The organism is Burkholderia sp. ABCPW 14 (assembly GCF_001523835.1).
GTDB classification, from domain to species: Bacteria; Pseudomonadota; Gammaproteobacteria; order Burkholderiales; family Burkholderiaceae; genus Burkholderia; species Burkholderia mayonis.
Genome location: NZ_LOVS01000135.1, coordinates 1 through 56873, shown reverse-complemented (window position 1 = coordinate 56873; position 56873 = coordinate 1). Strand labels below are relative to the sequence as shown.

General features: G+C 67.7%; 49 protein-coding genes and 3 pseudogenes (1 of these 52 running past the window's edge). 32 read left to right on the top strand and 20 right to left on the bottom strand.

What is annotated here, in order from left to right:
* Both aroG and WS62_RS20930 read left to right on the top strand, forming a co-directional pair.
* A protein-coding gene (aroG, locus tag WS62_RS20935) for a 3-deoxy-7-phosphoheptulonate synthase AroG (RefSeq protein ID WP_066574763.1) crosses the window boundary here: on the top strand, positions 1–471 show its end. 603 nt of this gene lie to the left of the window's left edge; only the last 471 of its 1074 coding nucleotides appear in the window; its start codon lies off the left edge, out of view; its stop codon occupies positions 469–471.
* A gap of 721 nt (positions 472–1192) precedes the next feature.
* Positions 1193–2002: a hypothetical protein gene (locus tag WS62_RS20930; protein WP_066574760.1), complete on the top strand. Its 810-nt coding sequence runs from the start codon at positions 1193–1195 to the stop codon at positions 2000–2002.
* A gap of 185 nt (positions 2003–2187) precedes the next feature.
* Here the strand turns inward: WS62_RS20930 and hmpA are convergent, their stop codons facing one another.
* Complete coding sequence (gene hmpA, locus WS62_RS20925) at positions 2188–3396, bottom strand: NO-inducible flavohemoprotein (protein WP_066574758.1); 1209 nt, start codon at positions 3394–3396, stop codon at positions 2188–2190.
* Between the two features lie 120 nt (positions 3397–3516).
* A complete protein-coding gene (locus WS62_RS20920; protein ID WP_066574753.1) occupies positions 3517–4068 on the bottom strand; it encodes a cob(I)yrinic acid a,c-diamide adenosyltransferase in 552 nt (183 codons plus the stop codon).
* A gap of 154 nt (positions 4069–4222) precedes the next feature.
* Here WS62_RS20920 and WS62_RS20915 point away from each other — a divergent pair, with 154 nt between their 5' ends.
* The 13 genes and pseudogenes from WS62_RS20915 to WS62_RS20855 all read left to right on the top strand — a co-directional run bounded on the left by WS62_RS20915 (position 4223) and on the right by WS62_RS20855 (position 19400).
* A complete protein-coding gene (locus WS62_RS20915) occupies positions 4223–5629 on the top strand; it encodes an FAD-binding oxidoreductase (protein ID WP_066574751.1) in 1407 nt (468 codons plus the stop codon).
* A gap of 67 nt (positions 5630–5696) precedes the next feature.
* The gene (locus WS62_RS20910; RefSeq protein ID WP_066574749.1) at positions 5697–7190 is read left to right on the top strand and encodes an FAD-linked oxidase C-terminal domain-containing protein; all 1494 of its coding nucleotides are present in this window, start codon (positions 5697–5699) and stop codon (positions 7188–7190) included.
* 175 nt (positions 7191–7365) lie between these two features.
* The gene (gene glcE / locus WS62_RS20905; RefSeq protein ID WP_066574745.1) at positions 7366–8454 is read left to right on the top strand and encodes a glycolate oxidase subunit GlcE; all 1089 of its coding nucleotides are present in this window, start codon (positions 7366–7368) and stop codon (positions 8452–8454) included.
* Between the two features lie 6 nt (positions 8455–8460).
* Positions 8461–9687, top strand: a complete 1227-nt coding sequence (gene glcF / locus WS62_RS20900; protein WP_066574743.1) for a glycolate oxidase subunit GlcF — start codon at positions 8461–8463, stop codon at positions 9685–9687.
* Between the two features lie 121 nt (positions 9688–9808).
* Positions 9809–10507: a YggS family pyridoxal phosphate-dependent enzyme gene (locus tag WS62_RS20895; protein ID WP_066574741.1), complete on the top strand. Its 699-nt coding sequence runs from the start codon at positions 9809–9811 to the stop codon at positions 10505–10507.
* Positions 10508–10534: 27 nt separating this feature from the next.
* Positions 10535–11347, top strand: a complete 813-nt coding sequence (proC, locus tag WS62_RS20890) for a pyrroline-5-carboxylate reductase (protein ID WP_066574739.1) — start codon at positions 10535–10537, stop codon at positions 11345–11347.
* Between the two features lie 765 nt (positions 11348–12112).
* A pseudogene (gene aepX / locus WS62_RS20885) lies at positions 12113–12985 on the top strand (phosphoenolpyruvate mutase); the annotation flags it as partial.
* Between the two features lie 359 nt (positions 12986–13344).
* On the top strand, positions 13345–14586 hold the full coding sequence (locus WS62_RS20880) for a pyridoxal phosphate-dependent aminotransferase (RefSeq protein WP_066574735.1): 1242 nt from the start codon (positions 13345–13347) through the stop codon (positions 14584–14586).
* A 66-nt stretch (positions 14587–14652) separates the two neighbouring features.
* Positions 14653–15489 carry a phytanoyl-CoA dioxygenase family protein gene (locus tag WS62_RS20875; protein WP_066574732.1) on the top strand — a complete coding sequence of 279 codons (837 nt, stop codon included), beginning with the start codon at positions 14653–14655 and terminating at the stop codon, positions 15487–15489.
* On the top strand, positions 15486–16679 hold the full coding sequence (locus tag WS62_RS20870; protein WP_066574722.1) for a 2-aminoethylphosphonate aminotransferase: 1194 nt from the start codon (positions 15486–15488) through the stop codon (positions 16677–16679). The genes WS62_RS20875 and WS62_RS20870 overlap by 4 nt, the downstream gene beginning before the upstream one ends.
* A 43-nt stretch (positions 16680–16722) precedes the next feature.
* Positions 16723–17454, top strand: a complete 732-nt coding sequence (locus WS62_RS20865) for a LuxR family transcriptional regulator (protein WP_231748366.1) — start codon at positions 16723–16725, stop codon at positions 17452–17454.
* Between the two features lie 124 nt (positions 17455–17578).
* Positions 17579–18406, top strand: coding sequence for a DMT family transporter (locus WS62_RS20860; protein ID WP_066574855.1), 828 nt, complete (start codon positions 17579–17581; stop codon positions 18404–18406).
* A 13-nt stretch (positions 18407–18419) separates the two neighbouring features.
* A complete protein-coding gene (locus WS62_RS20855; protein ID WP_066574858.1) occupies positions 18420–19400 on the top strand; it encodes an NAD(P)-dependent oxidoreductase in 981 nt (326 codons plus the stop codon).
* Positions 19401–19873: 473 nt separating this feature from the next.
* Here WS62_RS20855 and ubiA read toward each other — a convergent pair whose 3' ends face one another.
* The 8 genes from ubiA to recG form a co-directional block, all read right to left on the bottom strand.
* Positions 19874–20737: a 4-hydroxybenzoate octaprenyltransferase gene (ubiA, locus tag WS62_RS20845; protein WP_066574714.1), complete on the bottom strand. Its 864-nt coding sequence runs from the start codon at positions 20735–20737 to the stop codon at positions 19874–19876.
* Between the two features lie 414 nt (positions 20738–21151).
* Positions 21152–21613 (bottom strand): winged helix-turn-helix transcriptional regulator, encoded by a 462-nt coding sequence (locus WS62_RS20840; RefSeq protein ID WP_066574712.1) that lies wholly within the window; start codon positions 21611–21613, stop codon positions 21152–21154.
* A 273-nt stretch (positions 21614–21886) separates the two neighbouring features.
* Complete coding sequence (dpsA, locus tag WS62_RS20835) at positions 21887–22375, bottom strand: non-specific DNA-binding protein DpsA (protein WP_059470900.1); 489 nt, start codon at positions 22373–22375, stop codon at positions 21887–21889.
* A 169-nt stretch (positions 22376–22544) separates the two neighbouring features.
* A complete protein-coding gene (locus WS62_RS34400; protein ID WP_082721152.1) occupies positions 22545–22709 on the bottom strand; it encodes a hypothetical protein in 165 nt (54 codons plus the stop codon).
* Positions 22710–22813: 104 nt separating this feature from the next.
* The gene (gene katG, locus WS62_RS20830) at positions 22814–25000 is read right to left on the bottom strand and encodes a catalase/peroxidase HPI (RefSeq protein ID WP_066574708.1); all 2187 of its coding nucleotides are present in this window, start codon (positions 24998–25000) and stop codon (positions 22814–22816) included.
* Positions 25001–25153: 153 nt separating this feature from the next.
* On the bottom strand, positions 25154–25291 hold the full coding sequence (locus tag WS62_RS37510; protein WP_164466502.1) for a hypothetical protein: 138 nt from the start codon (positions 25289–25291) through the stop codon (positions 25154–25156).
* A 192-nt stretch (positions 25292–25483) separates the two neighbouring features.
* On the bottom strand, positions 25484–26443 hold the full coding sequence (locus WS62_RS20820; RefSeq protein ID WP_066574701.1) for a hydrogen peroxide-inducible genes activator: 960 nt from the start codon (positions 26441–26443) through the stop codon (positions 25484–25486).
* A gap of 133 nt (positions 26444–26576) precedes the next feature.
* Positions 26577–29156 (bottom strand): ATP-dependent DNA helicase RecG, encoded by a 2580-nt coding sequence (gene recG, locus WS62_RS20815; protein WP_066574698.1) that lies wholly within the window; start codon positions 29154–29156, stop codon positions 26577–26579.
* A 147-nt stretch (positions 29157–29303) separates the two neighbouring features.
* Here recG and queA point away from each other — a divergent pair, with 147 nt between their 5' ends.
* From queA to secF, 5 genes are all read left to right on the top strand, one after another.
* On the top strand, positions 29304–30359 hold the full coding sequence (gene queA / locus WS62_RS20810) for a tRNA preQ1(34) S-adenosylmethionine ribosyltransferase-isomerase QueA (RefSeq protein WP_066574695.1): 1056 nt from the start codon (positions 29304–29306) through the stop codon (positions 30357–30359).
* Between the two features lie 198 nt (positions 30360–30557).
* Positions 30558–31739, top strand: coding sequence for a tRNA guanosine(34) transglycosylase Tgt (tgt, locus tag WS62_RS20805; protein ID WP_066487377.1), 1182 nt, complete (start codon positions 30558–30560; stop codon positions 31737–31739).
* A 290-nt stretch (positions 31740–32029) separates the two neighbouring features.
* On the top strand, positions 32030–32356 hold the full coding sequence (gene yajC, locus WS62_RS20800) for a preprotein translocase subunit YajC (RefSeq protein ID WP_066574693.1): 327 nt from the start codon (positions 32030–32032) through the stop codon (positions 32354–32356).
* 106 nt (positions 32357–32462) lie between these two features.
* Entirely contained in the window at positions 32463–34490 is a 2028-nt protein-coding gene (gene secD, locus WS62_RS20795; protein ID WP_066574690.1) for a protein translocase subunit SecD, read from the top strand.
* 15 nt (positions 34491–34505) lie between these two features.
* Positions 34506–35456 (top strand): protein translocase subunit SecF, encoded by a 951-nt coding sequence (gene secF / locus WS62_RS20790; protein ID WP_059470806.1) that lies wholly within the window; start codon positions 34506–34508, stop codon positions 35454–35456.
* Positions 35457–35620: 164 nt separating this feature from the next.
* Here secF and WS62_RS20785 read toward each other — a convergent pair.
* Positions 35621–36169, bottom strand: a pseudogene (locus tag WS62_RS20785) (MFS transporter); the annotation flags it as partial.
* An 8-nt stretch (positions 36170–36177) separates the two neighbouring features.
* On the opposite strand from WS62_RS20785, the gene WS62_RS37505 reads away from it, so the two are divergent.
* A complete protein-coding gene (locus tag WS62_RS37505; protein ID WP_197422890.1) occupies positions 36178–36462 on the top strand; it encodes a hypothetical protein in 285 nt (94 codons plus the stop codon).
* On the opposite strand, the pseudogene WS62_RS34390 reads toward WS62_RS37505, so the two are convergent.
* From WS62_RS34390 to WS62_RS20770, 4 genes and pseudogenes are all read right to left on the bottom strand, one after another.
* Positions 36378–36587 (bottom strand): annotated as a pseudogene (locus tag WS62_RS34390) (MFS transporter); the annotation flags it as partial. The gene WS62_RS37505 and the pseudogene WS62_RS34390 sit on opposite strands and share 85 nt — an antisense overlap.
* Positions 36588–36851: 264 nt before the next feature.
* Positions 36852–37430, bottom strand: a complete 579-nt coding sequence (locus WS62_RS20780; RefSeq protein WP_066574683.1) for a YceI family protein — start codon at positions 37428–37430, stop codon at positions 36852–36854.
* A 66-nt stretch (positions 37431–37496) separates the two neighbouring features.
* The gene (locus WS62_RS20775; RefSeq protein ID WP_066574679.1) at positions 37497–38057 is read right to left on the bottom strand and encodes a YceI family protein; all 561 of its coding nucleotides are present in this window, start codon (positions 38055–38057) and stop codon (positions 37497–37499) included.
* An 11-nt stretch (positions 38058–38068) separates the two neighbouring features.
* Complete coding sequence (locus WS62_RS20770) at positions 38069–38629, bottom strand: cytochrome b (RefSeq protein WP_066574672.1); 561 nt, start codon at positions 38627–38629, stop codon at positions 38069–38071.
* A 260-nt stretch (positions 38630–38889) separates the two neighbouring features.
* Here WS62_RS20770 and WS62_RS20765 point away from each other — a divergent pair, with 260 nt between their 5' ends.
* From WS62_RS20765 to WS62_RS20740, 6 genes are all read left to right on the top strand, one after another.
* A complete protein-coding gene (locus tag WS62_RS20765; protein ID WP_066487391.1) occupies positions 38890–39546 on the top strand; it encodes a paraquat-inducible protein A in 657 nt (218 codons plus the stop codon).
* On the top strand, positions 39543–40205 hold the full coding sequence (locus tag WS62_RS20760; RefSeq protein ID WP_066487393.1) for a paraquat-inducible protein A: 663 nt from the start codon (positions 39543–39545) through the stop codon (positions 40203–40205). The genes WS62_RS20765 and WS62_RS20760 overlap by 4 nt, the downstream gene beginning before the upstream one ends.
* Entirely contained in the window at positions 40198–41853 is a 1656-nt protein-coding gene (locus WS62_RS20755; RefSeq protein ID WP_066574670.1) for a PqiB family protein, read from the top strand. The genes WS62_RS20760 and WS62_RS20755 overlap by 8 nt, the downstream gene beginning before the upstream one ends.
* Positions 41850–42635: a PqiC family protein gene (locus tag WS62_RS20750; RefSeq protein WP_066574669.1), complete on the top strand. Its 786-nt coding sequence runs from the start codon at positions 41850–41852 to the stop codon at positions 42633–42635. Before WS62_RS20755 ends, WS62_RS20750 begins: the two co-directional genes overlap by 4 nt.
* 820 nt (positions 42636–43455) lie before the next feature.
* Positions 43456–45570, top strand: coding sequence for a site-specific recombinase (locus WS62_RS20745; protein WP_066574665.1), 2115 nt, complete (start codon positions 43456–43458; stop codon positions 45568–45570).
* Positions 45571–45973: 403 nt separating this feature from the next.
* Complete coding sequence (locus WS62_RS20740; RefSeq protein WP_066574663.1) at positions 45974–47266, top strand: THUMP domain-containing class I SAM-dependent RNA methyltransferase; 1293 nt, start codon at positions 45974–45976, stop codon at positions 47264–47266.
* 191 nt (positions 47267–47457) lie between these two features.
* On the opposite strand, the gene WS62_RS20735 is transcribed toward WS62_RS20740, so the two are convergent.
* Positions 47458–47931, bottom strand: a complete 474-nt coding sequence (locus tag WS62_RS20735) for an SRPBCC family protein (protein WP_066574852.1) — start codon at positions 47929–47931, stop codon at positions 47458–47460.
* Complete coding sequence (locus WS62_RS20730; RefSeq protein WP_066574655.1) at positions 47924–48256, bottom strand: ArsR/SmtB family transcription factor; 333 nt, start codon at positions 48254–48256, stop codon at positions 47924–47926. The genes WS62_RS20735 and WS62_RS20730 overlap by 8 nt, the downstream gene beginning before the upstream one ends.
* 172 nt (positions 48257–48428) lie before the next feature.
* Between WS62_RS20730 and WS62_RS20725 the strand changes: the two genes are divergently transcribed.
* The gene (locus WS62_RS20725; RefSeq protein ID WP_066574651.1) at positions 48429–48821 is read left to right on the top strand and encodes a VOC family protein; all 393 of its coding nucleotides are present in this window, start codon (positions 48429–48431) and stop codon (positions 48819–48821) included.
* Positions 48822–49143: 322 nt separating this feature from the next.
* Positions 49144–49812: a helix-turn-helix transcriptional regulator gene (locus WS62_RS20720; RefSeq protein WP_066574649.1), complete on the top strand. Its 669-nt coding sequence runs from the start codon at positions 49144–49146 to the stop codon at positions 49810–49812.
* 234 nt (positions 49813–50046) lie between these two features.
* On the opposite strand, the gene WS62_RS20710 is transcribed toward WS62_RS20720, so the two are convergent.
* From WS62_RS20710 to WS62_RS20700, 3 genes are read right to left on the bottom strand one after another with little or no spacing between them, the layout of a single operon-like run.
* Positions 50047–51501 (bottom strand): NAD(P)(+) transhydrogenase (Re/Si-specific) subunit beta, encoded by a 1455-nt coding sequence (locus WS62_RS20710; protein WP_059470791.1) that lies wholly within the window; start codon positions 51499–51501, stop codon positions 50047–50049.
* Positions 51498–51827, bottom strand: a complete 330-nt coding sequence (locus tag WS62_RS20705; RefSeq protein WP_059470790.1) for an NAD(P) transhydrogenase subunit alpha — start codon at positions 51825–51827, stop codon at positions 51498–51500. The genes WS62_RS20710 and WS62_RS20705 overlap by 4 nt, the downstream gene beginning before the upstream one ends.
* A gap of 11 nt (positions 51828–51838) precedes the next feature.
* Positions 51839–52978: a Re/Si-specific NAD(P)(+) transhydrogenase subunit alpha gene (locus WS62_RS20700; protein WP_066574644.1), complete on the bottom strand. Its 1140-nt coding sequence runs from the start codon at positions 52976–52978 to the stop codon at positions 51839–51841.
* Between the two features lie 241 nt (positions 52979–53219).
* On the opposite strand from WS62_RS20700, the gene WS62_RS20695 reads away from it, so the two are divergent.
* From WS62_RS20695 to WS62_RS20685, 3 genes are all read left to right on the top strand, one after another.
* The gene (locus WS62_RS20695) at positions 53220–53729 is read left to right on the top strand and encodes an NUDIX hydrolase (RefSeq protein ID WP_066574639.1); all 510 of its coding nucleotides are present in this window, start codon (positions 53220–53222) and stop codon (positions 53727–53729) included.
* Positions 53726–54970 (top strand): tRNA 2-thiouridine(34) synthase MnmA, encoded by a 1245-nt coding sequence (gene mnmA / locus WS62_RS20690; protein ID WP_066574636.1) that lies wholly within the window; start codon positions 53726–53728, stop codon positions 54968–54970. Before WS62_RS20695 ends, mnmA begins: the two co-directional genes overlap by 4 nt.
* Before the next feature lie 121 nt (positions 54971–55091).
* Complete coding sequence (locus WS62_RS20685; protein WP_066574632.1) at positions 55092–56732, top strand: FMN-binding glutamate synthase family protein; 1641 nt, start codon at positions 55092–55094, stop codon at positions 56730–56732.
* Positions 56733–56873: the final 141 nt, after the last annotated feature.

The following is a 56873-nucleotide window of genomic DNA, read 5'->3' as shown; positions in this document are numbered from 1 at the left end:
AAGGCCGCGTCGCAGCCGCACCATTTCCTGTCGGTGACGAAGGGCGGGCATTCGGCGATCGTGTCGACGGCCGGCAACGAGGACTGCCACGTGATCCTGCGCGGCGGCAAGGCGCCGAACTACGACGCGGACAGCGTGAACGCCGCGTGCACGGACATCGGCAAGGCGGGCCTCGCCGCGCGGCTGATGATCGACGCGAGCCACGCGAACAGCTCGAAGAAGCACGAGAACCAGATCCCGGTCTGTGCGGACATCGGCCGCCAGATCGCGGCGGGCGACGAGCGGATCGTCGGCGTGATGGTCGAATCGCATCTCGTCGAGGGCCGCCAGGATCTGAAGGAAGGCTGCGAGCTGACCTACGGCCAGAGCATCACCGACGCGTGCATCAACTGGGACGACAGCGTGCAGGTGCTCGAAGGCCTCGCCGAATCGGTGAAGGCGCGGCGCGTCGCGCGCGGCAGCGGGAACTGATCCCCTCGACGATCGAGCACGCCCCGGGGCACCGCCCCGGGGGTTTCATATCCGATGTCGCATCACGGACCGCGCGTCCGTGCTCCGATGACAAGCCGTCCGCGACAAACGCGAGCGCGGCGAATGGCCCGGCAACGGCCCGCCGACATGTCGCGCTGCCGTGAAGGAACGCGTTCGTCCGGCATGACATCGCCCCTTGTCTCCGGCACGATCTCGAACCGGTTCCTGTACTCCTCTGCCTATTGCAAATGATGCAAATCCCGCAGGTGCGCCGGCGCAGACGGAGGCGTCACGAGGCGGCGACCGCAATCGAACACAATCAAAACAATCAGTTAGCAACCAACCAGTCGTAACGAAAAAACTCGAAATTCGCAGATCGACATCGCCGCCGCGCTCCCCGGCTTCGGACGTATCGGAAGTGAGACGTTCTCCACCGTTTCCGAAGCAAATCCTGTTTCCCGCCTGGTTCGAACGCGCCCGAATGTTCGCCGGGACACAAGTGGCACGCCGCTCGCATGGATGTCACGGTCGATTGGACTCCGTAGCGGGCACGACGCGTCCCATCGCTTCGTGCGGATAACAATCCAGAAAACTCCCTCGGTCAACCGAATGCGCCATTGCCGCCCGGCAACGCGTTGGCCGTCTCGTGTCAGCACGTTCGTGCATCGCCCATCCGATTCCAGTCGCCCCCGAACCACACTTTGGCAAGCTGGAGGCCACCATGATCGATTTCGTCCCATTCATCAAGCAGGCGTTGCACGCCGCAATAGTCATTTCAATCACGACCGCGCTCAGCGGCTGCGGGGGAGGCAGCGGGAGCGACGGTGCGGCTCCCGCCGCAGTCGTCCATGACTCCGTCGCGCCGGCAGCGGTGGCAAGCGTCAACATCGTCCCGCCGGACGCGATGTTCGAAGGCCAAACCTATGCGCAGTGGTCGACGGCGTTCTGGCAATGGGCTCTGGCGTTGCCGCTCGCCAATCCGCCGCATCCGTTTCTCGATTGCAACAACCGTCCCATCTCAGCCGCGCAAACGGGCAATGTCTGGTTTTGGTCCGCACCCAGTCTGGCGCCCGACGGATCGCCGCTCGTCTGCAACCAGTCAGCGACGATCATTCCGGCCGGCAAAGCAATATTCCTGACCATGCTCGACATAGAAGCATCGTCGCTCGATAGCCCGCCCTTCTTCGCCGCCACGGCAGTCGGCCAGCTAGCAATCGCGCAAAAGTTCTTCAGCCGCATCGGCGATCTGTTCTGCACGATCGACAACGTCCCGGTCAGCAATCTCCAGAATTACCACGCCCTCACGCAGCAATTCCACTTCCGTGCCCCCACGCCATGGATTTTCAATAGCACGGGAGGAAACGGCACGTCGGTGGCCGATGGCTATTACCTGATGCTTCAACTGCCGCCCGGCTCGCACACGATTCATTACGGCGGAACGTTCCACTTGCTCGCCAACGATCTGTATCCGGGATCGGCGCCGGTTAACTTGCCGATGGATGTCACCTTGCTCGTCACGATGGGCAAATAGCGCTTGGCCGCATGCCCACGTGCCCGAAAATGCCACCACGAAAATTTCGTCGGTGACGCAATACGGCTGCGGGCGCGCTCGTCGTCGGCGAACGCCGAGCTATCGAGCGCGCGATATCGACTGCCGCCTGTCAACGAAAAGCCCGGCTCGAGCCGGGCTCCAACGTCCGCAACGATCGACGGCGCTTACTCGAGCGCGCCCGAACCGAAGATCTCGGTCTGCACCCGCTCCGGCGCGACGCCGAGCGCGACGAGCGCGTCGCGCTGCTGCTTCATGAACGCGATCGGGCCGCAGACGTAGTAATCGGCATCCGGCACGAGCGCGTGACGCTCGAGCGCCGCCGGCGTGATCCGCCCTTCGCCGTCGTGATCGACGCCCGGCCGGTCGTTCGCGCCGACCTCTTCGTAGAACACCGCGCGCTTCACGTTCGGATGCGCGTCGGCCGTATCGTTCAACCAGTCGCGGAACGCGTGCACGCGCGCCGACCGGCAAGCGTGGATAAAGCGCACTTCACGCTCGCTGCCCGACGCGACGAGCGTCGTCGCCATCGACACCATCGGCGTGATCCCGACGCCGCCCGAGATCAGCACGACAGGCGTCGACGCATCGCGATTCAGCGCGAAGTCGCCCATCGGCGCGGTGACTTCGACGATCGAATCGACGTCGACGCCATCATGCATCAGCGTCGACACCTTGCCCGCCGGCACGTCCTCGCTGCGCCCCGCTTCGCGCTTGACCGAGATCCGCAGCCACTTGCCGTGCGGCGCGTCGGACAGGCTGTACTGGCGCGGCTGATCGACGCCCATGTCGCCGACGAAGCGCTTCACCGAAATGTACTGGCCCGGCTCGAACTCGGGCGCCGCGCCGCCGTCGGCCGGCGTCAGGTAGAACGAGGTGATCTCGTCGCTCTCGCGCACCTTCTTCGCGACCTTGAACGGGCGGAAGCCGCTCCATGCGGCGTTCTCGTACAGATTCGCCTCCGCGCCGATCAGAATCGTCGCGAGCTGGCCGTACGCGACGCGCCACGCTTCGAGCGTGTCAGGATCGACCGCGTCGCCGAGCACTTCGACGATCGACGCGAGCAGGTTCTCGCCGACGATCGGATAGTGCTCCGGCCGGATGTTCAGGCTCGCGTGCTTGTGCGCGATCCGCGACACCGCGCCGCCGAGCGCGCCGAGATTGTCGATGTTCGCCGCATACGCGTAGACCGCCTTCGCGAGCGTCTCCGGCTGGCTGCCCGTCTTCTGGTGCGTCTGGTTGAAAACGTTCTTCAGCTCGGGATGGCGCCCGAACATCCGTTGATAGAAGTGCTTCGTGATCGTCGCGCCGTACTCCGCGAGAACCGGTGCGGTCGCTTTCACTCGGGCCATCTGCTCGGCGGTCATCTGCGTCATGAAAGTATTCCTCCGTTAAACATTCTCAAACGATACATATTTATGAGCGCACCCCCGGCGGTCAAATTGTCGCACCTCGACACAATGGGTTCGCGATTGCAATGATGCGTATCAACGCGTTCAGCGCGCACGCGTGCGGTCCCACAGCACGTCGGCGCCGCCCGCCGCGCGGTTCAGCACGCGCGCGAGCACGAACAGCAGATCCGACAGCCGGTTCACGTAGCGGCGCGGCGGCGCGTTGAGCGCCTCGTGTGCGCCGAGCGCGACGATCGAGCGCTCCGCGCGCCGGCACACGGTCCGGCACACGTGCGCGAGCGCCGCGCTGCGCGCGCCACCCGGCAGGATGAACTCCTTCAGCGGCGACAGTTGCCCGTTGTAGTGCGCGAGCCAATCGTCGAGACGCGCGAGATGCGCGTCGGTGATCGCCGCGTGCCCCGGGATGCAGAGCTCGACGCCCAGGTCGAACAGGTCGTGCTGGATCGTCGACAGCGCCGCGCGGATATCGTCCGGCAGCGGTTCGGCGAGCAGCACGCCGATCTGCGAATTCAATTCGTCGACGTCGCCGATCGCCGCGATCCGCGCGTCGTCCTTGCGCACGCGGCTGCCGTCGCCGAGGCCCGTCGTGCCGTCGTCGCCCGTGCGGGTCGCGATCTTGCTCAAGCGATTGCCCATTCGTGTCCCCATGGTCAGCGGCGGCGCGCGCCGCGTCGGTAAAATTCCTATTATCGCAGCCGCCTTGGCGGCGGCGCGCGTGCTTTCGAGCGTAAAATGATTTGCCCGCCTCGCCGCGGCGCCTGCCATAAAGATCCGCCCCCAGGAGACTCGCGTGAACCACCCCGCTCCGCCGCATCGCCCGCTTCCCGCAGCGTTCGTCGACGCGCTCGCCGCCCGGTTCGCCTCGCGCACGTCGACCGCGCAAGCCGTGCGCGCCCATCACGGCCGCGACGAGTCTCCTTTCGATCCGCAACTGCCTGACGCCGTCGTGTTCGCGCACGCGGCCGACGACGTGCGCGACGCCGTCCTCCTCTGCGCGCGGCACGACGTGCCGCTGATCCCGTACGGCGTCGGCTCGTCGCTCGAAGGCCATCTGCTCGCCGTGCGCGGCGGCGTGTCGCTCGATCTGTCGGAGATGAACCGCGTGCTGTCGATCGACGCCGACGATCTGACCGCGACCGTCGAGCCCGGCGTCACGCGCCGCGCGCTCAACGACGCGCTGCGCGACACCGGCCTCTTCTTTCCGATCGACCCGGGCGCGGACGCGAGCATCGGCGGGATGACCGCGACGCGCGCATCGGGCACGAACGCGGTGCGCTACGGCACGATGCGCGAGAACGTGCTCGGCCTCACCGTCGTGCTCGCGGACGGCCGCATCGTGAAGACCGGCACGCGCGCGCGCAAGTCGGCGGCGGGCTACGATCTCACGCGGCTTTTCGTCGGCTCGGAAGGCACGCTCGGCGTGATCACCGAAATCACGCTGCGATTGCATCCGCAACCCGAGGCGGTATCGGCCGCCGTGTGCGCGTTCGAGTCGATGAGCGCCGCCGCGCGCACCGTGATCGAGACGATCCAGATCGGCGTGCCGATCGCGCGCGTCGAATTCGTCGACGCGCTCGCCGTGCGCGCGATCAATCGCAACGCGCATCTCGGGCTCGCCGAGGCGCCGACGCTCTTCTTCGAATTCCACGGCACCGAATCCGGCGTGCGCGAGCAGGCGCAGCAAGTCGAGGCGCTCGCCGAGCAGAACGGCGGCCAGGGCTTCGAATGGGCGACGCGTCCCGAAGACCGCACGCGCCTCTGGTCCGCGCGCCATCACGCCTATTTCTCGATGCTGCAACTGAAGCCCGGCTGCCGCGCGGTGACGACCGACGTCTGCGTGCCGATCTCGCAGCTCGCCGCGTGCGTCGAGCAAACCGAGGTCGATCTGAACGCATCGTCGCTGCCGTGCCCGATCGTCGGCCACGTCGGCGACGGCAACTTCCATGTCGCGATCCTGATCGATCCTTCGAAGCCCGAAGAGCTCGCCGAAGCCGAAGCGCTCAACGACCGGATCGTCGAGCGCGCGCTGCGGATGGGCGGCACCTGCACGGGCGAGCACGGCATCGGGCTGCACAAGATGCGCTTTCTCGCGGCCGAGCACGGCGAGAACGCGGTCGACGCGATGCGCGCGATCAAGCTCGCGCTCGATCCGAACAATCTGATGAATCCCGGCAAGATCTTCACGATCGACGCATGACGAAAACGAAGCCAGCGACGAGACCGGCGAACGACCTCGCGCCGTCCGTCGCGGACCAGGAGGAGACATGAACGCCCCCGCCGAACTGTCGGCCGATCTGCGCGCGCAGCGCCAGCGCGAAGTCGTGCAGGCGCTGATGGCCGTGCTGCCGACCCACTGCCTGCTGTACCGCGACGAGGACACGGCCGCGTACGAGTGCGATGCGCTTTCCGCATACCGCCGGCTGCCGCTCGCCGTCGTGCTGCCGGAGACTGAATCGCAGGTGCAGCGGATCGCGCAGATCTGCCGGCGGATGAACGTGCCGATCGTCCCGCGCGGCGCGGGCACGAGCCTGTCGGGCGGCGCGCTGCCGATCGGGCACGGCGTCGTGCTGTCGCTCGCGCGCTTCACGCGGATCGTCGAAATCGATTCGTACGCGCGCACGGCGACGATCCAGCCGGGCGTGCGCAATCTCGCGATTTCCGAAGCCGCCGCGCCGTACGGGCTCTACTACGCGCCCGATCCGTCGTCGCAGATCGCATGCACGATCGGCGGCAACGTCGCCGAAAACTCGGGCGGCGTCCATTGCCTGAAGTACGGGCTCACGTGCCACAACGTGCTGCGCGTGCGCGGCGTGACGATCGACGGCGAGATCGTCGAGTTCGGCTCGCTCGCGCTCGACACGCCCGGCCTCGACCTGCTCGCCGTCACGATCGGCAGCGAAGGGATGTTCGTCATCGTCACCGAGGTCACGGTCAGGCTGATCCCGAAGCCGCAGGCCGCGCAGCTCGTGATGGCGAGCTTCGACGACGTCGTCAAGGGCGGCGAGGCGGTCGCGGCGATCATCGCGTCGGGCATCATCCCCGCGGGCCTCGAGATGATGGACAAGCCGGCGACGCAGGCGGTCGAGGCGTTCACGCACGCGGGCTACGACCTCGGCGCGGCCGCGATCCTCCTCTGCGAATCGGACGGCACGCCGGAAGAAGTCGCCGAGGAGATCGTGCGGATGACCGCGGTGCTGCGCGAGCACGGTGCGACGCGCATCCAGATATCGCGCAGCGAGGCCGAGCGGCTGCGCTTCTGGTCGGGCCGCAAGAACGCGTTCCCGGCCGCGGGCCGCATTTCGCCCGACTATTACTGCATGGACGGCACGGTGCCGCGCCGCTCGATCGGGCCGCTTCTCGCGCGCATCGAGCAGATGGAGACGAAATACGGGCTGCGCTGCATCAACGTGTTCCATGCGGGCGACGGCAACATGCACCCGCTCATCCTGTTCAACGCGAACGATCCCGACGAGTTGCACCGCGCGGAAGCGTTCGGCGCGGATATTCTCGAAAGCTGCGTCGAATTCGGCGGCACGGTGACGGGCGAGCATGGCGTCGGCGTCGAGAAGCTGAATTCGATGTGCGTGCAGTTCTCGCGCGAGGAGTGCGACGCGTTCTTCGCGGTCAAGCGCGCGTTCGATCCGCCCGAGCTGCTGAATCCAGACAAGGGGATTCCGACCCGCGCGCGCTGCGCCGAATACGGCCGGATGCACGTGCGCGGCGGGCTGCTGCCGCATCCGGACCTGCCGCGCTTCTGACGCTGCGCGCGGTCCAGGGCCTGGTTCGGCGAACGTGCCTCGCGGCCGCCATGCGGCCGGCAAGGCGCGTTCGCGAGCCCGTTTTTAGCGTGAACACGCTCTAAGGGGTTCGCCCGAATGCGCGATTTCGCCACCCCGGTAAAATCGACCGAAACGAACAACGAAACAGAACGCCATGGAAGAGGACGACATCGTCGCAGGCTGGGCGGCTCGCATCCGCGACGCCGCGGCGAGCGGCCGCGCGCTGCGCATACGCGGCGGCGGCACGAAGGACTGGTACGGCCAGGCGCTCGACGGGGAAATTCTCGACACGCGCGCGCATCAGGGCGTCGTGTCGTATGACCCGGCGGAGCTCGTCGTCACCGCGCGCGCCGGCACGTCGCTCGGCGAGCTGGAGCAAACGCTCGCCGAGCGCGGCCAGATGCTGCCGTTCGAGCCGCCGCACTTCGGGCGCGGCGCGACGATCGGCGGCGCGGTCGCGGCGGGCCTCGCCGGCCCGCGCCGCGCGACGACGGGCGCGCCGCGCGATTTCGTGCTCGGCGTGACGCTGCTGAACGGGCGCGGCGATGTCCTGCGCTTCGGCGGACAGGTCGTGAAGAACGTCGCGGGCTACGACGTGTCGCGCCTGATGGCGGGCTCGCTCGGCACGCTCGGGCTGATGCTCGATCTGTCGATCAAGGTGCTGCCCGTCCCCGCCGCCGAAGTCACGCTGAAATTCGACATGAGCGCAACCGACGCGGTACGCAAGCTCAACGAATGGGCGGGCCGCCCGTTTCCGCTGTCCGCGAGCGCGTGGCGATACGGCACGCTCGTGCTGCGCCTGTCCGGCGCGGAGGCGGCCGTGAAGAGCGCGAAAACCGTGCTCGGCGGCGAAGTCGTCGACGCGGTCGAGGCCGAGCGCTTCTGGGACGGCGTGCGCGAGCAGAGCGATCCGTTCTTCTCGTCGCTCGCGCCGGGCCACGCGCTGTGGCGCCTGTCGCTGCCGTCGATCACCGAGCCGATGCAACTGCCCGGCACGCAGATGATGGAATGGGGCGGCGCGCAGCGCTGGTGGATCACGGACGCCGACGCGCAGACGGTGCGGATGAGCGCGAAGCAGGCGGGCGGCCACGCGACGCTCTTTCGCGCGAGCGGAAGCTACGACCGCAGCGCGGGCGTGTTCACGCCGCTGCCCGCGCCGCTGATGAAAATCCACCGTGGCCTGAAGACCGCGTTCGATCCGGCGCGCATCTTCAACCGCGGCCGGCTCTACCCCGATCTCTAAAGTGCGATGCAGACGAACCTCGCCGATTTCATCCGCAATACGCCCGACGGCGACGACGCCGACGCGATCTTGCGCAAGTGCGTGCACTGCGGCTTCTGCACCGCGACCTGCCCGACCTATCAACTGCTCGGCGACGAGCTCGACGGCCCGCGCGGACGCATCTATCTGATCAAGCAGATGCTCGAAGGCGCGGACGTCACGCGCAGCACGCAACTGCATCTCGATCGCTGCCTCACGTGCCGAAGCTGCGAGACGACCTGCCCGTCCGGCGTCGAGTACGGCCGGCTCGTCGACATCGGCCGCAAGGTCGTCGAGACGAAAGTGTCGCGGCCGCTGTCGCAGCGGCTCACGCGGCGCCTGCTCGCGAGCTTCGTGCCGAACGCCGCCGTGTTCGCGCCCGTGATGCGGCTCGGCCAGCACGTGCGGCCGCTGCTGCCGAAGCGGCTGCGCGACAAGGTGCCGCCGCGCGCACGCCTCCTCGCGTGGCCGACCGCGCAGCGCGAGCGCCGCGTGCTGATGCTCGCCGGCTGCGTGCAGCCGTCGATGATGCCGAACATCAACATCGCGACCGCGCGCGTGCTCGACGCGCTCGGCATCGAAACGATGGTCGCGCCCGAAGCCGGATGCTGCGGCGCGATCCGGCTGCACCTCGGCTATCACGACGAGGCGCTCGACGACGCGCGCCGCAACATCGACGCGTGGTGGCCGCACGTCGAGCGCGGCGTCGAGGCGATCGTGATGAACGCGTCCGGCTGCGGCGCGACGGTGCTCGAATACGCGCACCTGCTGCGCGGCGACCCGGCGTACGCGGACAAGGCGCGCCGCATCGTCGAGCTGACGAAGGACCTGTCCGAGCTGCTCGGCGGCTTCGAGGCCGAGCTGATCGCGCTCACGCGCCGGCGCGGAATCCACACGGTCGCCTATCACCCGCCGTGCACGCTGCAGCACGGCCAGCAATCGCGCGGCAAGGTCGAGCGGCTGCTGGAAGCGCTCGGCATCGAAGTGCGCCTGCCCGCCGACAGCCATCTGTGCTGCGGCTCGGCGGGCACCTACTCGCTCACGCAGCCGTCGCTCGCATACAAGCTGCGCAAGCAGAAGCTCGCGAAGCTGCAGGCGACCGAGCCGCAGATGATCGTCTCGGCGAACATCGGCTGCATCGCGCATCTGCAAAGCGGCACGCAAGTGCCCGTCGTGCACTGGGTGCAGCTCGTCGAAAACCTGCTGTACGGTTGACTCGGCGCGGCCCGTGCGCCGCGTGCCGCTTCGCGCGCGCCGGTTGTCCGTATAATCCCCGCATCCGTCGCGCGCCGCGGCACGCCGCCCGGCGCACGCCCCACGTTTCGATCGTCCCGACATGTCCGATCTCGCCGCCCGCCTCGCCTCCGTTCATCACCGCATCGAAGACGCCGCGCGCGCGGCCGGACGCGCGCCGCGCGCGGTCACGCTGCTCGCGGTGTCGAAGACGTTTCCCGCCGACGCGGTGCGCGCCGCGCATGCGGCCGGCCAGCGCGCGTTCGGCGAGAACTACGTGCAGGAGTCGATCGACAAGATCGAATCGCTCGCCGATCTGCGCGCCGAGCTCGAATGGCATTTCATCGGTCCGCTGCAGTCGAACAAGACGCGGGCCGTCGCCGAGCGCTTCGACTGGGTGCACACGGTCGACCGGCTGAAGATCGCGCAGCGCTTGTCCGAGCAGCGGCCCGCGCACCTGCCGCCTCTCGATGTCTGCGTGCAGGTGAACATCAGCGGCGAGGCGTCGAAGAGCGGCGTCGCGCCCGCGGACGCCGCCGAGCTCGCGCGCGCGGTCGCCGCGCTGCCCGCGCTGCGGCTGCGCGGACTGATGGCGATTCCCGAGCCCGCGCACGATCCCGATGCGAAGCGCGCGCCGCACCGCGCGCTGCGAGCGCTCTTCGAACGACTGCGCGCCGACGGGCTCGCGCTCGACACGCTGTCGATGGGCATGTCGGACGATCTCGAGGCCGCCGTCGCCGAAGGCGCGACGATCGTCCGGATCGGCACCGCGATCTTCGGCGCGCGCGACTATTCCCACTGAACCGTCACTTCTCCAAACGACCTCATCATGAAAATCGCATTCATCGGCGGCGGCAACATGGCAGCCGCGTTGATCGGCGGACTCGTCAAGCGCGGCGTCCCGGCCGGCGGCCTGCTCGCCGTCGACGTCAACGAAGATGCGCGCAAGCGCGCGCAAGCGCAATTCGGCGTACGCACGGCCGCCGCGATCGACAGCGCGCTCGCCGGCTACGACGCGATCGTGCTCGCCGTGAAGCCGCAGGTGCTGAAGGACGTCGCGACCGCGCTCGCGCCGCATCTGTCGACGCAGCTCGTCGTCAGCATCGCGGCCGGGATTCGCGGCGCCGACCTGTCGCGCTGGCTCGGCGACTACCCGCGCGTCGTGCGCACGATGCCGAACACGCCGGCGCTCGTCGGCCTCGGCGTGACCGGCCTCTCCGCGCTGCCGAACGTCGACGCGGCGGGCCGCGATCTCGCGTCGAACGTGCTCGGCGCGGTTGGCGAGACCGTCTGGTTCGACGACGAATCGCAGCTCGACGCCGTCACCGCGATCTCGGGCAGCGGCCCCGCGTACGTGTTCTATTTCATCGAGGCGCTGCAGGAAGCGGCGCGCCAGCTCGGGATGAACGACGAGCAAGGCCGCGCACTCGCGGTCGCGACGTTCGCGGGCGCCGCGCAGCTCGCGGTGCAGTCGGGCGAGCCGGCGAGCGTGCTGCGCGAGCGCGTGACGTCGAAGGGCGGCACGACGGCGGCTGCGCTCGCGTCGTTCGACGCGCAGGGCGTGAAGGAAGCGATCGTGCGCGGCGTGCTCGCCGCGCAGGCCCGCGCGAAGGAAATGGGCGACGAGCTCGGCGCGGCGTAATCGATGGTTCGTCGAGCTCGGGCGCGATCTACCGCGTCCGAGCTCGACCGGCGGGCGATGTCCCCGCCCTTTTTCGGACCGCAAGCCCTCGGCTCGATAACCGGCGCAGCGGTTCCCGCTCGCGTGACGCTTGCGATCAGCGCTCGGCGCTTCGTCGTCGGTGCCGCCACTTTCCGTCTTTGCTCCCGACGCGCCGACGGCTGCCACGGCGCAACCGCGCACAGCCGGTTCCGCTACGCGTCGCGCACGCTCTCAGTCGACATCGCGCATCGGTTTCGTGGAAATCGGCCCGGAGTTATTCGGGCTTCGCGTCCGAATTAAAATTCATATCATCGATATTATTCAATAAATATCTTCATCAAGAAACACAATCAGCCAACAAATAATCCCAATTCAGTTGAATAACTTTCAAATAAATTGTCAGCCAAAATATTAACGAAAGGCATTACGGATCAGGGTCAAACGCTAAAATAGCAAGATATCACGATAACAATATCCCGATTTTGACCCGCTCCGCCATAACCCGGAAATTTCTACTTCACCGCCCCCAAATACTCCCAGGATCGCGTCATTTTCTCCCGCATTACCCTACATCTTCTTGTAGTGTTTAAATGTGACAGAAAGATGTCTAATAAAATTTAACCCAAGCCAATGACATTCAACGTTAACGCGTAGGCCTATTGCATTCCAAATTCCGGACGACGCGCCGATCCATTGCAAACGATCGGCATCCGGCTATCAGAAGACCCTATAAAAGGTGAGTCTATGAAAAAGACAAAAGCACGCGTCCTGAAGGAGCTGATTTGCGGAAACGAGCTGGAATTCTTCATGGAGGCCCATAACGCGCTCAGCGCGAGAATTGCCGAGGAAGTCGGCTTCAAGGCGATATGGGGTTCGGGCCTGTCGATCTCCGCGTCGCTCGGATTGACCGACCGCAACGAAGCTTCGTGGACCCAGGTCGTCGACGTCGTCGAATTCATGACCGACCACACGTCCGTGCCGATCCTGCTCGACGGCGACACCGGCTTCGGCAACTTCAACAACGTGCGCCGGCTGGTCAAGAAGCTGTCGCAGCTCGGCATTGCCGGCGTGTGCCTCGAAGACAAGCTTTTCCCGAAGACGAATTCCTTCATCGGATCGGGCCAGGATCTCGCGGACATCGCGGAATTCTGCGGCAAGCTGCGCGCGGCGAAGGACAGTCAGGTCGATCCGGATTTCTGCGTCGTGGCGCGAATCGAGGCGCTCGTCAGCGGCTGCCCGATGGAGGAAGCCCTCCAGCGCGCCGATGCGTACCGCGAAGCGGGCGCGGACGCGATCCTGATCCATTCGAAGAAGGCCGACGGGCAGGAGATTCTCGACTTCTGCGATCAATGGTCGCGGCGCGCCCCGGTCATCATCGTGCCGACGAAATACTACAAGACGCCGACGGCCGCGTTCCGCGACGCGCATGTGTCCGCCGTGATCTGGGCCAATCACAGCCTGCGCGCGTCCGTGACCAACATCCGACGGGTGACGCGCGCGATCTACGAGAGCCAGACCGTCGCCGGGATCGAGCACGAAATCGCGACGTTGAACGACATCTTCGAGCTCACCGGCGAATTCGAAGTGCAGGCCGCCGAGCGCAAGTACTTCGCTGCGTGATTCATACGATGTCGTCCGTCCGGCGCGTGACGGACCGGGATGCCGCTTAGCCGAATCCCGCGCGCGGAGCGGCGCGCGACGCGAAGCGTTCACCGCTGCGTCGAGCGCATCCGCGATGCGCGAGCCGAAGTGGCTCCGCGTCCCGATCGCCGTCGGACCAACGGACAAGCTCGGCCGTCCGGCCGTTGCGCCGGGCGCCGTCGCCGGGCGGCTTCACAGGCATCCGGCGCCGGCGGGACAAGCGTGCGTCGCGCGACGGACGGCCGCCCTCCCGCGGTCGCGAACCATCGGCGGGCGCCGTCACGCAATCCGGCGGCGCCCCGCCCTCGTCTCATCACTACGAACGTGAGCGCACCATGCAAACAACTCGAGTTTCTCCCGGTGTCTTCCCCACGGAGCTGAATCCGGTACTCGTCGACATGGACATCTATGCGTCGAAGGCCATTTCGCTTCGCGCGAAGGCCGATCCGCAGATCGCGAACCTGAGCTTCGGCGAACCCGTCTTCGGGCCGCCCGCGCATCTGCTCGACGACCTCTCCCGCGAGGACCTGTCGCTCAACGCGTTCCTCGACGGCGCGAAGCGCTACGAGGACCCGCGCGGAAGCCTCGCGCTGCGCGAGGCGATCGCCGGCTGGTATCGCGATCGCTACGGGCTGCTGCTCGATGCCGAGCGGGAGATCATGACGACGCACGGCGGCGTGGAAGCCATCACGCTCGCACTCCTCGTGACGTCGGCGGCCGGCGATCCGGTGATCGTCAGCGATCCGTCGTATCAGCTTTACGCCCGCACCGTCGCGACGCTCGATCGCGTGCCGCGCCGCCTTCGCCGGGCGCCATCTCAGCACGAATACGCGGACAACCTCGCGGACGACACGCTGTGCAAAGGCGCGAAGGCGTTCATCGTGAACTCGCCCGAAAATCCGACCGGCTACGTGGCGAGCCACGACGACTGGCGGCGCATCGCCGAAGTGGCCGACAAGCACGGCACCTGGGTCATTCACGACGAGGTCTACGACGTGATGCATTTCGAACGGCCGCACATGCCGGCGAGCACGTTCGCGCCGCTCGCCCGCAACGCGATACTCATCAACAGCTTCTCGAAGAAATTCGGCCTGCCCGGCTTGCGAATCGGCTGGATGGTCGCGCCGGCTCACGTCATCGATCAAGCGGCGAAGGCGCACGACTATCTGTACCTCGGCGTCAACATCCAGTACGAGCGCATCGCGAAGCGCATCATCGGCGATCCGAAGCGCGACGGCTGGCTTGCACGGACCGTCGACGATCTGCGTGCGCGCAACGTCGCCGCGGTCAAGCGCCTGTCGGCCGACTCCGGCTATCGATGGACGCGGCGCCCGCTCGGCGCGATGTTCCTGTTCCCGGACGTGAGCGGCTTCTACGAGAAGCTGCCGGCCGCCTATCGCCGGGACGGCGTGCCGGTCGGCGACGAAGTCGCGCGATTCCTGCTCGAGCAGCGCAAGGTGGCGGTCGTGCCCGGCTCGGCATACGGAAGACTCGGGGACGACCACGTCCGCCTCGTGCTGTGCACGCAGCAGCAGGCTTTCGAGCAGGCGCTCGAACGGATGCGGCATGCGGATTGAATCGGCGAAGGGCGGCCGCGCCGGCCTGCGCTTTCCGATTGCTCTCGACTCCACCGGGCACTTCCGATGAACACACTGCGTGATTCCTTTCACGAACGCGGCTACGTCCGCCTGTCGCATCGCGACACGCAGATCGATCTTGCCCGCATCGAGGCCGAATACGATCGATTGGCGTCGCAAGCGGCACGCCGCCTGCTCGAGAACCCGGGCGCGTCCGCCGATGCCGGCGCCGTCATCGCGGTTGCCGAGCGCACCGATCCGCGCACGTTGTGCAGGTTCGAATATCTGGCCGGGGCGTCCGCCTATGTGAAGCAATCGCTCGTCCCGCGTCTCGCACATTTGATCGAAAGCGTGCTCGGCGAGCCCGTGTCGCTCTTCAAGGACAAATGCAACCTGAAGCTCCCGGGCGGCGGCGCTTTCACCGCGCATCAGGACATCACCGCCTATCGCCATTTCCCGACCCGCTATCAGGTCACGGCCGCGCTGGCGCTCGATCCCGCGGTCGAGGCGAACGGCGGCCTCGAGATGGCCGACGCCTGGGACGGCTTGTCGGCCCGCGCGCCGTCGACGCGGACGCCGCGCGGCTTGCTCGCGGCGCTGCCGAGCTACGGGGGCGGGCCGCGCAACGGCGACATCGTCGACGAGCTCGCCGCCCGGATGACGTGGACGCTCGTCGAGGCGCAGCCGGGCGACATGATCCTGTTCGACTCGTACGTCCCGCACCGCTCCGAGCCGAACCGGTCGGGATCGACGCGCCGCATGCTGTTCTTCACGTTCAATCCCGCGAGCGAAGGCGACCTGTACGAGCTGTACTACCGCGCGAAGCGCAGCCGGCCGGACAACCCGATCTTCCATGTCGCCACGCCGACTCGTCACAGCGCGGCCCAGGAGGCGCCCAAATGAACGATGCCGCCGAGAGAATGTCGCGCACGCACGTCACGCGGCGCCGCCTCTTCACGCCGGGCCCGCTCACCACATCGGATGCGGTGCGCGCCGCGGCCGCGGTTGATCTCGGCTCGCGCAGCCCGCCCGCGACGGCGCTCACCCAGCGCTTGAGGGCGAAGATCGCACGCATCGCCGGCTGCGGCAGCGGCTACAGCGCGGTGCCGATCCAGGGCAGCGGCACATTCGCCGTCGAAGCGATGCTGTGCAGCCTGCTGGCCGACGACGATCACGTGCTGATCGTCGAAAACGGCGCATACAGCGAGCGAATGACGGAGATATGCCGGGTTCACGGCATCCGGCATGACGTGCTCGCGTGCGACCACACCGCGCGAATCGATCTGCCGCTCGTCGAACGCGCGCTCGCCGCGAGCCCTCATGTCACGCACGTCGCGGCCGTTCACTTCGAGACGGCGCTCGGCGTGCTCAACGACGTCGCGGGCCTGGTCTCGCTCGCCGCTCGGCACGGCCGCCGCGTGCTGCTCGACGCAATCAGCACGTTCGGCGCATATCCGCTCGAATTCGCCGGGCGGACGCTCGCGGCGGTCGCGCTGTCGTCGAACAAGTGTCTTCACGGCCTGCCCGGCCTCGGATTCGTGATCGCCGACGAAACGGCGCTGATGCGCCGTCCTCGCCCGCGCACGCTGAGTCTCGATCTGCTCGCGCAGCATCGCGCGCTCGAATCGAATCGTCAGTGGCGATACACGCCGCCGATCCAGATCATGCTCGCGCTCGACCGGGCGATCGACGAGTACGACGAAGCCGGCGGACAGGCCGCGCGCCTCGCGTCGTATCGGCGGCGCACGCAGCGGCTCGTCGACGGGCTTGCGCGTGTCGGCATCGCGCCCGTCATCGACGCCGCGAACCGCGCGCCGATCATCACGACGTTCGCGACGCCACCCCAGGTCCGCGGACGTGTCGCCGCGCTCGAGCAATACCTGTTCGAGCATGGGCTCGAAATCTATCCGACCAAGCACTGGAATCCGGATTCGTTCCGGGTTGGCGTGATCGGAGAAATCGACGACGCCGATATCGACGAACTCGTTCGGCGCATGTCCGAATTCGTGGCGTCGTTGCCGACGGGCGCGGCGCCGCATCGCGATCCGAACGGGACGCGGCACGCGCAGGCGCGAACGCCACCCTTGGCCTGAAATCGGCCATCCGCCATCGGCCATCCGTTTCCGGTGAACCATCATGAGACACGAGAGATTGACGCAGGATATTCTCGATCAAACGTCGTCCGCGAGAACGGAACGCGACATCCATGACATCCTGTCCAGAATCGCGGCAAGACTCGGCTTCGATTACTTCTTTTACGGCACGCTTTCCGACATGGACAAACAGGAAAGTCCGGTCAAGACAATCTCGAATTACCCGACGGCCTGGCAAGAAAAATACAAGTCATCCGGATATATTCGAATCGATCCGATCGTGCAGCACTGCGGGCACCGCCTGATTCCGCTGCAGTGGCACGACGGTATCTGCCATTCCCGCGAACAGCGGAACTTCATGGAAGACGCTCGCGGTCACGGGCTCGTCGCGGGCGCGAGTTTTCCGGTGCATTCGAGGCATGGCGAGGTCAGCGTGTTGAGTCTCGCGTCGCGCTCGGCCGGCGGAACGACGAGCCTGTCCGCGAAACATGCGCCGACGACTTTCGCGCAAGGAGCGCTCGCCGCCGCTTTCGTTCGCGAAGGCATGGAGCGCATTTCGAACCGGCCGGACCATGAGCCGAGCGCGCCGTTGACCCATCGCGAGCTCGAATGCCTGAAATGGATCGCCGCCGGAAAATCGAGCTGGGAGATCGCGATGATACTCGGCATATCGGAGAACGGCGTGCTTTATCACGTGAAGAAATTGATGGCGAAATTCGACGTTCAATCGAGGCATCTCGCCGTATTGAAAGCGATGGCCTCCGGTGTGGTGTAAATGAAATTCGACGATCGGCCGATTTCCGCCGAAAGCCCTATATCGGCAGGCCGTTTGACTGAGCAGACAATCATCAATTAGAGTGAGGCGATCCCTCTCGTTGCCCCAATATCGGATCGGCGAAATGATCAGCTATGTCGGTGGATTGGTGTTGCTGGCAGCGGTGCTGCACGCATCATGGAATGCGATTCTGCACGGCAATCGGGATCGCTTCCTGTCGATGACGTGGATGAGCATCGGAATCGCCGCCGTCGCGATCGTCTTCGTCGCGTTCCTGCCCGCTCCCGCCGCTGCGTCCTGGCCGTACGTCGTCGCTTCGGGGTTCGTCCACATCGGCTACAACCTGAGCCTCGTCTATGCGTATCGGCACGGCGATCTCGGCGAGGCTTATCCGATCGCCCGCGGTTCGTCCCCGCTCCTCGTCACGCTCGGCGCGGCGCTCTTCGCCGGCGAGCGTCTCGTCGCGCTTCACGTGGTCGGCATCGCACTGGTTTCGGTCGGGATCATCAGTCTCGCGTGGCAGCGCAACAAGGTGTCGTACGCGAACGCCGCGGCGGCGCTGCTGACGGGCGTCACGATAGCGCTATACACGGTCATCGACGGCATCGGCGTGCGCCTGTCCGGCGATTCGATCTCATATGTCGCGTGGACTTTCGTGTTCTACGCGTTGATGCCCGTCGTGTTCGTGACGAACCGGAGCTGGGGCGCGCTGAGGGCGCCCAGGGTCGACATCGGCTCGTCGGTCGCCGGCGGGATCGTGTCGATCGTCGCGTACGGCATCGTCGTCTGGGCGATGCAATTCGGCGCGATGGGCGCGGTGTCCGCGATCCGCGAAACGAGCGTCGTGTTCGCCGTGCTGATCGGCCGAATCTTCCTGAACGAACAGGTCACCGCGAAGCGATTCGTATCATGCGTCGTGATCGCGGCTGGTGCGATCTGCATTGGCGCCTGAGGTGGCGCACGCGATGAAAGCCGATCAATCTCCCGGCATCCTGGCGACGCACTGCACGCCCGACGCCACGCTCGATGCCGTTCGACGCGAGTTTCCGGTCGCGGGCCCGGTCGATCTCTCGGACCCGCACGCAGACCTGCGCGGCGCCGGGCATGCGAACGTCTTGCTGACCGTCGGCCGGATCGGCGCCACCCGGGACGCGATGACGCGGCTGCCGAACCTGTCTTTGATCTGCTGCTGCGGCTCGGGATTCGAAGGCGTCGATCTCGCCGCCGCGCGCGATCGAGGCATCGTCGTCGCCCACTGCCCTGACGCCAATGCGTCGGCGGTCGCGGAATTCGCGATCTGCCTGCTGTTGGCATGCGTGCGACGGCTTCCCGATCTGCATCGATTCGTCGCCGGCGGGAACTGGCGAGTCGCGCGCCCGATCCCGTTCGTCGGCGGACGCGGCCTTGCCGGCGCACGCGTCGGCGTCGTCGGTCTCGGTGCGATCGGACGACGGATATCATCGCGACTCGTCGCGATGGAAGCGCAAGTCGGCTACACCGCATTGCGGGCGAAGCCCGAGTCGGATCTCCCTTTCTTTTCCACCGCGCTCGACCTCGCGCGATGGGCCGATCATCTCGTTGTCGCGTGCCGGGCGGACGAGCGCAACCGCGGCCTCGTCGGCCGCGACGTCATCGATGCGATCGGGCCGGCCGGGGCCATCGTCAACATCGCCCGCGGCTCGCTCGTCGACGAAACCGCGCTGATCGACGCGCTGTCCGAACAAAGACTCGGCTGGGCCGGGCTCGACGTATTCGCCGACGAGCCGAACGTCGGCGAAGGCTTGCGGCGCCTGCCGAACGTCATCCTCACGCCGCATGTCGCGGCGGAGACGCAGGAGGCCCAGCATGCGGTCGCGAGGATGGCGCTCGAGAACGTCAGATCGCATGTCGCCGGGATGCCGGTGCCCTACCCGGTTCGATCGATCGCGGAACGCACGCGAAACTGAAGCGGGTGTTGCGCCGTGCGCCGATGGACTCGCTCGAAGGGCACCAGGCGATGCGGATGCCGGATGCGAGGTCATCGCCGATCCTTGAGGCCGCGCGAATGCCATTAAGCGATTCTCATGGATCGCGAAGACGCAGACGCGGCATCGGACTCGAGCCTGGCCCCAGTCTTGGTCTTGGTCTTGGTCTTGGTCTTGGTCTTGGTCTTGGTCTTGGTCTTGGTCTTGGTCTTGGTCTTGGTCTTGGTCTTGGTCTTGGTCTTGGTCTTGGTCTTGGTCTTGGTCTTGGATGCGGATGCGGATGCGGATGCGGCAACACGATCTCGCGACCGAATCGCGTGCGCCCCTCGACGCGCGGCCTCGCGAACGTCGTGCAGACGAGCCCCGCCGCAATTCAACGCGCCAAAAAGGAAAGCGGCCCAACAGAGCCGCTTTCGGACCCGTGTCGCACGGGCGAGCGCCCGCCGGCGCGACGCCTACAGCGCAGTCAGCGCGTAGTGCGCGACGATCCCTGCGAACAGCGCGCCGCCGAGCCAATTGTTGTGCTTGAACGCGGCGAAGCACGCCATCCGCTCGCGGTCCTTGATCAGCGTGTAGTGATAGATCGAGCACCCGACCGCGGCCACCCAGCCCGCCCAGTACGGCCAGCCGAAATGCCGCGTCGCGCCGAGCCACACGTAGATGCCGAGCATCGCCGCATAGCAGAGCATGATCGCGAGCACGTCGTGGCGGCCGAACGTGATCGCCGACGTGCGCATGCCGATCTTCAGGTCGTCATCGCGATCGACCATCGCGTACGCGGTGTCGTACGCGACCGACCAGCAGACGTTCGCCACCAGCATCATCCATGCGATCGTCGGCACCGTGTCCTGCACGGCCGCGAACGCCATCGGGATCCCAAAGCCAAACGCGATGCCGAGGTACGCCTGCGGAATCGCGAAGAAGCGCTTCATGAACGGATAGGTCGCCGCGACGAACACCGCGACGACCGACAATTCCTTCGTCAGCGCATTGAGCGGCAGGATCAGCAGGAACGACACGAGCGCGAGACCGACGGCGATCGCGATCGCCTCCCACGCGCGGATCTTGCCCGACGTGAGCGGCCGGTCGGCGGTGCGCTTCACGTGGCGGTCGAAATCGCGGTCCGCGTAGTCGTTGATCGCGCAGCCGGCCGAGCGCATCAGCAGCGTGCCGAGCACGAAAATGACGACGAGCGACGGCGCCGGATGGCCATCTGACGCGATCCACAGCGCGTTCAGCGTCGGCCAGAGCAGCAGCAGGCTGCCGATCGGCTTGTCCATCCGGATCAGCCGCAAATAGAGAGGGAAACGGGCGAGCATCGGGGCGAACGGGCGGGAAGCCCGGAAACGTAACCCCGGCATTGTAGAACCGCACGGGATTTGCGGCAAAAACGCGGGCCCGGCGCTTTTGCCCTTTTTTGCGTCCCTTTGCGCGCTGCTCGCCGGCCGCATTCGAAATGCGGGCGCCGTAAATGCGTCCGCGCCGACGGGCCGTTTCGGCGTTTCGGCGTTTCGGCGTTTCGGCGTTTCGGCGTTTCGGCGTTTCGGCGTTTCGGCGTTTCGGCGTTTCGGCGTTTCGGCGTTTCGGCGGTTCGGCGGTTCGGCGGTTCGGCGGTTCGGCGGTTCGGCGGTTCGGCGGTTCGGCGGTTCGGCGGTTCGGCGGTTCGGCGGTTCGGCAGCCAGCGCCTCGACCGCGACGCCGACCGCGCCGCCCCATCCGGCCCCGCGCGAAAGCTACTGCTCGCCGTCCGAACCGAGCTTGTCGACGACCGCATCCTCCGGCCGCAGCGCGCGGCCGCCATGCGTGCGCGGCGCCATCGCGGCCACCGGCCGGCCGCTGCGCCGCTCGACGAGGCGAGAATGACGCTCGCCCGCCGCGAACAACTGCGACTCGCCCCACTGCCGCAGCGCGACGACAACCGGAAAGAGCGCGCGTCCCTTGTCGGTCAGCACGTACTCCTGGTACGTGGAGCCGTCGGACGCGGGCGCCGCCGCGAGCACGCCCGAATCGACGAGCGTCTTCAGCCGGTCGGCGAGCATGTTGCGCGCGATGCCGAGGTTGCGCTGGAATTCGGTGAAGCGGCGCATGCCGTCGAACGCGTCGCGCACGATGAGGAGCGACCAGCGATCGCCGATCGCGGCCACCGCGCGCGCGACGGGGCAGTCGTCGGCGCTCATGTCTCTACGTCGGGTCATGGCTTGCGGGAATCGGGAAAGTCCTGAAGCGCGGCGCCGAGCCGCGCGCATTGCGGACGATGAGTTGCATTCTAAAACCGTCTGCGCGGCTCGCCAATCGCCGCGCGAACGTCGGGCCACGACGCGTTCTCGCGCGTGCCGGCCGCGAATCCGGCGCGCCGCCCATGCGAAAAAGCCTCCCGCGGCCAAGCCGAGAGAGGCTCTCATCGAGTCGATCGAGATCGAAATCGGGATTCGGACCGGCTCGGCGCCGGCCTCCCACGCATGCGCCGCTCAGGCGAGCAGCGAGCGCAGCATCCACGCGGTCTTCTCGTGCGTCTGCAGCCGCTGCGTCAGCAGATCGGCGGTCGGCTCGTCGCTTGCCGCGTCGGCGTCCGGGAAGATCGTCCGCGCGGTGCGCACGACGGCCTCGTGCCCCTCGACGAGCTGGCGGATCATGTCCTCGGCGGCCGGCACGCCGTCCGCCTCGGGAATCGACGACAGCTTCGCGAATTCGCGATACGTGCCCGGCGCGACAACGCCGAGCGTGCGGATGCGCTCCGCGACGAGATCGACGGCGAGCCATAGCTCGTTGTACTGCTCCTCGAACATCAGGTGCAGCGTGTTGAACATCGGGCCCGTCACGTTCCAGTGGAAGTTGTGCGTCTTCAGGTACAGCGTGTACGTGTCCGCGAGCAGACGGGACAACCCTTCCGCGATCTTCTTGCGATCCTTGTCGCTGATGCCGATGTTGATCTGAGTTGCGTTGCTTTTCTTGGCCATCCTCGAGACTCCTTGTCCGATGGTTCGAACCGGCGAAAATGCATCGAAAAATCCGCATGCCGAAGGCGACGTGCGCGTTTGCGACATGCGCGTTTGCGACGTGCGCGTTCGGGCCACACCAGTTTAGCTTAGACCGCGATCGCGCAATTTGCGCGAATCGGATGAGCGCTCACCCGCCCGCGGCAGCCGCGATGTGATGCGCGGCCTGAGCGATCAGCACGGCCGCGCCGCCGCCCGCGATCGCGAAGCCGACCAGCCGCCGCAACGCGACGGCGGGCGCGCGCCTGGCCGGCGCCGCGAGCGCCACGCGCATGTCGAGCATCATTTGCGTCATGACCTTCACTCCTTGAAACGATATCGGCGGCCCGGAGGGAAACGGCCGGTCCCGCGACCGGCCGTTTCCCGTTCCGTTGCCGCGTCAGCGGCACGATGCCGCGATCACGCGAGGTCGAAGCGGTCGAGGTTCATCACCTTGTTCCAGACCGCGACGAAGTCGCTCACGAACTTCTCCTGCGCGTCCGCGCTGCCGTAGACCTCGGCCAGCGCGCGCAACTGCGAGTTCGAGCCGAACACGAGGTCAACGCGCGTGCCCGTCCACTTGACCTGCCCCGTCGCGCGATCGCGCCCTTCGAACACGTCGTTCGCGTCCGACACGGGCTTCCACTCCGTACCCATGTCGAGCAGGTTCGCGAAGAAGTCGTTGGTCAGCGCCTCCGGACGCGCGGTGAACACGCCGTGCTTCGTATCCCCGACGTTCGCGCCCAGCACGCGCAGGCCGCCCAGCAGCACCGTCATCTCCGGTGCGCTCAGCGTCAGCAACTGCGCCTTGTCGACCAGCAGCACCTCGGCCGGAATCGTGAACTTGCCCTTCAGGTAGTTGCGGAAACCGTCCGCAACCGGCTCGAGCACGGCCATCGCCTCGACATCGGTCTGCTCCTGCGACGCATCCATGCGGCCCGGCGCGAACGGCACCGTTACCGCGTGGCCCGCGTTCTTCGCAGCCTGCTCGACGCCAGCCGCACCGGCCAGCACGATCAGGTCGGCGAGCGACACCTTCTTGCCGCCTGTCTGCGCGCCGTTGAACGCGCCGCGGATGCCTTCGAGCGTCTCGAGCACCGTCGCGAGCTGCGCGGGCTGGTTCGCTTCCCAGTCCTTCTGCGGCGCGAGGCGAATGCGCGCGCCGTTCGCGCCGCCGCGCTTGTCGGAGCCGCGGAACGTCGACGCCGATGCCCACGCCGTCGACACCAGTTGCGACACGGACAGCCCCGAGGCGAGAATCTTGCCCTTCAGCGCGGCGATGTCGGCGGCGTCGATCAGCTTGTGGTCGACGGCCGGAATCGGGTCCTGCCACAGCAGTTCCTCGGCCGGCACTTCCGGGCCGAGATAGCGCGCGCGCGGCCCCATGTCGCGGTGTGTCAGCTTGAACCATGCGCGGGCGAACGCGTCGGCGAGCTGGTCGGGGTTCTCGTAGAAGCGGCGCGAGATCTTCTCGTACGCGGGATCGAAGCGCAACGACAGGTCGGTCGTCAGCATCGTCGGCAGACGCTTCTTCGACGGATCAAACGGATCGGGAATCACCGCGTCGGCGCCCTTCGCGACCCACTGGTGCGCGCCGGCCGGGCTCTTCGTCAGCTCCCATTCGTAGCCGAACAGGTTCGCGAAGAAGCCGTTGCTCCACTGCGTCGGCGTGGCCGTCCACACGACTTCCAGCCCGCTCGTGATCGCGTCCGCGCCCTTGCCCGAGCCGAAACGGCTCTTCCAGCCGAGGCCCTGCTCGTCGAGCCCGGCCGCTTCAGGCTCGGGACCGACGAGCGATGCGTCGCCCGCGCCGTGAGTCTTGCCGAACGTGTGCCCGCCCGCGATCAGCGCGACCGTCTCTTCGTCGTTCATCGCCATCCGCGCAAATGTTTCGCGAATGTCGCGCGCCGCGGCGACCGGATCGGGGTTGCCGTCCGGACCTTCGGGGTTCACGTAGATCAGGCCCATCTGCACGGCGGCGAGCGGGTTCTCGAGGTCGCGGTCGCCCGAGTAGCGGCTGTTCGGGCCGCCGCTCAGCTCCAGCCAGATCTTCTCCGAGCCCCAGTAGACGTCCTCGGGCTCCCACGTGTCCGCACGGCCGCCGGCGAAGCCGAAAGTCTTGAAGCCCATCGATTCCAGCGCGACGTTACCGGTCAGGATCAGCAGGTCGGCCCACGAAATGTTGCGGCCGTACTTCTGCTTGATCGGCCATAGCAGCCGGCGCGCCTTGTCGAGGTTCGCGTTGTCGGGCCAACTGTTGAGCGGCGCGAAGCGCTGCTGACCTTCGCCCGCGCCGCCGCGGCCGTCGGCCGTGCGGTACGTGCCCGCGCTGTGCCATGCCATGCGGATGAACAAGCCGCCGTAGTGGCCGAAGTCGGCCGGCCACCAGTCCTGCGACGTGGTCATCAGCGCATGGAGATCCTTCTTCACGGCCGCGAGGTCCAGCTTCCCGAACGCTTCCGCGTAGCTGAAATCCTTGTCCATCGGATCGGACAGGGACGAGTGCTGGTGCAGGATCTTCAGATCCAGCTGATTGGGCCACCAGTCCTGGTTCGACGTGCCGCTGCGCGCGGTGTGATGGAACGGGCACTTCGCTTCATTCGACATGCGATTTCTCCTTTGTTCGTGTACGCCCACGCGGCCCGGCGTCGAAGCCGAGCACCGTTCGTGGAGCGTCATTGCGGGGCAAGAAACAGGTTGATCCCTCCTGCGTACAACGCGGCGAATGGTTCGCAAACGCAAGCCGGCATGCGGCGGCGTTCAGCCGCCATATGCGCGGTCCGCCAGGTAAGCGAACGCAATCGGACGCAGGCTCCGAATGGCAGCCCTGGCACGATTGACGACCGTCATGCGCGGCGCAATGTTCCGCCGCGCGTGCTGCAATGCCGATTGCATCATGACATCCTCCTTTGACGCTTGCGCTAACCGTGCGGACCGGCCGGCGGCGCCGCGCCGATCCATGCAGAGGATTTTATACAATGCTATTGATTATTTAAATTTAATAAGTTTTATCTATGTGATAGGCAAAAATAAACGGAGCCACGAGGCCCCGTTCATGCGCGGCGACCGACCGGCCGCACGCGCCGCGCTTCAATTCACCGTCGCCGGGATGTCGAGCTTCGACACGCCGGGCAGATCGCATGCGATGATCGCCTCGCTGATCGCGTCGATCGCCGGCATACGCGTGAAGCTCTTGCGCCAGACGAGCACGACCCGCCGATCCGGCACCGGGTCCTCGAACGGCACGTACGACAGCAGTTCGGCATCCGGGCCGTTCGCATGCGGCCCCACTTCGGCGACCGACATCCGCGGCAGCACCGTGATCCCGACGCCGCTCGCGACCATATGGCGGATCGTCTCGAGCGACGAGCCCTCGAAGGTCTTCTGGATCCCGTCCGCGGTCTGCGAGAAGTGCATCAGCTCGGGACACACGCCGAGCACGTGATCGCGGAAGCAATGGCCGTTGCCGAGCAGCAGCATCGTCTCCTGCTTCAGGTCGGTCGCATCGATCTTGCGGCGCGCCTCCCACGGGTGCCCGGCCGGCAGCGCGACGACGAACGGCTCGTCGTACAGCGGCCGCACCATCAGGCCCGTTTCAGGAAACGGCAGCGCCATGATCGCCGCGTCGATCTCGCCCTGCTTCAGCAATTCGAGCAGCTTGAGCGTGTAGTTCTCCTGCAGCATCAGCGGCATCTGCGGCACGCGGCGGATCATCTGCTTGACGAGCGTCGGCAGCAAATAGGGGCCGATCGTATAGATCACGCCGAGCCGGAACGGCCCGATGAGCGGGTCCTTGCCCTGCTTCGCGATCTCCTTGATCGCGAACGTCTGCTCGAGCACGCGCTGTGCCTGCGTGACAATCTGGTCGCCGATCGGCGTCACGCTCACCTCGCTCGCGCCGCGCTCGAAGATCTGCACGTTCAGCTCGTCTTCCAGCTTCTTGATCGCCACCGACAGCGTCGGCTGGCTGACAAAGCAAGCCTCGGCCGCCCGGCCGAAATGGCGTTCGCGCGCGACTGCGACGATGTACTTCAGTTCAGTAAGCGTCATTGCGGGTTAATCAATCATTTCATGACGATAGATTAAATTTATACACTGGTTGGGCCGATTCGCCAACCTTCGTCGAAAAGATCCACTGTTGCGGCGCGCGACGAACGCCGCTCGAAAGCCGCTCGCCGCGCGCTCAGGCCTTCAGGTACTGCTCGCGCGCGCCGAGCCAGCGCGCGAGGTGCTGCGCAACGACATCCGGGTAGCCGGCGATGAGGCGCGCGGCCGCCTCCCGCGCCGGCTCGATCAGCCAGCCGTCGTTCTCGAGATCCGCGAAGCGCAGCATCGCCGCGCCCGACTGGCGCGCGCCGAGGAACTCGCCGGGGCCGCGGATCTCCAGGTCGCGGCGCGCGATCTCGAAGCCGTCGGTCGTCTCGCGCATCGTCTTCAGGCGCGCGCGGCCCGCGATCGACAACGGCCCGCTGTACATCAGCACGCACACCGACGCGGCGGTGCCGCGCCCGACCCGCCCGCGCAGCTGGTGCAATTGCGCGAGCCCGAAGCGCTCCGCATGCTCGATCACCATCAGCGACGCGTTCGGCACGTCGACGCCGACTTCGATCACCGTCGTCGCGACGAGCAATTGCACGTCGTTGCGCGAGAACGCGTCCATCACCGCCGCCTTCTGCGCAGGCGCGAGCCGGCCGTGCACGAGTCCGACCTTCAGCTCCGGCAGCGCGGCGGCGAGCGTCTCGTAAGTCTCGACGGCCGTCTGGAGCTGCAGCGTCTCGCTTTCCTCGATGAGCGGGCATACCCAGTACACCTGTCGGCCCGCGAGCGCCGCCTCGCGCACGCGGCCGATCACCTCGTCGCGCCGCGCGTCGGATACGAGCCGCGTCAGGATCGGCGTGCGGCCGGGCGGCAGCTCGTCGATCGTCGACACGTCGAGGTCCGCGTAGTACGTCATCGCGAGCGTGCGCGGGATCGGCGTCGCCGACATCATCAGCTGGTGCGGCTGGAAGCCCGCCGCGCCGTCGGCCGCGTTCGCCGCCTTCGCGCGCAGCGCGAGCCGCTGCTCGACGCCGAAGCGGTGCTGCTCGTCGACGATCACGAGCCCGAGCCGCGCAAATTCGACCGTGTCCTGGATCATCGCGTGCGTGCCGATCACGAGCTGCGCGGTGCCGAGCGCGGCCGCCTCGAGCGCCGCGCGCTTTTCCTTCGTCTTCAGGCTCCCGGCGAGCCACGCGACCGACACGCCGAGCGGCTCGAGCCAGCCGCGCAGCTTGCGCGCATGCTGCTCGGCGAGGATTTCGGTCGGCGCCATCAGCGCGGCCTGGTAGCCGGCGTCGATCGCCTGGGCGGCGGCGAGCGCCGCGACGACCGTCTTGCCGCTGCCGACGTCGCCTTGCAGCAGGCGCTGCATCGGGTGCGGCTGCGTGAGATCGTGCGCGATCTCGGCGACAACGCGCTCCTGCGCGGCCGTCAGCCGGAACGGCAGCGCCGCGTAGAGGCGCGCCGACAGCGACGCGCCGTCTTCGCGCGCGCGGCGCGGCATCGCGGGCGCGGCGCGCGTGCGGCGCTCTTCGTGCGCGCGCTTGAGCGACAACTGCTGCGCGAGCAGCTCGTCGAACTTGATTCGCGTCCACGCCGGGTGCGTGCCGTCGATGAGGGCCGTTTCGTCCGCGCCGACGCCGGGGTGATGGAGCAGGCGCACCGCGTCGGCGAGCGGCGGCACGTCGAGCGGCGCCAGATACGTGCGCGCGACTTCGGGCGGCAGCAGCTCGGGCAGCGGCGTGCGCGTGAGCGCGTTGTCGATCGCCTTGCGCAGATACGCCTGCGACACGCCCGCCGTGCTCGGGTAGACGGGCGTCAGCGCCTGCGGCAGCGGCGCGTCCGCTTCGACGACCTTGACCGTCGGATGCACCATCTCCAGGCCGAAGAAGCCGCCGCGAACGTCGCCGCGCACGCGCAGCCGCTGGCCGACCGCCATCTGCTTGAGCTGCGAGCCGTAGAAGTTCAGGAAGCGCAGCACGAGCTCGGCGTCCGATTCGTCGCGCAACTTCACAAGCAACTGGCGGCGCGGGCGATAGGCGATCTCGTTGTCGAACACGACGCCTTCCGTCTGTGCGATCTCGCCCGGCAGCAGCTCGCGGACCGGCGTGAGCGTCGTTTCGTCCTCGTAGCGCATCGGCAGATGCAGGACGAGATCGATGTCGCGCGCGAGGCCGAGCTTCGCGAGCTTGTCGGCGGTCTTGACGAGCTTCGATGCGGTCTTTGCGCTGGCCGCGTCGGCGGAGGATTTCGAGGTGGATTTCGCCGCGCGCCCGGCAGGCTTCGCCGTTGCGGCCGGCGCGACGTCGCGGTCGGCCTGTGCGGCCTGTGCGGCGGCCGGCACGACGCGGCCGTCGGCCGTGCGGCCACGCGGCGAGGCCGCACGCGGCCGCGAGCGCGCGCCAGCGGCGGCGGCGGCGTCGAATTCGGCCGGGGCCGCCGCGCGCCGCGCCTGCGCCGCACCGGCCGCACCGGCCGCATCGCGCGCGCCGTCGGCGCGCGCCGCGCCCGCCCCGCTCGACGCTCGACGACTGTCGCCCGACACCCGCCCACCCCGCGCGGCCCCAGCGCCATGCGCATCGCGCGTTTCGCCCACGCCCACGCCCACGCCCGAGTTCGTCCCGTCCCGCGCCGCGCCGCGCGCGGCGGCGCCCGGCGCGGCGTCTTCGGCGAAGGCGTCGGCTTCGACTGGATCGGCAACGGAACGGCGAACGGGCACTGGCATCGGGTAGAAGGCTAGCAAGTACAATAGCGGCTTTCACGTCGCACGAACGAGCAACGTCGGCAAGCCGCGCAACCCCGCCATCATAGCGGCTCGCGTGCGCCGCTACGCGCTTTGCCCGCTTGGCCGGCCGCCTCGACCCCGTTTCGCATGTTCACGCTTTCCGATTTCGATTTCGATCTGCCGCCCGAGCTGATCGCGCAAACCGCGCTGCCCGAACGCAGCGCGAGCCGCCTGCTCGAGGTGGACAACACGAGCGCGCCCCCGCGCCTCGTCGACCGGCGCTTCGCCGAGCTGCCCGCGTGCGTCGCGCCGGGCGATCTGCTCGTCTTCAACGACACCAAGGTGCTGAAGGCGCGCTTCTTCGGCCACAAGGCGAGCGGCGGCAGGATCGAGGTGCTGATCGAGCGCGTCACGGGCGCGCGCACCGCGCTCGCGCAGATCCGCGCGAGCAAGCGCCCCGCGCCCGGCACGACGCTCACGCTCGCCGACGCGTTCGACGTGACGGTCGGCGAGCGCGTCGAGCCGTTCTTCACGCTGCACTTCCCCGAAGACTGCCTCGTGCTGATCGAGCGCCACGGCCGGCTGCCGCTGCCGCCGTACATCGAGCACACGCCCGACGCGACCGACGAGACCCGCTATCAGACGGTGTTCGCAGCGAACCCGGGCGCCGTCGCCGCGCCGACGGCCGGCCTGCACTTCGACGACGCGGTGCTCGCCGCGCTCGATGCGCGCGGCGTCGAGCGCGCGACGCTCACGCTGCACGTCGGCGCGGGCACGTTCCAGCCGGTGCGGGTCGAGAACCTCGCCGAGCACAAAATGCACAGCGAGTGGTACGAGCTGACCGACGCACTCGTCGACAGGATCGCCGCAACCCGCGCGCGCGGCGGCCGCGTGATCGCGGTCGGCACGACGTCGATGCGCGCGCTCGAAGCGGCCGCGCGCGACGCCGAGGCCGCCGGCCGGCCGCTTTGCGCAACGCACGCGGAAACCGACATCTTCATCACGCCGGGCTACCGCTTTCGCGTCGTCGACCGGCTCGTGACGAATTTCCATCTGCCGAAGTCGACGCTCCTGATGCTCGTGTCGGCGTTCGCCGGAGTCGATACGATCCGCGCCGCGTACCGGCACGCGATCGACGCGCGCTACCGCTTCTTCAGCTACGGCGACGCGATGCTGCTCACGCGGCGCGACGACGCGCGCTGACGCATGCCGGCGCGCGGCGCCGTGCGCCTTGCACCGCGTGCGCAAGCGCAGGCACGCGAAGCGACACCCGTTTTTTCGCCGCCGCCGGCTTCCCCGGCGGCGTCTTCAACATGCGCCGGACTTGTCGATCCGGAGTCAGCGCTTTAGCGCATACTCCGGTCCCATGCAAAGCTATGCCGGTGGCAAGGAGTCCCACAGATGACCGAAGGTTCATCGCACGATACGGCCGCGGGCATCCGCCCGCACGGCGGCCTCAAGTTCGAATTGCTGACGACCGACGGCCGCGCGCGCCGCGCTCGCGTGACGCTCAACCACGGCGTCGTCGAGACGCCGATCTTCATGCCGGTCGGCACGTACGGCACCGTGAAGGCGGTGCAGCCGCGCGAGCTCGACGAGATGCGCGCGCAGATCATCCTCGGCAACACGTTCCACCTGTGGCTGCGCCCCGGCCTCGAGACGATCGCCGCGCACGGCGGGCTGCATCGCTTCATGGGCTGGAACAAGCCGATCCTGACCGATTCGGGCGGCTTCCAGGTGTTCTCGCTCGGCGATCTGCGCAAGATCACCGAAGACGGCGTCACGTTCGCGTCGCCGATCAACGGCGACCGGCTGTTCCTGTCGCCGGAAGTGTCGATGCAGATCCAGAAGACGCTGAATTCCGACATCGTCATGCAGTTCGACGAATGTACGCCGTATGCAACGAACGGCGTGCCGACGACGCACCAGGAAGCGGCCGACTCGATGCGGATGTCGCTGCGCTGGGCGAAGCGCTCGCTTGCCGAGTTCGATCGCCTCGGCAATCCGAACGCGCTCTTCGGGATCGTCCAGGGCGGGATGTTCGAGGACCTGCGCGACGAATCGCTCGCCGGACTCGCCGAGCTCGGCTTCCACGGCCTCGCGATCGGCGGGCTCTCCGTCGGCGAGCCGAAGGAGGACATGATGCGCGTGCTCGAGCACGTCGCGCCGCGCCTGCCCGCCGACAAGCCGCACTACCTGATGGGCGTCGGCACGCCGGAGGATCTCGTCGCGGGCGTCGCCGCGGGCGTCGACATGTTCGACTGCGTGATGCCGACCCGCAACGCGCGCAACGGCTGGCTCTTCACGCGCTTCGGCGACGTGAAGATCCGCAACGCGACGCACAAGAACTCGCTGAAGCCGCTCGACGAAACCTGCGGCTGCTACACGTGCCGGAACTTCTCGCGCGGCTACCTGCATCACCTGCACCGCGTCGGCGAGATCCTCGGCGCGCAGCTCAACACGATCCACAATCTGCACTACTACCTCGAGCTGATGCGCGAGATCCGCGAGGCGATCGAGACGCATACGTTCGATGCGTTCCAGAAGCGCTTCGCGGAGGACCGCGCGCGCGGCGTCGACTGACGGGGCGTGCGCGGCGGGGCGCGGCACCGCGTCGCGGGTCGCGCACCGCAAACGCCCGCCCGGCACGCGCCCGCGTCATGCCGGACGCGCGGCGCCGGGACGCTGCCGGACGACCACCATTGCCGCACCCGCCCCGCAAAACCTTACAATTGTCTTTCGCAACGCGCGCGAACGCTGACGGATCGAGGTTAACAGCTTGAAACCAAAGCGCATTTGCGCGGCTGTCGCGGTAAGGGCCGGTGGTAGAATAACCGGCTTATTTTTCGATCTTCCCTAACGGAGAGACCAACGTGTCGTTCATTTCCAATGCCTATGCGCAAGGCGCAGCGGGCGGTGCCGAATCGAGCCTGATGAGCTTCCTGCCGCTCATCCTGATGTTCGCGGTGCTCTACTTCATCATGATCCGTCCGCAAATGAAGCGGCAGAAAGAGCATCGCGGCATGCTCGCCGCGATGGCGAAGGGCGACGAAGTGGTGACGAGCGGCGGACTCGTCGGCAAGGTGACGAAGGTGTCGGAAGCGTACATCGGCGTCGAGATCGCCGAAGGCACCGAGGTCACCGTGCAGAAGGCCGCCGTCACGACCATCCTGCCGAAGGGCACGATCAAATCGCTGTAAGCCCCGCCCCGCGTCCGGCCACCCATCGCCCGCGCCGCGAAGCGCGCGGCCACGAGCGGCGCCGGACGCGACGCCATTCCAGCCAACCATCCCGTTCGGCCCCCTCATGAATCGTTATCCAATTTGGAAATATGTGGTGATGGTCGTGGCGCTCGCCATCGGCTTTCTGTACACATTGCCCAACTTCTTCGGCGAAGCGCCGGCGGTGCAGGTATCGAGCGGCAAGGCCACGGTCAAGCTCGGCGCCGACACGCTCGCGCAGGTCGAGGACGCGCTCAAGGCCAACCAGGTCCCGGCCGACGACATCACGTTCGACAATTCCAGCGCCAACGCGACGATTCGCGTGCGCCTGAAGGACACCGACACGCAGCTGCGCGTGAAGGACATGCTGCAAAAGGCGCTGAACGCCGATCCGAACGATCCGCAGTTTGTCGTCGCGCTGAACCTGCAGAGCGCGTCGCCGCGCTGGCTGACCGCGCTGCACGCGCTGCCGATGTATCTCGGCCTCGACCTGCGCGGCGGCGTCCACTTCCTGCTGCAAGTCGACATGACGGGCGCGCTGACGAAGAAGCTCGACTCCGACGCGTCCGACGCCCGCACGCTGCTGCGCGACAAGGGCATCCGCGACGGCGGCGTGAACCGCGTCGACCAGACGGTCGTCGCGAACTTCGCCGACCAGGACACCGCCGAGCAGGCACGCAAGCTGCTCGCTTCGTCCGTCTCCGAACTCCAGTGGGCGACGCAGCCGGGCGGCGGCGGCTATCAGGTCGTCGGCACGTTCACGCCGGCCGTCCAGAAGGCCGTCGAGGAAGCGGCGCTCAAGCAGAACCTGACGACCCTGCACAACCGCGTCAACGAACTCGGCGTATCCGAGCCGATCCTGCAGCAGCAAGGAAACGACCGCATCGTCGTCGAACTGCCGGGCGTGCAGGACACCGCGAAGGCAAAGGACATCATCGGCCGCACGGCGACGCTCGAAGCGCGCCTCGCCGATCCGCTCAACACGCACCCGAACCCGAACGATCCGGTGCCGCCGGGCGAAGAGCTGTTCACGCAAGGCAACCAGGCGCCCGTGCTGCTGAAGAAGCAGGTGATCTTCACCGGCGACCGCATCATCGACGCGTCGGCGGGCTTCGACGAGCATCAGCGTCCGTCCGTGAACATCCGCCTCGACGCGGCGGGCGGCCGCGCGGTGCGCGCGGTGTCGCGCGAGAACATCGGCAAGCCGATGGCGATGGTGCTGTTCGAGAAGGGCAAGGGCGAGGTGCTGACCGTCGCGACGATCCAGTCGGAGCTCGGCGACCGCTTCCAGATCACGGGCCAGCCGACCCCGCAGGCCGCCGCCGACCTCGCGCTGCTCTTGCGCGCGGGCTCGCTCGCCGCGCCGATGGACATCATCGAGGAACGCACGATCGGTCCGAGCCTCGGCGCGGACAACATCAAGATGGGCTTCCACTCGGTCATCTGGGGCTTCGTCGCGATCGCCGTGTTCATGATCGCGTACTACATGCTGTTCGGCATCGTGTCGGTGGTCGGCCTGTCGGTGAACCTGCTGCTGCTCATCGCGGTGCTGTCGCTGATGCAGGCGACGCTCACGCTGCCCGGCATCGCCGCCATCGCGCTCGCGCTCGGCATGGCGATCGACTCGAATGTGCTGATCAACGAGCGCATCCGCGAAGAGCTTCGCAACGGCGCGTCGCCGCAGATCGCGATCCAGCAGGGCTACTCGCACGCATGGGCGACGATTCTCGACTCGAACGTGACGACACTGATCGCCGGCCTCGCGCTGCTCGCGTTCGGCTCGGGTCCGGTGCGCGGCTTCGCGATCGTGCACTGCATCGGCATCCTGACGTCGATGTTCTCCGCAGTGTTCTTCTCGCGCGGTCTTGTGAACCTCTGGTACGGCGGCCGCAAGAAGCTGCAGTCGCTCGCGATCGGCCAGGTGTGGCGCCCCGCCGCCGCCGAAGCCGGCGCCGCGCCGCAGCTCGGCCAGGATGCGCGCGCGAACGCGCCGCAACCGGGCGCGCGCGTCGCCGCGCCGAAGCAGCCGGCCGGCGCGCCGCGCACCGGCAAGCCGGTCGCGCGCCGCCGTTCGGGGCCGGGCGTGCCGCCCAAGCAAGGCTCGTCCAATTAAGCGCCGGAGACGAACATGGAATTTTTCCGCATCCGTAAAGACATCCCGTTCATGCGGCACGCGTTGGTCTTCAACGTGATCTCGCTCGTGACGTTCCTCGCCGCCGTGTTCTTCCTGTTCCATCGCGGGCTGCATCTGTCCGTCGAGTTCACGGGAGGCACGGTGATCGAGGTCCAGTACCAGCAGGCCGCGCAGCTCGAGCCGGTGCGCGCGACGCTCGGCACGCTCGGCTACGCCGACGCGCAGGTGCAGAACTTCGGCACGTCGCGCAACGTGCTGATCCGCCTGCCGCTCAAGCAGGGCCTGACGTCCGCTCAGCAGAGCGATCAGGTGATGGGCGCGCTGAAGGCGCAAAGCGCCGACGTGACGCTGCAGCGCGTCGAGTTCGTCGGCCCGCAGGTCGGCAAGGAGCTCGCGACCGACGGCCTGCTCGCGCTCGCGTGCGTCGTGGTCGGCATCGTGATCTACCTGTCGTTCCGCTTCGAATGGAAGTACGCGGTCGCCGGCATCATCGCGAACCTGCACGACGTCGTGATCATTCTCGGCTTCTTCGCGTTCTTCCAGTGGGAATTCTCGCTGTCCGTGCTGGCCGCCGTGCTCGCGGTGCTCGGCTACTCGGTCAACGAGTCGGTCGTCATCTTCGACCGGATCCGCGAGACGTTCCGCCGCGAGCGCAAGATGACCGTGCAGGAAGTGATCAATCACGCGATCACGAGCACGATGTCGCGGACGATCATCACGCACACGTCGACCGAAATGATGGTGCTGTCGATGTTCTTCTTCGGCGGCCCGACGCTGCACTACTTCGCGCTCGCGCTGACGGTCGGCATCATGTTCGGCATCTACTCGTCGGTGTTCGTCGCCGGCTCGCTCGCGATGTGGCTCGGCATCAAGCGCGAGGACCTCATCAAGGAGAAGAAGACCGCGCACGATCCGAACGATCCGAACGCAGGCGCGCAGGTGTAAGCGCGCTGTCGCACGAAAAAAGCCGGTTCCTCGCGAACCGGCTTTTTTTCGCCTGCGAAACGCGCCGCGCGATCCGCGCCGCCCCGCTCGCCGCTCCAGTTCACCGCCGCGCCGACGCGTACCCGTGCGCGCCAGCGCGCGCGACGCCGGACGCGACCGCCCCGCTACCGGAACCCGAATCGCCGCCGCAGCACGACGAGCGCCGCGAGGCCCATGAGCGCGGCAAAGATCCGATAGAAGCTCGGCGCGGTGCGCGTGCCCGTCGCACGGATCAGCCACGCGATGATGAACGGGCCGAACCCGCCGAAGATCGTCACCGCGACGTTGTATGCGAGCGACATGCCAGTCGTGCGCGTCTCGACCGAAAAGACCTCCGGCAGCAGGCCCGGCAGCGCCGCGAAATAGCCGGTCATCAGGAACGCGAACACGACCTGCACGGCGATCAGCGCGCCGAACGTCGGATGCGCGGCAAGCCACGCGAACGCCGAATAGACCGGCACGAGGATCGCGAGCGCGAGCGCGAACATCGTCCGCACGCGGCCATGACGATCGGACCAGTGTCCGACCACCGGCGCGAAGACCATCTGGATCGCGCCGACGACGAGGATCGCGGCGAACGCGGCCGACGACGCGAGCCCCAGCTCCTTCACGCCGGAAGTCGGCATGAACAGCACGAGATAAGTCGCGACGGTGCCGAGCACGACCGCGCCGAGCGGGCCGCATGAAGAACGACACGCCGAACGTGTCGAACGTGTCGAACGTGTCGAACGTGTCGAACGTGTCGAACGTGTCGAACGTGTCGAACGTGTCGAACGTGTCGAACGTGTCGAACGTGTCGAACGTGTCGAACGTGCCGAACGTGCCGAACGTGCCGAACGTGCCGAACGTGTCGAACGTGCCGAACGTGCCGAACGTGTCGAACGTGTCGAACGTGCCGAGCAGCGACACGGCGGCGTTGCAGGTCGGGAAGAAGAGCCGGGAGATCGTGACCACGAAGAAACCGTAGACGACGGGATCGAACCATTCGAGCGCGTTGCCGATCGACGCGGCGACGACCGCCCGCCACACGCGCGGCGCAACGGGAACGGCGGCGGGAGCCGGAGCGGACGAAGCCGCGGGCGCAGCATCCATGGCGTCTCCTGAAATCGTTACGACCGTCGATTGTCGTTCTGGCCGAACCTGACATCCGACATCCGACATCCGACATCCGGCATCCGGCATCCGACGCCCGGCGCGCGCCGCCGCCCGAACACGGGTCGCGGCACGGATGCGGACGATGATAGGCAGGCGCCGCGCGCGCCAAAAAAGAACCGCCGCGCCCGATGCGGGACGCGGCGGTTCGCCGAAGCAAGGCAGCCGCCGCGCATCGCGGGCGGCGCATCGCGTCGCTTCGCGTTACTGCTTGACCGCTTCGGCCGAGATGAGGAGCTTCGTCTTCATCTTGAAGCCGTACTGCTTGCCATAGTCGAGGCCGAAGTCGTCGCGGTTGAACTCGCCGACCGCGTCGACGCCGCACACTTCCTTCTTCAGCATCGGGTGCGGCATGCACTTGAACGAATCGATCTTGAGCGTCAGCGGCTTCGTGACGCCGTGCAGCGTCAGATTGCCGACGACTTCGGCCGGCTTGTCGCCTTCGAACTTGATCGTGCCCTTGTAGGTCGCTTCCGGGTACTTCGCCGCATCGAAGAAGTCCGGCGTCTGCAGGTGCTCGTCGAGCTTCTGGCTGCCGGTCGCGATCGACGCGACCTTCGTCGTCACGTCGACGGTGCCCGTCTTCGCCGCGCGGTCGAGCGTCACGGTGCCGCTCGACTGGCCGAACTTGCCGCGCCACACCGACAGGCCGCCGAAGTGATCGGCCTCGAAGCTCGGATACGTGTGGCTCGGATCGAACTGGTACGTCGACGGCGCCGCGTGCGCCGAGAACGACAGTGCGGCGGCGAGCGCGCCCGCCGCGATCATCAGTTGCTTGTTCAAATCAATCTCCTTATGACAGCGCCGCGCTCTCGAGCGGCGCAGGGGTGGTGCGAACCGCCGCCCGCGCTATTTCGCGGCGACGATGTGAAACTTGATCTGCACTTCGTCGGCGACGACGGACGTGTCCTTCCATTCGCCCGTGCCGACGTTGAACGTCGAGCGCTTGATCGGCAGCACGCCGTCGAAGACCTGCGCCGCGCCGTTCTGCGTGATCGTCACGGGCACGGTCACGGGCACCGTCTTGCCCTTGATCGTCAGCTTGCCCGACACGTTGTACTTGTTGCCGCCCGCGGGCGCGATCGCGGTCGACACGAAGCTCGCCTGCGGAAACGCCTTCGCGTCGAACCAGTCCTTGCCCGCGACCTGGTCGTTGTACATCTGGTCGCCGAGATCGTAGCTCGCGACGTCGATCGTCATCTGCGCGCTGCCTTGCGCGGCCTTCGCCGGATCAAACTTGATCTGCGCGGCGAACTTCTTGAACACGCCTTCCGTCGGCACGTTCATCTGCTTCGAGACGGCCGACACCTTGCTCTTCGCGAGATCGACCTGCGCGAACGCGGCGCCCGACACGGCGACCGAAGCGGCGGCGAACGCCGCAAGCATGTAGCGGTAGAACGAGACTTTCATAACGATCCTTGTTATTTGAGGAAGGGAAGCATCCGCGTCAGCACGCCGTCGCGGTTGAACCATTGGTGCTTGACGGCCGCCGCGACGTGCGCGGCGACGAGCGCGAGCAGGCCGTAGTTGAGCGCGACGTGCGCGGCCTTCAGCACCGCCTTCAGCGCGGGATCGGGGTCGATCAGGCGCGGCAGCGGCACGAGCCCGAGATAGACGACCGGAATGTTCGCGGCCGAGCTGTACAGGTAGCCCGTCACGGGAATCGCGAACATCAGCACGTAGAGGAGCGCGTGCACCGCGTGCGCGCCCGCGCGCTGCCACACGGGCATGCCGGCCGGCATCGGCGGCGGCACGTGGGTGGCGCGCCAGAGCACGCGCACGATCGCGAACGCGAACGCCGTGACGCCGATCCACTTGTGCCACGAATAGTATTTGAGCTTCGTCGGCGTGAAGCCGGGAATGCTCGTCATCACCCAGCCGAGCGCGAAGCCGCACACGATGAGCAGCGCGATCAGCCAATGGAGCGCGATCGCGGTGCGCGTGTAAGCTGCGGGTGACGTCGAAGACGAAAACGATGCCATGAAATCCTCAGTTCAGCGAAAAACCGCGCCGACGCTGCTGCTTTGCCCGACGCATGCCACGGCCGCCATGCTACCGCAACCAGTCGCGAATGGCAGAATCCCGGAACCCCCTGCCCAGCCGGCCGCTCCGCCGGGCAAGGCGCCCGGCGCCGCCGGCCGGTTGCCTGCACTTGACACCGCAAAAATCACCTTTTGGTAAGATTGGCGCGGGTTCTGGCCCTGTGAACGCGTCCCTGCGATGCCGCGAACCGTCCTTCCATATGGAACGAAACACCCTGATTGCCTGTCACGAATGCGACGCACTGTTGCACAAACCGCGCCTTAGCGGCAAGGATACCGCCCGCTGTCCGCGCTGCGACGCGCTGCTCTACCGGAGCGGCTCGGCGCAGGTCGACCGCATCTGCGCGCTCACGCTCGGCGCGCTCATCACTTTCCTGATCGCGCAAGGCTTCCCGATCCTCGAAATGGATGTGAACGGGATGCGCGTGCAGACGACGCTCTTCGGCGCGCTCGAGGCGATGTGGAATCAGGGGATGCCGCTCGTCGCCGTGATGGTGTTCTGCTCGACGCTCCTCTTTCCGCTCGTCGAGATGGCCGCGCTTCTCTACGTGCTCTTTCCGCTGCGCGCGGGCGCGATCCCGCCCGGCTTCAACGGCGTGCTGCGCGCGATCCAGCTCGTGCGCCCGTGGGGGATGATCGAGGTCTTCATGCTCGGCATCCTCGTCACGATCGTCAAGATGGTGAGCCTCGCGCGCGTGATCCCGGAGGCCGCCCTCTTCGCGTTCGCGGCGCTCACGCTGATGCTCGCCGTCGTCGTGATGTTCGATCCGCGCACGCTGTGGGACATCGCCGATTCGCTGCGCGGGCGAGCAGCCGGCGCGTCGCCCGGCTCGACCGACGAGGCGCAGGCGCAATGAGCGAAATCGTCACTGCGTCACGCGCCGGCATGGCGAGCTGCCACGCGTGCGGCCACGTGCAGAAGCTCACGCGCCCGTCGCCGGACTCGCTCAGCTCGCACGAGAAGCCCGAGCACTGCGCGCGCTGCGGCGCCGCGCTGCACCTGCGCACGCCGGACAGCATCGCGCGCACCTTGGCGCTCCTGCTCGCCGCCGCGATCCTGTACATCCCGGCGAACCTCCTGCCGATCATGCGCACGGCGTCGATCGTCGGCTCGCAGGAGGACACGATCATGAGCGGCGTCGTCTATTTCTGGACGTCGGGCGAATGGCCGCTCGCCGTCGTCGTGTTCGTCGCAAGCATTCTCGTGCCGATGCTGAAGCTCGGCGTGCTCACGATCCTCGTCGTCACCGCGCAACGCCGCTCCGCGTGGCGCCCGCACGAGCGCATCCGGCTGTACCGGATCGTCGAGCGGATCGGCCGCTGGTCGATGCTCGACATCTTCGTCGTCACGCTGACGGTCGCGCTCGTCCATTTCCGCTCGCTCGCGGTGATCACGGCGGGCCCCGGCGCGCTCGCGTTCGGCTCGGTCGTGATCCTGACGATGCTCGCGTCGATGCAGTTCGACCCGCGCCTCATCTGGGACAACGTAGAAAACTCAGGGAATCCTCATGAATAGACCGCAAGGCCCGCAGCACGACCCGAACGCGGCCCCTCCGTCCCCCCCCGGCGGCGAACCGCCGATACTCCCCGACCCCGTGATCACGCGGCGCTCCGGCTGGCTGCCGTCGCTCGTGTGGCTCGTGCCGCTCGTCGCCGCGCTGATCGGCATCGGGCTCGTCGTCAAGTCGGTGCTCCAGCGCGGGCCGGAGATCACGATCAGCTTCAAGAGCGCCGAGGGCCTCGAGCCCGGCAAGACGCAGGTCAAGTACAAGGACGTCGAGATCGGCATGGTCAAGACGATCACGCTGTCGAAGGATCTGTCGCACGTGCTCGTCGACGTGCAACTGAAGAAGGAAGCCGAGGACTTCGCCGTGAAGGGCTCGCGCTTCTGGGTCGTGCGGCCGCGGGTCGGCGCGTCCGGCGTGTCGGGACTCGGCACGCTGCTGTCCGGCGCGTACATCGGCGTCGACGCGGGCCGCTCGGAGGAGACCGAGAAATCGTTCACCGGGCTCGAGACGCCGCCCGCCGTCACGGGCGACCAGAAAGGCACCCAGTACGTGCTGCGCGGCGATTCGCTCGGCTCGATCGACATCGGCTCGCCGATCTACTACCGGCGCGTGCCGGTCGGGCAGGTCGTCGGCTTCTCGCTCGACAAGGACGGCACGGGCGTCACGTTCCGGGTGTTCGTCAATGCGCCGTACGATCAGTACGTCGGACTCAATTCGCGCTGGTGGCAGGCGAGCGGCGTCGATCTGCGGCTCGATTCGAGCGGCTTCAAGCTGAACACGCAGTCGCTCGCGACCGTAATCCTCGGCGGCATCGCGTTCCAGTCGCCGCCGAACCAGTCGGCCGGCCCGCCCGCGCCGAACAACATGACGTTCAGGCTCGGCGCCGACGAAGGCGATGCGATGCGCGAGCCGGACGGCGAGCCGGTGCAGGTCGTGATGAACTTCAACCAGTCGCTGCGCGGGCTGTCCATCGGCGCGCCCATCGACTTCCGCGGCATCGTGCTCGGCCAGGTGACGAACATCGGCATCGACTACGACCCGAAGACGAAGACCTTCACGATGCCGGTGACGATGAACGTCTACCCCGACCGGCTCGGCCGGAAGTTCCGCGAGGCGGCGCAGGACAAGGGCTCCGCGGCGCGGCGCGACGTGCTGTCGCGGCTCGTCCAGCATGGGCTGCGCGGCCAGCTTCGCACGGGCAACCTGCTGACGAGCCAGCTCTACGTCGCGCTCGACTTCTTCCCGAAGGCGCCGCCCGTGAAGATCAACCTCGACCGCGAGCCGGTCGAGCTGCCGACCGTGCCGAATACGCTCGACGAACTGCAGCTGCAGGTCGCCGACATCGCGAAGAAGCTCGACAAGGTGCCGTTCGACCAGATCGGCACGAACCTGAACAGCGCGCTCGCGAACGCGGACAAGCTGTTCAAGCGGCTCGACACCGAGGTCGCGCCCGAGGCGCGCGACACGCTGTCCGCGGCGAAGCAGACGTTCACGACCGCGGAAGCGACGCTGCAGCAGGATTCGCCGCTGCAATCGGACGTGCGCGGCGCGCTGAAGGAGCTGACGCGCACGCTGCAATCGCTGAACGCGCTCGCCGACTATCTCGAGCGGCATCCCGAATCGCTGCTGAAAGGCAAACCAGGAGATCAGAAATGACCGCACGCTCGCTCCGGCCGGCGCGCCTCGCGCGCGCCGCGCTCGCCGCCGCGGCGGCGGCCACGCTCGCGGCGTGCTCGTCGTCGCCGCCCGCGCGCTTCTACACGCTCGACGCCGCGACCGCGACGGCCGCCACAGCGCAAAACGCGAGCGCCAATCCCGCGTTCCTGATCCAGGTGCCGTCCATCGGCGTGCCGGAGCAGGTCGCGAAGAATCAGCTGGTCGTCCAGAAGAACGCCGCGCAGGTCGACGTGCTCGAAGAAGAGCGCTGGGCGTCGCCGCCCGCCGACGAGATTCGCCGCGCGTTGTCGTCGGCGCTCACGCGGCGGCTCGACACGATCGACGTCGCCGACGCCGCGTATCCGGCGGACGTGCCCGTCTATCGGGTCAGCGTGAACGTCCAGCGCTTCGAGTCGTGGCCCGGCAAGCACGCGGCGCTCGCCGCCGTCTGGAGCGTGCGCGCGCTGCCGAGCCAGGCGGTGATGACCTGCCGCACGGACGTCGTCGAGCCGGTGCAGCCGGGCTACGACGCGCTCGTCGCGGGCCACCGGCAGGCGATCGGCGAGCTCGCCGACCGGATCGCGGCCGGCGTGCGCGCGATGGCGACCGCGCGCGCGCCCGTCGCGGCGCGGGCTGCGATGAACGGCGCGGCGGCAAAGAAGGCCGCGGCTGCGACAAAGGATGCGGCGGCCAACGACGCGTCGTCGCTCGCGACGCCGGTCGTCCGCTGCCCGGCGAGTCCGTCCGCGGCGGACACGCAGCGTGTCGACGACGCGCCGTGACGTATGTGGCGTGCGGAGGACCGTGGGGCGCGAGGTCGGCGAGGGGTGAGATTCGTGAGATGTGGGATTCGCAAAGCGCGAGGTCTGTGAGGCGCGAGATCTGCGCGACGTGAGGTTCGCAAGGCGCGAGGGCCGTGAGGCGTGCGCTCCGCGAGTTGAGCCGGCCCCGGCGACCGATGCGTCCGCATTCGTCGCAACAATCGGCTCGACCGGGGAACTCGACCGCCTTTGCCAACTCGACTCGAGTCAGCCGAGTCAGCCGAGTCAGCCGAGTCAGCCGAGTCAGCCGAGTCAGCCGAGTCAGCCGAGTCAGCCGAGTCAGCCGAGTCAGCCGAGTCAGCCGGCGCGGACGCCTCGATCGACAAGCCTGGTTCGGCCGCCGCGACCGATGACCGCGGCGCGACGCGCATGCTCAGCCCAGACGACGCGATCGCGGAACCGGCCGTGACGCGCCCGCGCCGATGACCGCCCACCGCCCGCCCGACGCCGCCGCCCGCCCGCCGAGCCGAGCCGCCGACCGTTTGACACTGTTTGTCGATTCGCGCAAGGAACCGACAGCGCCGCCGACGGTCGCCTTGCGTTTTTCGTGTCGATTGACGATCCTACGCACCTTCCGGCGAGCCGGGGGCCAGCGCGCCGTGCTGCGCCACCCCGCCGTCGCCCCGGACCGTGCCGGTCCGTCATCGCGCCGCGAACCGCGGCGCCGCGCATGCGACGAACGCCAGAACGATTGCATGACCGACCGAACCGCCGCGCGCGCCGCCGGTTTGCGCAGCATCCCGACAGAACCCAGCCCTTCGGGGCGCCCGATATCCCGTTTATGTTCGAATCCCTGACGACCCTGATCAAGAAGTGGCGCGCGTCGCGCAGCGCGAGTCACCAGCTGGACGCGCTCCTCGCGACAGCGAACGCCGACGCGCCGTATGCGGAACGCGCCGAATGGCTGATCGAGCTCGCGCACTGGCTGCGGCGCGACGGCGCGATGCTGGCCGCCGCGCCCGCGCAGGCCGAGTCCGGCGAACGCACGTTCACCGCGCACGCGCGGCTGCGCTACGTGTTCCACGTGCTCGACCGCAATCCCGAATGGAGGACGAACGTCGCGCGCCTGCTGCGCGGCGTGCTGCGCGAGAGCGACGGCATCTCGCTGCTGTGCGACGCCGGGATGCCCGTGCATTCGGGCTTCTTCGGCGCGCTCGTCGAGCGGATCGACTCGTCGCTGATCCCGCCCGCGCCGAACCGCCGCGAGCTCGCCGCGCTCTTCACGCTGATGTTCCCGTCGACAGCCCACGCGCAGTGGATCGACGCGCTGCCCGACGACCTGCTCGCGCGGCTCGCAGATCTGTTCGCATTCGACGTGACGGAAAAAGAGCGCCACCAGCCCGGCTCGTTCTCGCGCGACCTGCTCGCCGCGCTGCACAACCTCACCTGCCAGATCAGCTCGACGGGCCTGTCGCAGACGGTGCGAAGCCGCCTGTCGGACGAGGACGCGCGCACGCCGCTCGAAGCGCAGCCTTTCTATCGGCTGACGCGCGCGATGCTCGCCGTCGAGACCGCACACGCGGCGCTCGACGACGGCGGCGATCCGAGCAAGCTGCTGCACGAAGTCAACTATCTGCGCGTGCTGCTCGACGAGTGCCGCGTGTCCATCGACGACGTGTTCTCGCATCTGTACCGCAACGGCGTATCGGTCGACATCGTGTTCCAGGTCGAGCGGATGCGCATGCGCATCCTGCGCGCGGAGACGCTCCTGAACGCGTGGATGACGCGCGACGACCTGCGCGGGCTCGCGCACCTGACGGCCGAGCTCGTCGACGCGAACCAGAACAGCCAGAGCGTGTCGCACCTCGTGCGCAGCAACTTCGCCCTCTTCGCGCGCAAGCTCGTCGAGACGAACGCCGACACGGGCGAGCACTACATCTCGCGCGGCCGCGCCGAGTATCTGAAGATGCTGCGGATGGCGGCGGGCGGCGGTCTCGTGACGGTCGCGACCGTCTGCATCAAGTTCGGAATCACGGGCATGCATCTGCAGTCGATGCTCGAAGGACTGCTCGCCGGCATCAACTACGCGGCGAGCTTCATGCTGATGCACTTCCTGCACTACACGCTCGCGACGAAGCAGCCCGCGATGACCGCGCCGACGATCGCGCGCGAACTCGACGGCACCGGCCACGACGAAGGCGTGAAGCAGTTCGTGTCGTCGGTGATCGCGCTGATCCGCACGCAGGCGGCCGCGATCTGCGGCAACGTGCTCGTCGTGCTGCCCGTCTGCTTCGCGGTGCAGATGTTCGCGAGCAGCGTGCTGCACGCGAACGTGATCTCGCCCGAGAAGGCGCACGCGACCTTGAAATCGTTCTCGCTGTTCGGCCCGACGCCGATCTATGCTGCGCTGACGGGTGTGCTGCTGTGGGCGTCGAGCCTCCTCGCCGGCTGGGCCGACAACTGGTTCGTGCTGCATCGCGTCGGCGACGCGCTCGCGTACAACCGCCGCCTGCGGATCACGCTCGGCATCGCGGGCGCGGCGAAGCTCGCGCATTTCTGCCGGTCGAACGTCGCGGGCGTCGTCGGCAACGTCGGGCTCGGACTGATGCTCGGCCTCGTGCCGGCGATCGTCGGCGCGTTCGCGTTCTCGTTCGAGGTGCGGCACGTGACGCTGTCCGCCGGCTCGATCGGCGTCGCGCTCGGCGTGCTCGGCAAGGAAACGCTGCACTCGGCCGAGCTGTGGTGGGCGGTCGCGGGCGTCTTCAGCATGGCGATCCTGAACGTCGCGGTGAGCTTCGCGCTCGCGTTCACGATGGCGGTGCGCTCCCGGAGCCTCAGGCCGACCAAGGTGCGCGCGCTCGTCGCCGCGATCGGCCGCGCGGTGCTCGCGCGTCCGGTCAGCCTTGTCTGGCCGCCGCGCAACAGCGGCGCGGCGAGCGAATCGCGCGCGCATTGAGTGCGGCGGCAGCGCCGGCGGGCGGGCACCGATGCCGCAGGGCCGCCCGGCGGGCAGCCGCACGACGATGCGACGGCACTGACGGACGGCCAGCGGCAACGCGTCGCCAGGCGGCACGGCAGCCTGCCGGCGCGCGACGAAGCCGAACCGAACCAAGCCGCACCGAACCAAGCCGAACCAAGCCGAACCGGGCCGGGCCGGGCCGGGCCGGGCCGGGCCGAACCGAGCCGTCGCCGTCGCGACAGCCGTCCGACGCACGACGACACGCCGCGACATCGACATCGACATCGACATCGACACCGACACCGGCACCGGCGACACGAACCGCCGCCGCGCGGCCCGAAGCGGCGAGCACGCCCACCCCGCGTACAATGGCGTACTTTTGCACGTATCCGCCCGCCTTATGTCCTCGCCGACCCTATTCGACTTCTTCGCTCCCTGCCCGCGCGGGCTCGAAGCCGCGCTCGCCGCCGAGCTCGCGGAAATCGCTGCACGCCACGCGATCGCCCCGTACGACGCGGGCGCGCAGGTGCCGGGCGGCGTGCATTTCCGCGGCGACTGGGCGGCCGGCATGGCGGCCAACCTGCATTCGCGGATCGCGAGCCGCGTGCTGCTGAAGATCGCGCACCGGCCGTACCGCAACGAGCAGGACGTCTACGCGCTCGCGCTCGAACAGCCGTGGGAGCGCTGGTTCGCGGCGACGCAGACATTGCGCGTCGACATCACCGCGATCAAGTCGCCGCTGAAGAGCCTCGAATTCGCGACGCTGCGCGTGAAGGACGCGATCTGCGACCGCCTGCGCGACAAGACGGGCGCGCGTCCGAGCATCGACACCGCGCAGCCGGACGTCCGCGTGTTCGCGTTCCTGACGGCGGGCGACTGCACGCTCTATCTCGACACGTCCGGCGAGCCGCTCTTCAAGCGCGGCTGGCGCCTCGACAAGGGCGCCGCGCCGCTGCGCGAGAACCTCGCGGCGGGCATCCTGCGCCTGACCGGATGGACGGCCGGCACGCCGCTCTACGATCCGATGTGCGGCAGCGGCACGTTCGTCGCGGAAGCCGCGCAGATCGCGCTCGGCGTAGCGCCAGGCATCGAGCGCCGCTTCGGCTTCGAGAAGCTGAAGCAGTACGACATCACCGCGTGGCAGGCGCTGAAAGTCGCCGCGATGGACACGAAGCGCGCGGCGCGCGGCAAGCGCGGCGATCTGCTGATCTTCGGCAGCGACATTTCCGGCGACATGCTCGATAAGACGCGCGCGAACCTCGAGCGCGCGGGCGTGCCGCCGCTCTGGCTGAAGCAGCTCGATGCGCGCAACATGACGCCGCCCGTCGCGACGCCCGGCGTGATCGTCACGAATCCGCCGTACGGCGAGCGGATCGAGGTGCGCGGCCGCGGCCCGCGCGGCGACGTGCGCGAGACGGGCAAAAGCCGCGGCGGCGACGACGCGTTCCGCCGCACGCACACCGACGCGCCCGACGGCGAGTTCTTCCGCGCGGTCGGCGACGCGCTCAAGCAGCGCTTCACCGGCTGGCAGGCATTCATGCTGAGTTCGGACCGCACGCTGCCGGGCCAGCTCCGGCTGCGCGAATCGGCGAAGACGCCGCTCTTTAACGGCGCGCTCGAATGCCGGCTGTTCCGCTTCGATCTGATCGCGGGCAGCGTGCGGCAGCGCCCGGCGACGGCCGACCGCGAATAACGCGCGGCGCGCTCGCCGCGCAGTGCAAGCGCCGCTTCGGCACCGCCGGCGCGCTCGCCTGCGCCGCGCGTCGGGTCGTGGAGCACGACGCGTCGGCACGCGCACCGGCGCGGCCCGCATCGGCAGTCACGCGCGAGCCCCGGCCACTCTTACGCCTTGGCCGCCGCGCATGTCGGCGCGGCGCGCGATCCTCACTTCTTCTCTGCGCCGTCGCCGTGCCAGCGGCGCGCCGTCATCGCGAGCGGTCGCCCCGTCTCGAGCAGCGTCTTCAGGCTCGACAGCACGACGGGCCACCCCATCCGGATCCCGCGATCCATGTCCGAATCCGGCACGAGATTCGCGTGCGTCACGGTCAGCCGCACCGCGTCGTCCATGAACGGCTCGACGGCGAACGTCACGCGCGTGTCTTCGCTGCCGGTCGGAAACCGCCACGAGATCACGAGCCGGTTCGGCGGATCGTTCTCGATCACGTCGCCGACGAGATCGATCGTGTGCGGATCGTCGTAATCCTGATGCTCCCAGCGCGAGCCGGGCTTCCAGTCCGGCGACGCGTTGCGGTGCCGGCACCAGTACTCCTTCGTCAGTTCCGCGTCGGTGAGCGCATCGAACACGCGCTCGGGCGTCGATGCGATGTACGTCACGTACACATAAGCGGGGTCAGCCATCGTCGTCTCCATCGGTGTGGGCCGCTTCGAGTCCGCGTTTCAGTTCGGCGAGCGCCTGCAGGCGGCGACGCTCGAACGTGCCGATCCGGCGCTCGGCGATCTCGTGGATCGGCACGGGGTTCAGGCAGTGCGATTTCTCGCGGCCGCGCCGCACGGTCGCGACGAGATTCGCGTCCTCGAGGCGCGCCGGATGCTTGCTGACCGCTCGGCGGCTCGTCGCGAGTCCTTCACCGAGCTCGGACAGCGTCTCGCCATTGCGCGCGTGCAGCAAATCGAGCCGGCGGCGGCGCGTCGCATCCATGAGCGCTTTGAATACGAGGTCCATCGGATATCGGTCGGTATCGCTTCATTGTGCAACCTCGAGATTGCACGTCAAGCGCCGTTACGCTGCTGACAATACGTTGTCAGCAGGCCCCGCGCACACTGCGATGCCGTCGCACTGCGACGCGGGTTTCCGGGACGGTTTCCCCCGCATATCAACGTACAAGGAGCTTGCAATGACTGCCGCAAACAGCGAAAGCGTGATCGCCTGGTTCGACATTCCGTCAATCGATTTCGATCGCGCGATCCGCTTCTACGAAGCCGTGCTGCAAACGGCGTTGCAGCGAGAAGTGATCGGCGGGGTGCCGACCGCGGTCTTCGTGCATCCGGAGGCGGCCACAGGCGGCGCGGTCGTCTACGATCCGCAGCGGCTGAAGCCGGGCCCGGACGGCGCCGTCGTCTACCTGAACGCGAACGGCCCGGTGACGGCCGCGCTCGAGCGCGCGAAGCGCGCGGGCGGCATCGTGCAGGGCTCGGTGATCGAGTTGCCGAACAGCTACGGCTACATCGGCTATCTCGTCGACACCGAGGGCAATCGCGTCGGCCTGCACTCGCTCAAATGCAGCTGAGCGCGGCGACGCGGGAACGCATGCTCGCGCGTGCCGGCGCAACGGCCGCCGCGCGAACCGTGACGCGCCACGCCGACGCGTACGCGGCGACGACGATTGCCGCGGCCGCGCATCTGCCCGCGCCGCGAGCGGCGGCAGTAGCGGAGGCGGCAGTAGCGAAGACGGCGGCGGCAATAGCTGAGACAGCATCCGCGCGCGTGCAACCGTGCGCGACCGCAATCGCGCGGGCTGAGCCGACTACGAAAACCGCGCGTGCCCACTGTCGCGCGCGGCGCTATCATCGCGGCATTCCCAATCCCGTCCCCACTCTCGGAGCCCCGCGATGACGCGTCGCGCCGACCGCCTGTTCCAGATCGCCGAATTGCTGCGCGGCCGCCGCCTGACGACCGCGCAGCAACTCGCCGACTGGCTGTCGGTATCGCCGCGCACCGTGTACCGCGACGTGCGCGACCTGCAGCTGTCGGGCGTGCCGATCGAAGGAGAAGCCGGGATCGGCTACCGCCTGAACCGCGCGGCGAGCCTGCCGCCGCTCACGTTCACCGCGGAGGAACTGGCCGCGCTCGCGGCGGGCGCGCGGATGCTCGAGACGTGGGGCGGCGCGCGTTCGGCGCTCGCGAAGATCGCGTCGGCGATGCCCGCCGACAAGCGCGCGACGCTCGACCGGCTCGCGGTATTCGCGCCGTCGTTTCACATCGATCGCGCGTTCTCGGAGAAAGTGGATGCGCTGCACGAAGCGGTCGACGGCCGCCGCATCGTGAGCTTCGCGTACCGCGACCGGCTCGGCGCGCAGACGACGCGCCGCGTGTGGCCGCTCGGGCTCGTCTACTGGGGCGGGCGCTGGACGATCGGCGCGTGGTGCGAGCTGCGCGAAGACTTCCGCACGTTCGACATCGCGCGAATGAACGCAGTCGCGGTGCACGCGCCGTTTCCGGATGAGGCGGGCAAGCGGCTCGCCGACTATCTGCGCAAGGCGAACGCGCCCGTGCGTTGAAGCGCGGCGCGACGGCAAGCGCGCGAGCGATCGTCACGCGAACGCAGCCCGAACGGTCCGTGGCGGCATCGAATCGCTCGAATCGCACGCAGCGATCCGCGACGAACATGCGTCGGCCGCCGACAAAAAGAAAAGCGCCGAAACGATGCGCCGCCCCGCGGACCGCGCATCGTTTCGGCGCCCTGTACGCGAACGGCGAGCGCCCCGGCCGACGCCGGCGCGCCCGCGCATCGCCTACTCGACCGACTTCACCATGTCCTCGATGACCTTCTTCGCATCGCCGAAGACCATCATCGTCTTGTCCATGTAGAAAAGCTCGTTGTCGAGGCCCGCGTAGCCCGCCGCCATCGACCGCTTGTTGACGATCACGGTGCGCGCCTTGTACGCCTCGATGATCGGCATCCCCGCGATCGGCGACTTCGGATCGTTCTTCGCGGCCGGATTCACCACGTCGTTCGCGCCGAGCACGAGCACCACGTCGACCTGCCCGAACTCGCCGTTGATGTCCTCCATCTCGTGGACGATCTCGTACGGCACTTCCGCCTCCGCGAGCAGCACGTTCATGTGGCCCGGCATCCGCCCCGCGACCGGATGGATCGCATAGCGCACGTCGATGCCCTTCTCGACGAGCTTGTCGGTCAACTCCTTCAGCGCATGCTGCGCACGCGCGACGGCAAGCCCGTAGCCCGGCACGATCACGACCGTTTCGGCGTTGCCGAGCATGAACGACGCGTCTTCCGCGGAACCCGACTTCACCGGCCGCTGCTCCTGCGAGCCGCCGCTCGCCGCCGTGCCCGGCTCGGCGCCGAAGCCGCCCAGCAGCACGTTGAAGAACGAGCGGTTCATCGCGTGGCACATGATGTACGACAGGATCGCGCCCGACGAGCCGACCAGGGAGCCCGCGATGATCAGCATCGCGTTGTTCAGCGAAAAGCCGATGCCCGCCGCCGCCCAGCCCGAATACGAGTTCAGCATCGACACGACGACCGGCATGTCCGCGCCGCCGATCGGGATGATGATCAGCACGCCCAGCGCGAACGCGATCGCCGTCATGATCCCGAACGGCAGCCACGACTGCGTCACGAAGAACAGGATGCCGAAGCCGAGCATGCCGAGCGCGAGCATCAGGTTGATCAGATGCTGCCCCGGATAGACGACGGGCGCGCCCTGAAAGAGCCGGAACTTGTACTTGCCCGACAGCTTGCCGAACGCGATCACCGAGCCGGAGAACGTGATCGCGCCGACGAACGTGCCGATGAAGAGCTCGATCCGGTTGCCGAACGGAATGAAGTTCGGCGACGCCGCATCCTGCGGCACGAGCCCGAACGCCTCCGGCTCGGCCACGACCGCGACCGCGATGCACACGGCCGCGAGACCGATCAGCGAGTGCATCGCCGCGACGAGCTCCGGCATCTTCGTCATCTCGACGCGCGCGGCGATCACCGCACCGACCGCGCCGCCGATCACGAGCGCGCCGAACACGAGCCCGAGGCCGAGCGGCAGGTTCGCGCCGAGCCAGGCGGCCTGCTTGACGATCAGCGCGACGGTCGTCAGGATCGCGATCGCCATCCCGACCATTCCGAATAGATTGCCTCGTCTAGCGCTCTTCGGATTCGACAGGCCCTTCAGCGCCTGGATGAAGCACACCGACGCAACGAGGTACAGCAGCGTGACGACGTTCATGCTCATCGCGCGCCCTCCTTCGCCTTGCCGTTCGCCTGCTTCGGCTCTTTCTTCTTGAACATCTCGAGCATGCGCCTCGTCACGAGAAAGCCGCCGAACACGTTGACGGCCGCGAGCGCGACGGCGAGCGTGCCGAAGAACTTGCCGACGCCGCCCAGCGTCAGTGCGGCCGCGAGCATCGCGCCGACGATCACGATCGCCGAGATCGCGTTCGTCACCGCCATCAGCGGCGTGTGCAGCGCGGGCGTCACGTTCCAGACTACGTGGTAGCCGACGTACACCGCCAGCACGAAGATGATCACGTTGATGACCGTGTGATTGATGATCTCCATCCCGCCTCCCGTTATTTGCGCGTGACCTCGCCGTCGCGACACAGAAGCGTCGCGGCGACGATGTCGTCCGAAAGATCGATGTTGAGCGCGCCTTCCTTCGTGACGATCAGCTTCAGGAAGTCGAACAGATTGCGCGCGTAGAGCGACGACGCGTCCGCGGGCACCATCGCGGCCAGGTTCGTGTAGCCGGCGATCGTCACGCCTCGATGGACGATCACCTGGTCGGCGACGGTGAGCGGGCAGTTGCCGCTCTTGCGGCCGTCGAATTCGGGGCCGCGGCCCGCCGCGAGATCGACGAGCACCGAGCCCGGCTTCATCGACTGCACGGTCTCGACGGAGATCAGCGTCGGCGCGGGACGGCCCGGAATCAGCGCGGTCGTGATGACGATGTCGGCCTGCTTCGCGCGCTCGTGCACGAGCGCCGCCTGACGCCCCAGCCACGACGCCGGCATCGGCCGCGCGTAACCGCCGACGCCCTCGGCCGCGTCGCGCTCTTCTTGCGTTTCGTAAGGAACGTCGAGGAATTTCGCGCCGAGCGATTCGATCTGCTCCTTCACCGCGGGACGCACGTCGGACGCTTCGATGACGGCGCCGAGGCGCTTCGCGGTCGCGATCGCCTGCAGCCCCGCGACGCCCGCGCCAAGGATCAGCACGCGCGCGGCCTTGACGGTGCCCGCGGCCGTCATCAGCATCGGAAAGAAGCGCGGATACAGCGCCGCGGCGACGAGCACCGCCTTGTAGCCGGCGATGTTCGCCTGCGACGACAGCACGTCGAGGCTCTGCGCGCGCGTCGTACGCGGCGCGGCTTCGAGCGCGAAGCCCGCGACGCCCGCCGCCGCCAGACGCGCCGCCTGCTCGGCGTTGAACGGCTCGAGCATCCCGACGAGCGTCGCGCCGCGCTTGAACTGCGCGGCCTCCGCATCGGTGGGCGCCTGCACCTTCAGCACGATGTCCGCGCCGAACGCGGTGGCCGCATCGGTCAGCTCGGCGCCGGCGGCCGCGTACGCGTCGTCCGGAAAGCTCGCGGCCACGCCTGCGCCGCGCTCCACCGTCACGCGGTGGCCGGCCGCCGCGTATTTCTTGACCGTCTCCGGCGTCGCCGCCACGCGCGCCTCATTCGCCCGCGTTTCGGCAGGCACTCCGATATGCATCGTCGATCCTCCTCTTCGTTTGTTCTACTGCGACGGCGAGCCGGACGACTGACATACCGGCTCGAAGGCAACGGCTGTTTCAGGCGCCACTTTAACCGAAAGCGGCGACGAATCAGCAATGCGACCCCTTCCCGGTCGACACGCGTGTGCACGTGGGCAACGCCCGGAGTTGCGTCGGGGTCGGAACCGCGCTATACGCGAATCCGGCAGCGGCGCGGCGCAACCGGTAAAATGCGCGGCTATGAAACCCGAAATCTGGACCCCGCACGTGACGGTCGCCTCGATTGTCGAACGCGACGGGCGCTTTCTCGTGATCGAAGAACATACGTCGTCCGGCCTGCGCATCAATCAGCCGGCGGGCCACCTCGAAGCCGGCGAGACCCTCGTCGAAGCGGTGATCCGCGAGACGCTCGAGGAAACCGCGCATCCGTTCGAGCCGGACGCGCTCGTCGGCGTGTATCTTGCGCACTACGCGCGCCCGGCGAGCGCCGGCGCGACCTACCTGCGCTTCACGTTCTGCGGCCGCGCGGGCGACGCGCTCGCCAATCACACGCTCGACGACGGCATCGTCCGCACGCTGTGGATGACGGCCGACGAGCTGCGCGCCTGCGAGGATCGCCACCGGTCGCCCGCGGTGATGCGCTGCGTCGACGACTACCTCGCCGGCCGCCGCGTGCCGCTCGATTTCGTGCATACGCATTCGGTCGCGCCGTATCGCGCGGCCCCGGATCATCAGGCGGTGGGCAAATGACGAAGCGTCGAGTCGTGGTGGGCATGTCGGGCGGCGTCGATTCGTCGGTCACCGCATGGCTGCTGAAGGAACAGGGCTACGACGTCGTCGGCCTCTTCATGAAGAACTGGGAAGACGACGACGACGGCGAATACTGCTCGACGCGGCAGGACTGGATCGACGTCGTGTCGGTCGCGGACCTGATCGGCATCGACGTCGAGGCGGTGAACTTCGCGGCCGAATACAAGGACCGCGTGTTCGCCGAATTCCTGCGCGAATACTCGGCGGGCCGCACGCCGAATCCGGACGTGCTGTGCAACGCGGAGATCAAGTTCAAGGCGTTCCTCGATCACGCGATGTCGCTCGGCGCCCAAACGATCGCGACCGGCCACTACGCGCGCGTGCGCGAGCGCGACGGCCGCTTCGAGCTCCTGAAGGCGTTCGATCATACGAAAGACCAGTCGTACTTCCTGCATCGCCTCAATCAGGCGCAGTTGTCGAAGACGCTGTTCCCGCTCGGCGAAATCCCGAAGACGAAGGTGCGCGAGATCGCCGAGCAGATCGGGCTGCCGAACGCTAAGAAGAAGGATTCGACGGGCATCTGCTTCATCGGCGAGCGCCCGTTCCGCGATTTCCTGAACCGCTATCTGCCGACGAAGCCCGGCCCGATGAAGACGCCCGACGGCAAGACGGTCGGCGAGCACATCGGCCTCGCGTTCTACACGTTCGGCCAGAGGAAGGGCATCGGGCTCGGCGGCAGCAAGGACGGCAGCGGCGAGCCGTGGTTCGTCGCGGCGAAGGACATTGCGTCGAACACGCTCTACGTCGTGCAGGGCCACGATCATCCGTGGCTGCTGTCGCGCGAGCTCGTCGCGGGCAACGTCAGCTGGGTCGCGGGCGAGCCGCCCATCGACGGCTTCGCGTGCGGTGCGAAGACCCGCTATCGGCAGGCCGACGCGGCTAGTATTTTCGGCCGGGCCGCGTCAGGCCGGGCCGCGCCAGGCCGCGCCGCGTCGGGCCGCGCCGCGTCAGGCCTAGCCGCGTCGGGCGGCGGCGCGGCGAGCGGCGTTGCAGCCGGCGCAAGCGGCGAGCGCTTCTCGCTGACGTTCGACGAGCCGCAATGGGCGGTCACGCCCGGCCAGTCGGCGGTGCTGTACGACGGCGACGTGTGCCTCGGCGGCGGCATCATCGAATCCGCGGCAACGGGATGCCCCGACGCCGCGCACGCGGGCGGCGCGCCCGCGCTCGCCGAAGCGCGCTGAACCCCGATCGGTTTAGACTTGCGGCACGCGACGGGCGGCGCGCCGGCATGGCCGCGTCCGCGCCCGCCGCCGTGCCGTTCGTCGACGCATGGCGGCATCCGAAAAACGATATGGAGTCCCCATGCTTTCTCGACGCTATCTCGCGATGTGGTGCGCGGTCGCCCTCTTCGCGGCCGTCGCCGTGCTCGCGGCCCGGCATACGATCTCTTGGCTATGGATCGCGCCCGTCGCCGCGCTCGTCGCGCTCGGCCTGTACGACCTGAAGCAGGACCGCCACGCGATCCTGCGCAACTACCCGCTCTGGGGGCATCTGCGCTTCCTGTTCGAATTCATCCGTCCTGAAATCCGCCAGTACTTCGTCGAAAACGACACCGACGAAAAGCCGTTCTCGCGCGCGCAGCGCAGCCTCGTCTACCAGCGCGCGAAGAGCGTCGCCGACAACCGGCCGTACGGCACCGAGCTCGACGTGAAGGCCGTCGCGCACGAATGGATCAGCCATTCGCTCGCGCCGACGAAGCTGGCCGGCCACGATTTCCGGGTCCGCGTCGGCGCGATGCGCCAAGCGCCGTACGACATCTCGATCTTCAACATTTCGGCGATGAGCTTCGGCGCGCTGTCGGCGAATGCGATCCGCGCGCTGAACCTGGGCGCGAAGAAAGGCGGCTTCGCGCACGACACGGGCGAAGGCTCGCTGTCGAAATATCACCGCGAGCACGGCGGCGACATCATCTGGGAGATCGGCTCCGGCTACTTCGGCTGCCGCCGCGACGACGGCTCGTTCGATCCGGACAAGTTCGAGAAGCAGGCGCGCGACCCGCAGGTGAAGATGATCGAGGTGAAGCTGTCGCAGGGCGCGAAGCCCGGCCACGGCGGCGTGCTGCCCGCCGCGAAGATCACGCCCGAGATCGCCGAGACGCGCGGCGTGCCGATGGGCAAGGATTGCGTGTCGCCCGCCGCGCATTCGGCGTTCTCGACGCCGCGCGGGCTGCTCGAGTTCGTCGAACGGCTGCGCGAGCTGTCGGGCGGCAAGCCGACGGGCTTCAAGCTGTGCGTCGGCCATCCGTGGGAATTCTTCGGGATCGCGAAGGCGATGCTCGAGACAGGCATCGTGCCGGACTTCATCGTCGTCGACGGCGCGGAAGGCGGCACCGGCGCGGCGCCTCTCGAATTCACCGATCATGTCGGCGTGCCGCTGCAGGAAGGGCTCCTCCTCGTGCACAACACGCTCGTCGGGATCGGGCTGCGCGAGCAGGTGAAGCTCGGCGCGAGCGGCAAGATCATCACCGCGTTCGACATCGCGCGCACGCTCGCGATCGGCGCGGACTGGGTGAACTCGGCGCGCGGCTTCATGTTCGCGGTCGGCTGCATCCAGGCGCAGCACTGCCATACGGACCGCTGCCCGACGGGCGTCGCGACGCAGGACCCGGTGCGCCAGCGCGCGCTCGTCGTGCCGGACAAGGCGGAGCGCGTCCACGGCTTCCATCGCAACACGCTGCACGCGCTGCAGGAGCTCGTGCAGGCGGCGGGGCTGTCGCATCCGTCCGAGCTGCGCGCGCATCACATCGTGCAGCGCGTCGCGCCGCACGAAGTGCGGCTGATGTCGCAGTTGCTCAAGTATCTGGAGCCGGGTGCGCTGCTGAACGGCGACCATTGCGGCTTCTCGCTGTACGAGACGTGGTGGCCCGTCGCGCGCAGCGACTCGTTCTCGCCCGGCGAGGGCGGGTACGCGCGGATCGGCAGAAGCGCGCCGGCGCGCGCCTAGGGCGTGTTCACACTACATTGATTTAAGGTTATGCTTCGGGGATGGAAATCTCCGAAGCCCAATTCAAACAGATCGAACATTGCCTGCCGCGACAGCGAGGCAATGTGAGCCTGCCGAACCTGCAAGTGCTCAACGCGATCC

What these genes read in the sequence shown, in the direction of transcription:
- WS62_RS20930 (WP_066574760.1), top strand. Translation starts at nt 1,193, where the DNA reads ATGATCGATTTCGTCCCATTCATCAAGCAGGCGTTGCACGCCGCAATA.
- hmpA (WP_066574758.1), bottom strand. Translation starts at nt 3,396, where the DNA reads ATGACGCAGATGACCGCCGAGCAGATGGCCCGAGTGAAAGCGACCGCA.
- WS62_RS20920 (WP_066574753.1), bottom strand. Translation starts at nt 4,068, where the DNA reads ATGGGCAATCGCTTGAGCAAGATCGCGACCCGCACGGGCGACGACGGC.
- WS62_RS20910 (WP_066574749.1), top strand. Translation starts at nt 5,697, where the DNA reads ATGAACGCCCCCGCCGAACTGTCGGCCGATCTGCGCGCGCAGCGCCAG.
- glcE (WP_066574745.1), top strand. Translation starts at nt 7,366, where the DNA reads ATGGAAGAGGACGACATCGTCGCAGGCTGGGCGGCTCGCATCCGCGAC.
- glcF (WP_066574743.1), top strand. Translation starts at nt 8,461, where the DNA reads ATGCAGACGAACCTCGCCGATTTCATCCGCAATACGCCCGACGGCGAC.
- WS62_RS20895 (WP_066574741.1), top strand. Translation starts at nt 9,809, where the DNA reads ATGTCCGATCTCGCCGCCCGCCTCGCCTCCGTTCATCACCGCATCGAA.
- proC (WP_066574739.1), top strand. Translation starts at nt 10,535, where the DNA reads ATGAAAATCGCATTCATCGGCGGCGGCAACATGGCAGCCGCGTTGATC.
- WS62_RS20880 (WP_066574735.1), top strand. Translation starts at nt 13,345, where the DNA reads ATGCAAACAACTCGAGTTTCTCCCGGTGTCTTCCCCACGGAGCTGAAT.
- WS62_RS20875 (WP_066574732.1), top strand. Translation starts at nt 14,653, where the DNA reads ATGAACACACTGCGTGATTCCTTTCACGAACGCGGCTACGTCCGCCTG.
- WS62_RS20870 (WP_066574722.1), top strand. Translation starts at nt 15,486, where the DNA reads ATGAACGATGCCGCCGAGAGAATGTCGCGCACGCACGTCACGCGGCGC.
- WS62_RS20865 (WP_231748366.1), top strand. Translation starts at nt 16,723, where the DNA reads ATGAGACACGAGAGATTGACGCAGGATATTCTCGATCAAACGTCGTCC.
- WS62_RS20860 (WP_066574855.1), top strand. Translation starts at nt 17,579, where the DNA reads ATGATCAGCTATGTCGGTGGATTGGTGTTGCTGGCAGCGGTGCTGCAC.
- WS62_RS20855 (WP_066574858.1), top strand. Translation starts at nt 18,420, where the DNA reads ATGAAAGCCGATCAATCTCCCGGCATCCTGGCGACGCACTGCACGCCC.
- ubiA (WP_066574714.1), bottom strand. Translation starts at nt 20,737, where the DNA reads ATGCTCGCCCGTTTCCCTCTCTATTTGCGGCTGATCCGGATGGACAAG.
- WS62_RS20840 (WP_066574712.1), bottom strand. Translation starts at nt 21,613, where the DNA reads ATGACCCGACGTAGAGACATGAGCGCCGACGACTGCCCCGTCGCGCGC.
- dpsA (WP_059470900.1), bottom strand. Translation starts at nt 22,375, where the DNA reads ATGGCCAAGAAAAGCAACGCAACTCAGATCAACATCGGCATCAGCGAC.
- WS62_RS34400 (WP_082721152.1), bottom strand. Translation starts at nt 22,709, where the DNA reads ATGACGCAAATGATGCTCGACATGCGCGTGGCGCTCGCGGCGCCGGCC.
- katG (WP_066574708.1), bottom strand. Translation starts at nt 25,000, where the DNA reads ATGTCGAATGAAGCGAAGTGCCCGTTCCATCACACCGCGCGCAGCGGC.
- WS62_RS37510 (WP_164466502.1), bottom strand. Translation starts at nt 25,291, where the DNA reads ATGATGCAATCGGCATTGCAGCACGCGCGGCGGAACATTGCGCCGCGC.
- WS62_RS20820 (WP_066574701.1), bottom strand. Translation starts at nt 26,443, where the DNA reads ATGACGCTTACTGAACTGAAGTACATCGTCGCAGTCGCGCGCGAACGC.
- recG (WP_066574698.1), bottom strand. Translation starts at nt 29,156, where the DNA reads ATGCCAGTGCCCGTTCGCCGTTCCGTTGCCGATCCAGTCGAAGCCGAC.
- queA (WP_066574695.1), top strand. Translation starts at nt 29,304, where the DNA reads ATGTTCACGCTTTCCGATTTCGATTTCGATCTGCCGCCCGAGCTGATC.
- tgt (WP_066487377.1), top strand. Translation starts at nt 30,558, where the DNA reads ATGACCGAAGGTTCATCGCACGATACGGCCGCGGGCATCCGCCCGCAC.
- secD (WP_066574690.1), top strand. Translation starts at nt 32,463, where the DNA reads ATGAATCGTTATCCAATTTGGAAATATGTGGTGATGGTCGTGGCGCTC.
- secF (WP_059470806.1), top strand. Translation starts at nt 34,506, where the DNA reads ATGGAATTTTTCCGCATCCGTAAAGACATCCCGTTCATGCGGCACGCG.
- WS62_RS37505 (WP_197422890.1), top strand. Translation starts at nt 36,178, where the DNA reads ATGAAGAACGACACGCCGAACGTGTCGAACGTGTCGAACGTGTCGAAC.
- WS62_RS20775 (WP_066574679.1), bottom strand. Translation starts at nt 38,057, where the DNA reads ATGAAAGTCTCGTTCTACCGCTACATGCTTGCGGCGTTCGCCGCCGCT.
- WS62_RS20770 (WP_066574672.1), bottom strand. Translation starts at nt 38,629, where the DNA reads ATGGCATCGTTTTCGTCTTCGACGTCACCCGCAGCTTACACGCGCACC.
- WS62_RS20765 (WP_066487391.1), top strand. Translation starts at nt 38,890, where the DNA reads ATGGAACGAAACACCCTGATTGCCTGTCACGAATGCGACGCACTGTTG.
- WS62_RS20760 (WP_066487393.1), top strand. Translation starts at nt 39,543, where the DNA reads ATGAGCGAAATCGTCACTGCGTCACGCGCCGGCATGGCGAGCTGCCAC.
- WS62_RS20755 (WP_066574670.1), top strand. Translation starts at nt 40,198, where the DNA reads ATGAATAGACCGCAAGGCCCGCAGCACGACCCGAACGCGGCCCCTCCG.
- WS62_RS20750 (WP_066574669.1), top strand. Translation starts at nt 41,850, where the DNA reads ATGACCGCACGCTCGCTCCGGCCGGCGCGCCTCGCGCGCGCCGCGCTC.
- WS62_RS20745 (WP_066574665.1), top strand. Translation starts at nt 43,456, where the DNA reads ATGTTCGAATCCCTGACGACCCTGATCAAGAAGTGGCGCGCGTCGCGC.
- WS62_RS20740 (WP_066574663.1), top strand. Translation starts at nt 45,974, where the DNA reads ATGTCCTCGCCGACCCTATTCGACTTCTTCGCTCCCTGCCCGCGCGGG.
- WS62_RS20735 (WP_066574852.1), bottom strand. Translation starts at nt 47,931, where the DNA reads ATGGCTGACCCCGCTTATGTGTACGTGACGTACATCGCATCGACGCCC.
- WS62_RS20730 (WP_066574655.1), bottom strand. Translation starts at nt 48,256, where the DNA reads ATGGACCTCGTATTCAAAGCGCTCATGGATGCGACGCGCCGCCGCCGG.
- WS62_RS20725 (WP_066574651.1), top strand. Translation starts at nt 48,429, where the DNA reads ATGACTGCCGCAAACAGCGAAAGCGTGATCGCCTGGTTCGACATTCCG.
- WS62_RS20720 (WP_066574649.1), top strand. Translation starts at nt 49,144, where the DNA reads ATGACGCGTCGCGCCGACCGCCTGTTCCAGATCGCCGAATTGCTGCGC.
- WS62_RS20710 (WP_059470791.1), bottom strand. Translation starts at nt 51,501, where the DNA reads ATGAGCATGAACGTCGTCACGCTGCTGTACCTCGTTGCGTCGGTGTGC.
- WS62_RS20705 (WP_059470790.1), bottom strand. Translation starts at nt 51,827, where the DNA reads ATGGAGATCATCAATCACACGGTCATCAACGTGATCATCTTCGTGCTG.
- WS62_RS20700 (WP_066574644.1), bottom strand. Translation starts at nt 52,978, where the DNA reads ATGCATATCGGAGTGCCTGCCGAAACGCGGGCGAATGAGGCGCGCGTG.
- WS62_RS20695 (WP_066574639.1), top strand. Translation starts at nt 53,220, where the DNA reads ATGAAACCCGAAATCTGGACCCCGCACGTGACGGTCGCCTCGATTGTC.
- mnmA (WP_066574636.1), top strand. Translation starts at nt 53,726, where the DNA reads ATGACGAAGCGTCGAGTCGTGGTGGGCATGTCGGGCGGCGTCGATTCG.
- WS62_RS20685 (WP_066574632.1), top strand. Translation starts at nt 55,092, where the DNA reads ATGCTTTCTCGACGCTATCTCGCGATGTGGTGCGCGGTCGCCCTCTTC.